The sequence below is a fragment of the Capnocytophaga cynodegmi genome, assembly GCF_002302475.1.
GTDB classification, from domain to species: Bacteria; Bacteroidota; Bacteroidia; order Flavobacteriales; family Flavobacteriaceae; genus Capnocytophaga; species Capnocytophaga cynodegmi.
Genome location: NZ_CP022378.1, coordinates 2253015 through 2310685 on the forward strand (window position 1 = coordinate 2253015; position 57671 = coordinate 2310685).

48 protein-coding genes and 2 tRNA genes (2 of these 50 cut by a window edge) are annotated in these 57671 nt (G+C 34.2%); 25 read left to right on the forward strand and 25 right to left on the reverse strand.

What is annotated here, in order from left to right; all coding sequences use genetic code 11:
* The 3 genes from CGC48_RS09975 to CGC48_RS09985 all read right to left on the reverse strand — a co-directional run.
* Positions 1-566 carry the 5' portion of a YifB family Mg chelatase-like AAA ATPase gene (locus CGC48_RS09975; RefSeq protein ID WP_098029448.1) on the reverse strand. 973 nt of this gene lie to the left of the window's left edge, so only the first 566 of its 1539 coding nucleotides appear in the window; its start codon is at positions 564-566; its stop codon lies beyond the left edge, outside the window.
* 72 nt (positions 567-638) lie between these two features.
* Complete coding sequence (locus CGC48_RS09980; protein ID WP_098029449.1) at positions 639-2042, reverse strand: TlpA family protein disulfide reductase; 1404 nt, start codon at positions 2040-2042, stop codon at positions 639-641.
* A gap of 138 nt (positions 2043-2180) precedes the next feature.
* The gene (locus CGC48_RS09985) at positions 2181-3005 is read right to left on the reverse strand and encodes a purine-nucleoside phosphorylase (RefSeq protein WP_018279048.1); all 825 of its coding nucleotides are present in this window, start codon (positions 3003-3005) and stop codon (positions 2181-2183) included.
* Between the two features lie 136 nt (positions 3006-3141).
* On the opposite strand from CGC48_RS09985, the gene fmt reads away from it, so the two are divergent.
* The 7 genes from fmt to lipA all read left to right on the forward strand — a co-directional run bounded on the left by fmt (position 3142) and on the right by lipA (position 11307).
* Positions 3142-4089, forward strand: a complete 948-nt coding sequence (fmt, locus tag CGC48_RS09990; RefSeq protein ID WP_098029450.1) for a methionyl-tRNA formyltransferase — start codon at positions 3142-3144, stop codon at positions 4087-4089.
* 35 nt (positions 4090-4124) lie between these two features.
* Positions 4125-5123 (forward strand): M28 family metallopeptidase, encoded by a 999-nt coding sequence (locus CGC48_RS09995; RefSeq protein WP_098029451.1) that lies wholly within the window; start codon positions 4125-4127, stop codon positions 5121-5123.
* 176 nt (positions 5124-5299) lie between these two features.
* Complete coding sequence (locus CGC48_RS10000) at positions 5300-6202, forward strand: tyrosine-type recombinase/integrase (RefSeq protein WP_098029452.1); 903 nt, start codon at positions 5300-5302, stop codon at positions 6200-6202.
* Between the two features lie 51 nt (positions 6203-6253).
* The gene (gene hpf, locus CGC48_RS10005) at positions 6254-6544 is read left to right on the forward strand and encodes a ribosome hibernation-promoting factor, HPF/YfiA family (RefSeq protein ID WP_098029453.1); all 291 of its coding nucleotides are present in this window, start codon (positions 6254-6256) and stop codon (positions 6542-6544) included.
* A 79-nt stretch (positions 6545-6623) separates the two neighbouring features.
* Positions 6624-7805 carry an OmpA family protein gene (locus CGC48_RS10010; protein ID WP_098029454.1) on the forward strand — a complete coding sequence of 394 codons (1182 nt, stop codon included), beginning with the start codon at positions 6624-6626 and terminating at the stop codon, positions 7803-7805.
* A 128-nt stretch (positions 7806-7933) separates the two neighbouring features.
* Positions 7934-10363 carry a glycoside hydrolase family 95 protein gene (locus CGC48_RS10015; protein WP_232780501.1) on the forward strand — a complete coding sequence of 810 codons (2430 nt, stop codon included), beginning with the start codon at positions 7934-7936 and terminating at the stop codon, positions 10361-10363.
* A 59-nt stretch (positions 10364-10422) separates the two neighbouring features.
* On the forward strand, positions 10423-11307 hold the full coding sequence (gene lipA / locus CGC48_RS10020) for a lipoyl synthase (protein ID WP_018279040.1): 885 nt from the start codon (positions 10423-10425) through the stop codon (positions 11305-11307).
* 46 nt (positions 11308-11353) lie between these two features.
* On the opposite strand, the gene CGC48_RS10025 is transcribed toward lipA, so the two are convergent.
* The 4 genes from CGC48_RS10025 to CGC48_RS10040 all read right to left on the reverse strand — a co-directional run bounded on the left by CGC48_RS10025 (position 11354) and on the right by CGC48_RS10040 (position 15386).
* Positions 11354-12178 (reverse strand): ABC transporter permease, encoded by an 825-nt coding sequence (locus tag CGC48_RS10025; protein WP_098029455.1) that lies wholly within the window; start codon positions 12176-12178, stop codon positions 11354-11356.
* 5 nt (positions 12179-12183) lie between these two features.
* A complete protein-coding gene (locus tag CGC48_RS10030; protein ID WP_098029456.1) occupies positions 12184-13083 on the reverse strand; it encodes an ABC transporter ATP-binding protein in 900 nt (299 codons plus the stop codon).
* Positions 13084-13174: 91 nt separating this feature from the next.
* The gene (gene fabD / locus CGC48_RS10035; protein ID WP_098029457.1) at positions 13175-14053 is read right to left on the reverse strand and encodes an ACP S-malonyltransferase; all 879 of its coding nucleotides are present in this window, start codon (positions 14051-14053) and stop codon (positions 13175-13177) included.
* 187 nt (positions 14054-14240) lie between these two features.
* On the reverse strand, positions 14241-15386 hold the full coding sequence (locus CGC48_RS10040; RefSeq protein ID WP_098029458.1) for an OmpA family protein: 1146 nt from the start codon (positions 15384-15386) through the stop codon (positions 14241-14243).
* A 227-nt stretch (positions 15387-15613) separates the two neighbouring features.
* Between CGC48_RS10040 and nagB the strand changes: the two genes are divergently transcribed.
* Positions 15614-17557 (forward strand): glucosamine-6-phosphate deaminase, encoded by a 1944-nt coding sequence (nagB, locus tag CGC48_RS10045; RefSeq protein WP_098029459.1) that lies wholly within the window; start codon positions 15614-15616, stop codon positions 17555-17557.
* A 62-nt stretch (positions 17558-17619) separates the two neighbouring features.
* Here the strand turns inward: nagB and CGC48_RS10050 are convergent, their stop codons facing one another.
* Complete coding sequence (locus tag CGC48_RS10050) at positions 17620-19005, reverse strand: MATE family efflux transporter (RefSeq protein ID WP_098029460.1); 1386 nt, start codon at positions 19003-19005, stop codon at positions 17620-17622.
* 104 nt (positions 19006-19109) lie between these two features.
* Positions 19110-20282 carry a MalY/PatB family protein gene (locus CGC48_RS10055; RefSeq protein ID WP_098029461.1) on the reverse strand — a complete coding sequence of 391 codons (1173 nt, stop codon included), beginning with the start codon at positions 20280-20282 and terminating at the stop codon, positions 19110-19112.
* Between the two features lie 140 nt (positions 20283-20422).
* Between CGC48_RS10055 and CGC48_RS10060 the strand changes: the two genes are divergently transcribed.
* Complete coding sequence (locus CGC48_RS10060; RefSeq protein ID WP_098029462.1) at positions 20423-21388, forward strand: Gfo/Idh/MocA family protein; 966 nt, start codon at positions 20423-20425, stop codon at positions 21386-21388.
* 49 nt (positions 21389-21437) lie between these two features.
* Here the strand turns inward: CGC48_RS10060 and CGC48_RS10065 are convergent, their stop codons facing one another.
* The 7 genes from CGC48_RS10065 to CGC48_RS10095 form a co-directional block, all read right to left on the reverse strand.
* A complete protein-coding gene (locus tag CGC48_RS10065) occupies positions 21438-22778 on the reverse strand; it encodes a TlpA family protein disulfide reductase (RefSeq protein ID WP_098029463.1) in 1341 nt (446 codons plus the stop codon).
* Positions 22779-22903: 125 nt separating this feature from the next.
* Positions 22904-24181, reverse strand: a complete 1278-nt coding sequence (locus tag CGC48_RS10070) for a DUF2851 family protein (protein ID WP_098029464.1) — start codon at positions 24179-24181, stop codon at positions 22904-22906.
* Between the two features lie 8 nt (positions 24182-24189).
* The gene (locus tag CGC48_RS10075) at positions 24190-24975 is read right to left on the reverse strand and encodes a diadenylate cyclase (protein ID WP_098029465.1); all 786 of its coding nucleotides are present in this window, start codon (positions 24973-24975) and stop codon (positions 24190-24192) included.
* Entirely contained in the window at positions 24962-25561 is a 600-nt protein-coding gene (locus CGC48_RS10080; RefSeq protein WP_098029466.1) for a hypothetical protein, read from the reverse strand. The genes CGC48_RS10075 and CGC48_RS10080 overlap by 14 nt, the downstream gene beginning before the upstream one ends.
* Entirely contained in the window at positions 25558-26382 is an 825-nt protein-coding gene (folP, locus tag CGC48_RS10085) for a dihydropteroate synthase (RefSeq protein ID WP_098029828.1), read from the reverse strand. The genes CGC48_RS10080 and folP overlap by 4 nt, the downstream gene beginning before the upstream one ends.
* A gap of 20 nt (positions 26383-26402) precedes the next feature.
* Positions 26403-27824, reverse strand: coding sequence for an L-serine ammonia-lyase (locus tag CGC48_RS10090; RefSeq protein ID WP_098029467.1), 1422 nt, complete (start codon positions 27822-27824; stop codon positions 26403-26405).
* An 87-nt stretch (positions 27825-27911) separates the two neighbouring features.
* Positions 27912-30140 (reverse strand): patatin-like phospholipase family protein, encoded by a 2229-nt coding sequence (locus tag CGC48_RS10095; protein WP_098029468.1) that lies wholly within the window; start codon positions 30138-30140, stop codon positions 27912-27914.
* A 431-nt stretch (positions 30141-30571) separates the two neighbouring features.
* On the opposite strand from CGC48_RS10095, the gene CGC48_RS10100 reads away from it, so the two are divergent.
* Positions 30572-31966, forward strand: a complete 1395-nt coding sequence (locus CGC48_RS10100) for a type III PLP-dependent enzyme domain-containing protein (RefSeq protein ID WP_018279023.1) — start codon at positions 30572-30574, stop codon at positions 31964-31966.
* A gap of 67 nt (positions 31967-32033) precedes the next feature.
* Here the strand turns inward: CGC48_RS10100 and CGC48_RS10105 are convergent, their stop codons facing one another.
* On the reverse strand, positions 32034-33725 hold the full coding sequence (locus CGC48_RS10105) for a DUF6029 family protein (protein ID WP_098029469.1): 1692 nt from the start codon (positions 33723-33725) through the stop codon (positions 32034-32036).
* A gap of 3 nt (positions 33726-33728) precedes the next feature.
* The gene (locus CGC48_RS10110; RefSeq protein WP_018279021.1) at positions 33729-34211 is read right to left on the reverse strand and encodes a TlpA family protein disulfide reductase; all 483 of its coding nucleotides are present in this window, start codon (positions 34209-34211) and stop codon (positions 33729-33731) included.
* A 131-nt stretch (positions 34212-34342) separates the two neighbouring features.
* Between CGC48_RS10110 and CGC48_RS10115 the strand changes: the two genes are divergently transcribed.
* The 8 genes from CGC48_RS10115 to der all read left to right on the forward strand — a co-directional run bounded on the left by CGC48_RS10115 (position 34343) and on the right by der (position 44123).
* Complete coding sequence (locus tag CGC48_RS10115) at positions 34343-35302, forward strand: Omp28-related outer membrane protein (protein WP_098029470.1); 960 nt, start codon at positions 34343-34345, stop codon at positions 35300-35302.
* Between the two features lie 114 nt (positions 35303-35416).
* The gene (locus CGC48_RS10120; RefSeq protein ID WP_098029471.1) at positions 35417-36367 is read left to right on the forward strand and encodes an Omp28-related outer membrane protein; all 951 of its coding nucleotides are present in this window, start codon (positions 35417-35419) and stop codon (positions 36365-36367) included.
* A 160-nt stretch (positions 36368-36527) separates the two neighbouring features.
* Positions 36528-37532 (forward strand): hypothetical protein, encoded by a 1005-nt coding sequence (locus tag CGC48_RS10125; protein WP_098029472.1) that lies wholly within the window; start codon positions 36528-36530, stop codon positions 37530-37532.
* A gap of 541 nt (positions 37533-38073) precedes the next feature.
* Positions 38074-38793 carry a DUF6261 family protein gene (locus CGC48_RS10130; protein ID WP_098029473.1) on the forward strand — a complete coding sequence of 240 codons (720 nt, stop codon included), beginning with the start codon at positions 38074-38076 and terminating at the stop codon, positions 38791-38793.
* Between the two features lie 40 nt (positions 38794-38833).
* A complete protein-coding gene (locus CGC48_RS10135) occupies positions 38834-39226 on the forward strand; it encodes a lipocalin-like domain-containing protein (protein WP_098029474.1) in 393 nt (130 codons plus the stop codon).
* 131 nt (positions 39227-39357) lie between these two features.
* Positions 39358-40332: a deoxyhypusine synthase family protein gene (locus CGC48_RS10140; protein WP_013997600.1), complete on the forward strand. Its 975-nt coding sequence runs from the start codon at positions 39358-39360 to the stop codon at positions 40330-40332.
* 167 nt (positions 40333-40499) lie between these two features.
* Complete coding sequence (locus CGC48_RS10145; protein ID WP_098029475.1) at positions 40500-42749, forward strand: GH92 family glycosyl hydrolase; 2250 nt, start codon at positions 40500-40502, stop codon at positions 42747-42749.
* A gap of 69 nt (positions 42750-42818) precedes the next feature.
* Positions 42819-44123: a ribosome biogenesis GTPase Der gene (gene der / locus CGC48_RS10150; RefSeq protein WP_098029476.1), complete on the forward strand. Its 1305-nt coding sequence runs from the start codon at positions 42819-42821 to the stop codon at positions 44121-44123.
* Between the two features lie 48 nt (positions 44124-44171).
* Here der and CGC48_RS10155 read toward each other — a convergent pair whose 3' ends face one another.
* From CGC48_RS10155 to CGC48_RS10185, 7 genes are all read right to left on the reverse strand, one after another.
* Positions 44172-45851, reverse strand: coding sequence for a ribonucleoside-diphosphate reductase subunit alpha (locus CGC48_RS10155; RefSeq protein WP_081615895.1), 1680 nt, complete (start codon positions 45849-45851; stop codon positions 44172-44174).
* 52 nt (positions 45852-45903) lie between these two features.
* Complete coding sequence (locus CGC48_RS10160) at positions 45904-46812, reverse strand: TIGR01777 family oxidoreductase (RefSeq protein ID WP_098029477.1); 909 nt, start codon at positions 46810-46812, stop codon at positions 45904-45906.
* 231 nt (positions 46813-47043) lie between these two features.
* A complete protein-coding gene (locus tag CGC48_RS10165) occupies positions 47044-49134 on the reverse strand; it encodes an alpha-L-fucosidase (protein WP_098029478.1) in 2091 nt (696 codons plus the stop codon).
* Positions 49135-49198: 64 nt separating this feature from the next.
* Complete coding sequence (locus CGC48_RS10170; RefSeq protein ID WP_098029829.1) at positions 49199-50365, reverse strand: hypothetical protein; 1167 nt, start codon at positions 50363-50365, stop codon at positions 49199-49201.
* A 142-nt stretch (positions 50366-50507) separates the two neighbouring features.
* A complete protein-coding gene (gene rpsT / locus CGC48_RS10175; protein ID WP_041990149.1) occupies positions 50508-50765 on the reverse strand; it encodes a 30S ribosomal protein S20 in 258 nt (85 codons plus the stop codon).
* 56 nt (positions 50766-50821) lie between these two features.
* Positions 50822-50893, reverse strand: a tRNA-Glu gene (locus CGC48_RS10180).
* A gap of 40 nt (positions 50894-50933) precedes the next feature.
* Positions 50934-51005, reverse strand: a tRNA-Glu gene (locus CGC48_RS10185).
* A gap of 420 nt (positions 51006-51425) precedes the next feature.
* Here CGC48_RS10185 and nhaA point away from each other — a divergent pair.
* From nhaA to CGC48_RS10220, 7 genes are all read left to right on the forward strand, one after another.
* Positions 51426-52577 carry a Na+/H+ antiporter NhaA gene (gene nhaA, locus CGC48_RS10190; protein ID WP_098029479.1) on the forward strand — a complete coding sequence of 384 codons (1152 nt, stop codon included), beginning with the start codon at positions 51426-51428 and terminating at the stop codon, positions 52575-52577.
* Between the two features lie 92 nt (positions 52578-52669).
* The gene (locus CGC48_RS10195) at positions 52670-53212 is read left to right on the forward strand and encodes a GNAT family N-acetyltransferase (protein WP_098029480.1); all 543 of its coding nucleotides are present in this window, start codon (positions 52670-52672) and stop codon (positions 53210-53212) included.
* A gap of 70 nt (positions 53213-53282) precedes the next feature.
* The gene (locus tag CGC48_RS10200; RefSeq protein WP_098029481.1) at positions 53283-53855 is read left to right on the forward strand and encodes a Crp/Fnr family transcriptional regulator; all 573 of its coding nucleotides are present in this window, start codon (positions 53283-53285) and stop codon (positions 53853-53855) included.
* A 104-nt stretch (positions 53856-53959) separates the two neighbouring features.
* Positions 53960-55351: a TolC family protein gene (locus CGC48_RS10205; RefSeq protein WP_098029482.1), complete on the forward strand. Its 1392-nt coding sequence runs from the start codon at positions 53960-53962 to the stop codon at positions 55349-55351.
* A 42-nt stretch (positions 55352-55393) separates the two neighbouring features.
* On the forward strand, positions 55394-56371 hold the full coding sequence (locus tag CGC48_RS10210) for an HlyD family secretion protein (protein WP_098029483.1): 978 nt from the start codon (positions 55394-55396) through the stop codon (positions 56369-56371).
* Between the two features lie 41 nt (positions 56372-56412).
* Entirely contained in the window at positions 56413-57576 is a 1164-nt protein-coding gene (locus tag CGC48_RS10215) for an ABC transporter permease (protein WP_098029484.1), read from the forward strand.
* Positions 57563-57671 carry the beginning of an ABC transporter permease gene (locus tag CGC48_RS10220; RefSeq protein ID WP_098029485.1) on the forward strand. It continues 1067 nt past the right edge of the window, so the window shows 109 of its 1176 coding nt (coding positions 1-109); its start codon is at positions 57563-57565; its stop codon lies beyond the right edge, outside the window. The genes CGC48_RS10215 and CGC48_RS10220 overlap by 14 nt, the downstream gene beginning before the upstream one ends.

A 57671-nucleotide genomic window follows, 5' to 3' on the forward strand; every position in this document is an offset into this window, starting at 1 on the left:
AAATCCAAGTTTTTGAAGAATTCTTTTCGTGTGTCGATTTCTGTTTTTTCGAGATTTTTTTCTCCGTTGAAGAAATCAATCACATCTTTAATGTTTTCAACGCCGTAAACTTCCAAATTATCAACTATGGCAGCTTCTTTGGCATTTTGAGCAGGTAGAATGAAGCCTTTGAACCCCTCTTTACGTGCTTGTATGGCAATAGGCAAAGCTCCTTTTATAGGCTGAAGACTTCCGTCCAAAGAAAGCTCACCCATAATGATATATCTCTCTAAATCATCAGCTTGTACTTGTCCGTTAGCGGCTAAAATCCCGATGGCAAAACTCAAATCGTACGCTGAGCCTTCTTTACGCATATCGGCAGGAGCCATATTGATAGTAATCTTTTTTCCAGGAATTTTATAGCCATTGTTTTGTAATGCCGCTCCAATACGATAGCTACTTTCTTTAATGGCACTATCAGGTAACCCCACCAAATGATATCCAACGCCTTTATCAATGTTGACTTCAATGGTGATGGTGGTGGCTTCTACCCCAAAAACAGCACTTCCGTATATCTTTACAAGCATAAACTGAAAAAAATTAAGCACAAAAGTACTCAAAAGAATACATAAAAACAAGTGCTTTTGTAGAAAGACTATTTAATTATTAAGGAGTATTTTCTCTATATTGGGGCTAAATATGCTTTCAAAAGCTGAAATAATTCGTGTGTCTTTGCCAAGTATAAAGGACTTACTAATATTATTTATAAGAAATTTACGTGATAAATCCGTAAAATCAGTAGCGTGAAATTGCTCAATACCTTGAACGGAAGGAGCTTTTTTGAGCCATTCCTCAACGTCTTGCCCTACATCAATTCCAGTAAATTGAATATCAGGAAATAATGCCCTCAATTGTAAAACTCTGTTGAATATTAGACTCGACATTTCGGGCTGATTTACAGACCAGAAATAATATACAGTGGTTTCAGGTTTTACTATTCTAGATAAATTTGTAAGATTTTTCTTGAGGTCAATAACTTCAAAATTAGGAGGCATACTTCCTGTTTGCAAAGCTATTGTACTTTTGAAGAACGATTCCAATTCTGCTTTGTGTATGTTATTCTCATTGTATTTATTGAACTCATCTACATAACATTGACATTCTCCATTGTGCTGAATATTAAATACATATGAGTAAGCGGCATTTCTGTACAAGTTATCTCTCATACTTCCAGAAGGAAAAATACTATCAATTACTTTAATTTTTTTTAGGTGGAAATCTTCCTCTCTATTAACGTCAGTACGTCCAGATTTCAGTCCTAATTTTTTTAAAGCTAAATTATTGATAAACATAACCATATATCCATAGTATGGACGATAATATTCCAAAAAATGATCATTGAAATTTATCTTCCTTCTGTAATCATAGAAATTTTTTGGTAACAGAAAGCCTGTAGCAGGATTTCGATTATCTTTCTGAAATACAAAGGCAAAAGTTTCCATTTCTTTGTATAATGGAAAAGTAGAACTAACCAAAGCAATATTTTTCGCTTTTTCGGAAAGATCTGGATTTTTTTCTATAAATGCATCATACATTCGGATTTTCGCTTTATACACAGAATCCATTTTTTTTCTGTAATCGTCGGGCAGTAATAAGTTAAACTTTTTTAGTGTTAGGTTTTCCTTATCAAAGTCGTTAGTCTGCTGTGATATAAAGCTATTAACTGCCGCACCTTTTCCAGAAAAAGATATTGTTTCGTGAAAATTTAGTGCGTTAGCAGAAATAATTAGGCTATCTTTTGGCTCCAAAAATATATATTGATAGTTGTTATCTACTTCAAAATGATACAACTCCCCCTCACTAAGACTCAAACGTAATGAAAATTTTTTATTTTCGTTGAAAGTCACTGTATCAATAGGATTGTTATTGTGATACAGGATAATTAGTGAGTCTTTTGCGTTAGGGAAAAAGCCTTTTAGGAAAGCATAATCTTGTTGTTTAGTATTCTTGCAAGAAATTAAAAAAGAGGGGAGTAGTAGTAAAAGTAGTAGCCTATTCATCATTTAATCATCTCATCAATTAAGGTGCAAAATTAGGTAAAAGGGAAATATATGGTTGTTATGGAAAAGTTAAAATTAAAACTCTGATAAAAGATTGTGAAAATTTATCTTTTATCAGAGTTTTTTAACACTTTATGTGTATTATCTGTAGTTTTTTATAAGATTCTTTACTAATAATATGATGTTAGGCATTGCTTTGTTTGCTGCATTTAGCACTTCTTCGTGAGAAACGTTTGGTGAAATTTCAGGGCCTCCTAAATCTGTGATTACAGAAATGGCACAAACGTCCATATTTTGATGTCTGGCAACAATTGTTTCAGGAACAGTACTCATTCCCACAGCATCTCCTCCTAAAATTCGAACCATTCCGTACTCAGCAGGAGTTTCAAACGAAGGTCCTTGTAAACCTACATATACACCTTTTTGAACCTTTATATTGTTGTTTTTTGCGATTTCTTCTAGTTGAGCAATCATTTCGTGATTGTAAGGTTTGCTCATATCAGGAAATCGAACTCCAAATTGATCTAAATTTTTGCCTCGTAGGGGGTGTTCTGGAAATAAATTAATGTGGTCACGAATAATCATAATATCTCCAATTGAGAAGTTTGGATTTACTCCTCCAGAAGCATTCGAAAGTATTAATCGCTTAATACCTAACTTGTGGAATACACGAATGGGGAAAGTAACTTCCTGCATAGAATATCCCTCATAATAATGTACCCGACCAGCCATCATCAAAACATAACGATTTTCTATCTTTCCATAAATTAGCTTTCCAGTGTGTCCTGAAACTGTCGATTTTGGGAAATTTGGAATGTTTGAATATTTTATTTCTGAAATAACCTCCACTTCATCTTGCAGTTTGCTAAGTCCTGAGCCTAAGATAACTGCAAACTCAGGAGTGTGTTCCGAAATGTAAGATTGTATGATACGTGCGGTTTCATTTATTTTTTCGTTGATTTCCATAATCTGTCTTTTTATATGATTCTATTCGCAAAGATAAGTAAAAATAAAGATTTATACAAATAACAAGTTCGATAAAAAATAGTATCTTTGCATATAATGTTTTTACAACTTAAAACGTCTTAAAAAGAAACATCTAATGAAAAATCTTAGAATAATTTTTATGGGAACTCCCGATTTTGCATTGGAAATCTTAAAACAATTAGTTGAAAATGAGTACAATGTTGTTGGAGTTGTTACCATACCTGATAAACTTGTCGGTAGAGGACAAAAATTACAATCTTCACCAGTTAAAATATATGCTGAAAAAAAACAACTTCCTGTATTTCAGCCAACAAACTTGAAAAATGAAGAGTTTGTTAATTCGTTGAAAGAATTAAAACCTGATTTGCAAATTGTGGTTGCTTTTCGTATGCTTCCCAAAGTGGTCTGGCAGTTACCTAAATACGGAACGTTTAACCTACACGCTTCATTATTACCTAATTATAGAGGTTCTGCTCCTATTAATTGGGCAATTATTAATGGAGAAAAAAAGACAGGGGTTACAACATTTTTTATAGATGAGAAGATAGATACAGGAGCGATTATTTTACAGTCAGAAATGGTGATTTCGGATAGAGAAACAGCAGGAACTCTGCACGATAAACTAATGGTGCAAGGAGCATCGTTGGTATTACAAACAGTTGATGAGATAGAAAAAGGAACTTACAAAGTTATGCAACAACCTATGAATGAGTTTTTTGCAGAAGCTCCAAAAATTTATAAAGAAACTTGCAGAGTGAATTGGCAAGAGGAAGGCATCAACATTGAGAGGTTAATACGAGGAATGAGTCCTTATCCAACCGCTTGGACAATTTTGCCTCACAAAGGAGAAGAAATGAATATAAAGATATATGATGCTGTTTTTCAGGAAGAAAATCATTCTTTTCCTAATGGGAAAATAAAAGTGCAAAATAAACAAATATATGTAGCGGTAAAAGATGGTTTTGTAAATTTGTTAGAATTGCAAATTCCTGGTAAAAAACGTATGAAAGCTAACGACTTATTAAATGGATTTTCGTTTGAGGAAGAAGCGAAATTCATTTGAGAATAAATTAGGTATAAATCAAAATTAGTTTTGAAATGAAATATATTCTTTTGTATTTAATGTTTTGTATTTCGGTTTGTTATGGTCAAAAATCTCTTCAAGAAGGATTAAAAAGTATTGACAGACAAACAGCAGAAGCACACATCAATTTTTTGGCAGATGATGCTTTGGAAGGGCGTGAATCAGGATTTCAGGGCGGACGTATAGCTCGAAACTATATCGTTTCGCAGTTAAGACAAATAGGGGTAGAACCATTTTTCTCTGACGGATATTTACAACATTTTTCTGCTTACAGAGCTGATAGTCAGTCAAAAGAATCGAAAAGATACACTGTGGTTGATTCTGTTATTAATCATTTGAAAAACACTACACATTATCGCTTGGAAATGGCAAATGTTTTGGGAATGATTAAAGGTAAAAAAGCAGATGAATACGTTATCGTAGGGGCTCATTATGACCATTTGGGAATGGATAAATATCTTGAAGGAGACCAAATATATAATGGTGCAGATGATAATGCTTCGGGTGTTTCAGCTGTATTACAGTTGGCAAAAGCATTTAAAAAGTCTGGAGAACAGCCTTTGCGAACAATCATATTTGCTTTTTGGGACGGAGAAGAAAGAGGATTGCTTGGTTCTAAGTATTTTACGGATAATTGTTCCTTCCGAAATCAGATTAAAGCATATTTGAACTATGATATGATAGGGAGAAATAATCGTCCAGAACAACCTAATTATTTCGTGTATTTTTACACGGCTTCTCATCCCATTTTTGGAGATTGGCTTAAATCAGACATTCAAAAGTACAAAATTGATTTACAGCCAGATTACAGAGCTTGGGATAATCCTATAGGAGGAAGTGATAATGCTTCGTTTGCAATTCACAAAATTCCAATTGTATGGTTTCATACCGATGGACATCCTGATTATCACAAACCTACAGATCATTCCGATAAACTTAATTGGGAAAAAATTGTGGAAATTACAAAAGCTTCATATTTGATTTTTTCAAGATTAGCTAACGATAAGTATTAATACATTGTGCGTATGATTAATAGTGCTAAAGCTATTATATAAAAAATTAATCATATATTTAGAAAATTAACTCTTTTTTAACGCTTATTTCTTCTTTTATTTTTTATCTTCGTAGCAGGAAAATCCAAATGTAGGGGAGTAGAAAATTTGATTGTGTAATTAAAATAATTGAAGTAATGTGTGTTGAGTTTATGGATTACCTCTCCATCGAGAAAAAATATTCAAAACATACAATAGAGGCTTATAAAAACGATCTTAGAGCTTTTGAAAAGTTTGTAAAGAATGTTTATGACGAGAGAGAAAAGGAATGTAGTTTGGGAAGTGCTTCCTATGATGATGTTAGAAGTTGGATTATTGAGCTTTCAAATCAATCAATTTCTTTTAGAAGTATCAATCGGAAGTTATCGGCTTTGAAGGCTTATTATTCATTTTTGAAAAAGACAAATCAAATTGAAGTTAGTCCGTTTGAAAAAGGGATAATGCCTTTGAAAATAGAAAAAAAAGTAAAACTTCCTTTTTCTGAAAAAGAAATAGAAAGGGCGTTGTCTTGTTTTTCTAATAAGAGTGATTTTGAGCAAGTTAGGGATAGAACCATCATAGAGGTGCTTTATGCAACAGGAATGAGACGCTCAGAGTTGATTTCACTAAAAGTTAATGATTTGGATTTCAGTCAGAAACAAATTAAAGTTCTCGGAAAACGCAACAAAGAAAGATTGATACCGATGCTTCCTCAGGTTGAAGAAATTCTAAAAATGTATCTTGAAATGAGAGAGGAAGTGGTTAATGAAAATAGCGAGGATTTTTTATTTTTAGCCAAAAATGGTAAAAAAATGTACCCAACATTTGTTTATCGGATAATTAATTCGTACTTTAGTGCGGTGACTACAAAGCAAGATGTTAGTCCACATATGTTAAGACATTCATTTGCAAGTCATTTGTTAGATAATGGGGCGGATTTGAATACAGTTAAGGAATTGTTGGGGCATTCAAGTTTGGCTGCGACTCAGGTTTATACCAACACGAGTTTAGCTGAACTTAAAAAACAATACAAAAAGGCACATCCTAGAGCAAATGACTAATAAATGTGAAAAATAAAGTAGATTGTTAAACCTTTTAAAAAAGTTTAGTTTATGAAAGTTTATGTACACCCAGTAGGTTTTACGGTAGATCAAAAATTAGTTGATTTTATTCAGAAAAAAATGGATAAATTGGATCATTTTTATGATAAAATAATAGAAGCAGATGTTCATTTAAAATTGGAAAATACAAGTTCAAAAGAAAATAAGATTGTGGAAATAAAGGTACACGTTCCAGGAGAGAGTTTGGTAGTTAAAAAGCAATTCAAAACATTTGAAGAAGGAATTGATAGCTCAATAACTCCACTGGAGAGGATGTTATTAAAGCATAAAGAAAAACGTTAAAAAATAGTTAAAGTGATTTTCTTGAGTTAAAAAAATGTATATTTGCCCCAACGAATAATTAAAGTAATTTAGAAATAGTATGAAAAAACACATTTTTGCTCTGGCTTCGCTAATTTTTGTTGGAGCTCAAGCTCAGGAAAATTACAACAAATGGTTGGTTGATTTAAACGGAGGAATAAATAAGCCAATAGCTCCTTTTTCAGCTCAGTATTCAACATCAACACCAAGTTTGTGGGGAGCAAACGCAGGAGTTCGTTATATGTTTAACAATAAATTCGGACTTCGTTTAGGAGGAGGATATGATTCTTTCGAGGAAGGTGATAAAAGTAATAAGTTTGAATCAAGTTTCTGGAATGTAAACTTGCAGGGAGTTGCTAATGTAGGTCGAGTTCTATCTTTTGAGGAGTGGACAAGTGATTTAGGTTTACTTGCTCACGCTGGGGTAGGGTACGGGCAACTTAATAGTAAGGCTCTTCCAAGTGCTGATCAGGTAGCGTTTATCGTAGCAGGTTTAACACCTCAGTTGCGAATTTCTAACAGAGTAACTTTGTTAGCGGATGCTTCAATTTTCTTTAATGCTAGACAACAGAGAACATTCGATACTTTCTCTGAATCAGACAGAAGGGGTATTCAAGGAGTTAATGTTGCGGCTACAATTGGTTTGCAAATCGCTTTAGGAAAACACGGAAAACACGCTGATTGGCATCACGAAGGAAGCAAATTTGAAAAAATTGAAGAACGTTTAGCTTCGTTGGAGGGAGATGTTTCAGGATTGCAACAAGAAGTTGCTAACAAGCAAAACAAAATGAATGATGCAAACGGAAATGGTGTTCCTGATGAAGTTGAGAGTTATGTAAACGATAATTATGCAACTAAAGAAAGCGTGAAGTCTTTGATTGAAGACGGCGGTGATATGGCGGCAGACTTAATCAGAAAAGGTTATATCAGCACATATTTTGATTTCAATTCATCAAAACCACAAATATCTTCAACTTGGGCAGTTGATTTTGTTGCTAAGTTCTTGAAATCTAATTCTGGTGCAAATATCAATATCGTAGGATTTGCAGATGAACTTGGTGGAACTAACTACAATCAATCTCTTTCTAACAAAAGAGCAGAGGCTGTTAAGAAGTTGTTGATTGATGCAGGTGTTGACGCTTCTAGAATATCTACAGAAGGAAGAGGAGAAGATACATCTGTAAATAAAACCTCTCCAAGAGCACGTCAAATCGCACGTAGAGCAACGTTTGAGTTGAAATAAATAAAAACATAGCCATATATGTTACTTTTTAAAATCCTAAGGAATAATTTTCTTAGGATTTTTGCTTCATAAATATTTGATAGTTTTATTGAAAATAGATTATAAAAAGTTTTAAAATTATTTTTTCTATGAACAAACCAACCTTACTTATTTTATTGTTACTGAGCTGTTTTACATTAGGGATAAAAGCTCAAAATCAGGACGTTTCTGTCGTATTTGATAAACCAGCAGATTATTTCACAGAGAGTCTACCTATAGGAAATGGACGGCTGGGAGCTATGATTTTTGGTAGAACTGACATTGAGAAAATTGTGTTGAATGAAATTTCACTTTGGTCAGGAGGTGCTCAAGAAGGTGATAATCCTCAGGCACATTCTTACTTGAAGGAAATTCAAGATTTACTCTTAAAAGGTAAAAATCTGGAAGCTCAACAAATATTACAAAAACATTTTGTTGCTAAAGGAAAAGGAACTTGCTTTGGCAAAGGAGCAAACTGTCACTATGGTTGTTATCAAATTTTAGGAGAGCTTAAAATTGATTGGAAATCAGAAGTTCCTACAACAAATTACAAACGTGTCCTTGATGTAGAAAAAGCAATTGCCAGAACTTCTTTTGAGCGGGAAGGCAATAAAATTCAGCAAGAGGCTTTCGCTGATTTTGTTAATGATTTAGTGTGGATTAAATTTTCAGCAACAGAGCCTTTGGATTTGGATATTTCTCTTTTTAGAAAGGAAAATGCTTCCATTTATTACAAAGATGATAAGATAGTTATGAAAGGGGTGCTTCCTAATGAGGAAGAAAAAGGAATGGAATTTGGAACCATTGTTGAGGTGTATGCTGACGGAATTTTACAGACAAAAACTTCACATATAGGAGTTGTGGCTGCTAAAGAAATTGTTTTAAGAATAAGCGCCTCAACTAATTATAATAATGAAGAAGGTAAACTCGTCAATGAAGATATTTTGGCTAAAACAAAAGGATATCTTGATAAATCAACAAGAAATTTTAATGAATCTTTGATAGAAAGCCAAAAAGAATATCAAAAAATATTCAATCGCAATCGTTGGATAATGCCTAATAATGCGAATTTAGAAGGACTGACTACTTTACAACGTTTGGAAAGATTTCATAAAGGGGAAAAAGATGCTTTACTACCTGTTTTGTATTACAATTTTGGTAGATATTTATTAATTTCTTCGTCTCGAAAAGGATTGTTACCTGCTAATCTACAAGGTTTGTGGGCAGAAGAATACCAAACTCCTTGGAATGGAGATTATCATCTGAATATCAATGTGCAAATGAATTATTGGTTAGCAGAATCCACAAATTTATCTGATTTAACTGAACCATTACATCGCTTTACAAAAAATTTGATTCCTAATGGAGAGAAGACGGCAAGGGCGTATTATAATGCTAATGGGTGGGTAGCTCACGTGGTTAGCAATCCTTGGTTTTTTACTTCTCCTGGTGAGGGAGCAAGTTGGGGATCAACTCTTACGGGAGGAGCTTGGCTTTGCGAACATATCTGGGAACATTACAAGTTTACGCAAGATATTGATTTTTTGAAAGAATATTATCCTGTTTTGAAAGGAGCAGCACAATTTTTTGAAAATATTCTAATTAAAGATACTAAAACGGGATATTGGGTGACGGCTCCCTCGAATTCTCCTGAAAATGCCTACATATTACCTGAAATGCAAGATGGTAAAAAGCAGACAGGCTTTACCTGTATGGGACCAACTATAGATATGCAAATTATTAGAGAGTTGTTTTCCAATGTGTTGAAGTCATCCAAGATATTAAATGTTGATAAAGACAAACATAAATCTTGGATTGATATTATACAAAATACAGCTCCCAATACTATTGGTAAAAATGGAGATTTGAATGAATGGCTTGATGATTGGGATGATGCAGAACCTACACATCGTCACGTTTCACATTTATACGGGTTGTATCCTTATGATGAAATTACACCTTGGGATACGCCAGAACTTGCCCAAGCAGCACAAAAAACGTTACAAATGCGAGGAGATGGGGGAACCGGTTGGTCAAGAGCTTGGAAAATCAACTTTTGGGCAAGATTGCAAGATGGTAACCACGCTCTTATGCTGATAAGACAATTACTAAAACCAGTTAGCCCTGAGGTAAATAGTGGTCAACTTGGTGGAACATATCCGAATTTATTCTGTGCACATCCGCCATTCCAAATAGATGGTAATTTTGGAGGAGTTGCTGGAATTGCCGAAATGTTATTACAAAGTCACGGAAAAAATAATACAATCCGTTTTTTACCAGCATTACCTACACATCCTGATTGGAAAGATGGAGAAATGAAAGGAATGAAAGCTCGTAATGGATTTGAAGTGAGTTTCTTATGGAAAAATCATTCTCTAACACAAGCAGAAATAATTTCCTTAAATGGACATAAGTGTAAAGTATTTCTTCCTGCAGGAAAGAGTATTTATCGTGCTGGGAAATGTGTTGTTAAAAAACAAAAGAAAGATAGAGAAGTTGAGTTTAGGACAATAAAAGGGGCTAAATACATAGTTAAATAGATATTGCTATTTCAGAAAAAAGCTGTACCTTTGGGGATCATTTACAAGCAATATAGATTATGAGTATTGAAAATGCTACAATGGAGAAAAATGTTTTTCCTCCGAAAGGCAAACCAAAATGGATTCGTGTAAAATTACCAACTGGGAAGAAATATACAGAGCTTAGAAATGTAGTTGATAAATATAATCTCCATACAATTTGTACCTCGGGAAGTTGTCCAAATATGGGCGAATGTTGGGGAGAGGGTACGGCTACGTTTATGATTTTAGGGAATATTTGTACGCGTTCCTGTGGATTTTGTGGAGTGAAAACAGGACGTCCTGAGGGTTTGGATTGGGAAGAACCTGAAAAAGTGGCTCGTTCCATCAAACTTATGAACATCAAACACGCTGTGATAACTTCGGTTGATCGTGATGATTTGAAAGATATGGGAAGCATAATATGGGCTGAAACGGTGAGTGCTATTCGCAGAATGAATCCCGAAACTACCTTAGAGACGCTTATTCCTGATTTTCAAGGGATAGAAAGGCATTTAGATCGTATCCTGAAAGTTTCTCCAGAAGTAATTTCACATAATATGGAAACTGTTCGTCGCTTGACAAGAGAAGTCCGTATTCAAGCAAAGTATGACCGAAGTTTAGGAGTTTTGAAATATTTGAAAGAAAATGGTGCAAAACGCACAAAGTCAGGGATAATGCTCGGACTTGGTGAAACGGAGGAAGAAGTTATAGAAACACTTCACGATTTGAAAGCGGTAAACTTAGATGTGCTTACTATTGGTCAGTATTTACAACCATCTAAAAGACATTTACCTGTTAAGCAGTTTGTTACGCCAGAACAATTTGCCAAATATAAAGAAATAGGGGAGTCGTTAGGTTTCCGACACGTTGAAAGTGGTGCTTTGGTTCGTTCATCTTACAGAGCTCATAAACATATTTTATAAAATAAAAAAAAGAGACGTAAAATCTACATATTTACGTCTCTTTTTCTTATAAATCTCTTCTTTTTATCAAATAATATGAAAAATAAATAAAAATAATAATCCAAACAGAAGTAATCATAATATCTGTTAAGTTGACACCATATTCTGCGTTTAACTCCACACCAACCTGATTTGCTGCTGTTCTAACTCCTGACATTCTAGTAAAAGGCTCTTTAATGAGGCTACCCATAGACTTTAACGGAAGCAAACGAACAAGAAAATTTAATTTACCATCATTATACGAAGAAATACCAGAAATGATGGTTTCTACAATACTCCAAAGCACCAAAAAACCTAAAGAAAATGCAGATTTTTTCGTTAATACTGCAAAAAATAGACAAATACTAAAGAAACCAACTAATTTCAGAAAATAAGCAGGAAGAAATTCCATTTGTGAGAAAATAATTCCCATTTCATCAAAACTTGAATATATAAGTCCTAAAATCATCGAAATAATAAAAACCATAATGGTTGAAACTAAAGCGAATAGGACTGTAGTAAGAAATTTTGAAAGAACAAATTCTTTTTTGCTTAATCCATCTATGAGGTTTTGTTTCAGTGTTTTATTGCTATATTCATTGGCAATCATCGACACGATAACAATCGCCAAAAATAATTTGAAGTAATCGGCAACATATGTGTTGAAATGCCAGATATATGGAAAGTCAAAAATTCCTTGCTTTGCCAGATGAAATTCAAAACCACCGAAATCAATTTTCACCATCGAAAACAAAAAAAGAAACATTAGTAACCCAAAATAGGAAAACATTAAAAATCGGCTACTTTTGTTATTCCAGATTTTAATAAGTTCAATTTGTAATAATCGTAACATAATGTTTAATTTAGGTTGTTGGTTAACTTTAAGAATTGATTTTCAAGGCTTTCTTTTTTTCTGACTAAATGTGAAAGTAGAAAACCTCTGTCAAAAAGTAATTTGTTTAATTCTGCAGTACTTAAATCAGTATTCGGAAAAACTTTAACAATGTCATTTTCTAAAATAACTTTACTGAAATTAGGATTATTTCTTAAAAAAAGAAGTAATTCTTCATTATTTTGAGAAGATAATTCAATAAAACCATTATTATTTATGATTTCATCAACACGTCCATTATAGAGCATTTTTCCTTGTCGCAAAACAATTACGTGAGAGCATACTTTCTCAACTTCGTCCAACAAATGTGAAGCCAGAAGTACAGTAACACCTTGTGATGCAATATATTGTATTAGCTCTCTGATTTTATGTATTCCCTGTGGGTCGAGACCATTGGTGGGTTCGTCCAGAATTAGTATTTCGGGGTCGTTAAGCAAAGCAGAAGCTATTGCCAAACGTTGTTTCATTCCTAATGAAAAAGCTCTGAATTTACGATCTTTATATTCCCATAAGCCTACAAGTTTTAATTTATTGTCAATTTTGTCAGTAGAAATTTCTTTGATTTTACAAACCAATTTCAAATTTTCGTAAGCTGACATATATGGGTAGAAATTTGGACGTTCAATAATTGCACCTATTCTTTTGAGTGCCTGTTGATTAGATACATTTCCGCTGAACCATTGGTAAGTTCCAGAAGTTACGTTCACAACATTGAGAATCATACCTAAAGTAGTTGATTTTCCGCTCCCGTTTGGTCCTAGTAGCCCATAAACATTACCTTTTTCAATTCTGAACGAAATATTATCGACCGCTCTGAATCCTCCAAAATTCTTTGATAAATTACTTACTTCTAAAATTGTTTCCATATTTATAGTTGATAAAGAAAGGATTTGAAAAATTCAAAGTTAAAGTAACTTATTTTAATTACCTTAACTTTGAATTATGTTGATAATGAATTTACTCTGCTGAACTTACAATCGCTTCTTTATTGATTTTCTTAACCAAACCTTGTAATACTTTTCCTGGACCAACTTCTATAAATTCTGAAGCTCCATCTTGAATCATTTGTTGTACACTTTGTGTCCATTTCACTGGAGCCGTAAGCTGGTTGATTAAATTTCTCTTAATTTCATCAGGATTATTAACTGCCGTTGTGGTAACATTCTGATATATAGGGCATATAGGCTTGTTGAAATATGTGTTTTCAATAGCTTTTGCCAATTCTTCTTCCGCTGGTTTCATCAAAACGGAATGAAAAGCACCGCCCACAGGTAAGATTAAGGCTCGTTTGGCTCCAGCATTTTTCATCGCTTCACAAGCTTTTTCAACAGCACTAAGTTCCCCAGAAATTACCAACTGACCTGGGCAATTGTAGTTTGCAGGAGTGACAATTCCATCAATTTTTTTGCAAATATCTTCAACAATAGTATCTTCCAAACCTAAAACTGCAGCCATTGTTCCTGGCTGTAATTCACAGGCTTTTTGCATAGCCATTGCCCTTTTGTAAACCAATTGAAGCCCGTCTTCAAAAGAAAGCGTTTGATTGGCAACTAATGCTGAAAATTCGCCTAATGAATGCCCCGCAACCATTTTTGGTTGAAAGGATTTTCCCAAAACTTTACTCAAAATCACTGAGTGAAGGAAAATAGCAGGTTGTGTAACTTTTGTTTGTTTTAAATCCTCATCAGTGCCATTGAACATAATTTCTGTGATGGAGAATCCTAAAATCTGATTTGCCTGTTCGAATAAATCTTTTGCCTTATTTGAATTTTCGAACAAATTGCGTCCCATTCCTACAAATTGTGCTCCCTGACCAGGAAAAATATATGCTTTCATAATTCAGTTAAATTTTAATTTTTACAAACCTATTTTAAAAATTTATGAAATACAAATTTTGTGTGAAATAATTTTTAAAAAATATTTTTTTGAGTTTTTTTTAGTATAAAATAATTATTAAAATAATAAAACGAAAAAAGCCATCGTATCGTATTACGATGGCTTTTTTATTTTGAATAGAAGAATGTTATTTTCCTTCTATAGTAGCGATACTTACTCTGTTCCATTCAGGTTCTGAGAACATATCGCCAATTCCGTTTCCTTGAGCTACGATGCGATTAGCATCAATTTTGTAACGAGCAATAAGAACTTTTTTAACAGATTCTGCACGAGCGTTAGCCAATGCTATGTTTTTCTCTTCATTTCCTTCTGGAGAAGCAAATCCTTTGATAACTACACGGCTATTAGGATACTTTTTAAGATAAGTTGCAATACGCTCAACATTAGGTAATTGAGAAGCGTCAACTGTTGATTTTCCTACTCCAAAAGTAACAACAGACTCCAAAGTTTGTTTTGTTTTTGTAACTGTTTGTACTTCAGGTTTTTGGTTTTTAGCCTCTTCCAATTCTCTTTCAAGTTGAGAGATACGTTGTTGAGCACTGCTTATTTCACTTTCTTTGTTACTTACTTGATTTTGCAAACTGCTGATATTGTTGTTTAATTGATCAATTTCAGCTTGGTTTCTGCCTTCAATCGTAGTCAAGTGATGAGCACCATTACTTCCTTTAAAACGATATACAATCCCTACATTAACTTGTGATAAAGAGCTATTGATATTAAGGCTATTAGCAGCATCAGAGCTTGGTGTATCTATTAAATAAAGAATAGAAGGGGTTAATTTAACAGCCCAAGCTTTGTTAGCTCCAAAATTGTACACAAAGTTAGCTCCAAATTTGGTTGTCATAGAATTGAAGTTGTTATTGTCTCCTTTAATAAAATGGTGCATCCATCCTGGTCCTGCAAAAGCTTCAATTTCAAATTTACGAGGTTCCCCTTTGTAACCAGCGAAGAGATTGTTCAAGTTAAGTGCCCCAATAACAGCTACGTTTGTGTGTTCAATAACAAGAGGGTTTCTTCCGTGCCAGTTTCCGTTTAGGTAAGCATTTGCATCAAAACCCAATCGGAATACAGGAGAGATTTGTTTGCTTAATTCAGCCCCAAAATTGAAACGTACATCTTCAATCAAATCATAACCTTTAGTAGGTAAATACCCACCTACATTTGTTCCTATTTGCCAATTGTCAAAAAATTTACTTTGGCTAAGTCCTTTTTCTTGTGCAGAAGCAATGAAAGCAACTCCGATTGCCATTGCAGATAAAATAATTTTTTTCATAAATAAATTATTACAATTAAATATTTTTGCAAATATACAAAAAAATAATTACGAAAAAAGAAAAATAAGAATAATTTATTCAAAAAGGGTTTCAGATTGAACTTTTACCTGATTTCTTACTTAATTTTTCAAAAATAAAATCTTACTTTTTTTGCTCGTATCTGTAAATAATTTCGTACCTTTGACCTCGTTTTAAGACAAGATAAATACAACCAAAAAAAATAAAGATGAGTACAACTATCCAAAAAAATGGACAATCTATTCAGCATCAACCAGCGGGATTGTTCGAAGACACACGTTTTGAAAAAATCCATAATGTTATCTTTTCTGATTCGGTGGAAGCATCTATTGCTGTTGCTCACGAAATAGCAGATTTGATTAGAAGTAAACAAGCAGAAGGAAAAACGTGCGTGTTAGGGTTGGCTACAGGGTCGTCTCCTATTAGAGTATATGATGAGTTAGTACGTTTACACAAGGAGGAAGGACTTAGCTTCAAAAATGTGATTACTTTTAACTTAGACGAATATTATCCTATGAAAAAGGATGACGTACAAAGTTATTGGTATTTTATGCACGAACATTTATTTAACCATATTGATATTCCAAAGGAAAATATTAATATTCCAGACGGAATGGTTCCGAGAGAAGAGTTGGTGGAATATTGTTTGAATTACGATAAAAAAATCAAGGAGTGTGGGGGAATAGACTTCCAACTTTTAGGAATTGGTAGAACTGGACATATAGGCTTCAATGAGCCAGGTTCACACCGAAATTCTGGAACTCGTATTATCACCTTAGATCATATCACACGAGCTGATGCCTCAGGAGCTTTCCACGGAATAGCGAACGTTCCAGAACAGGCTATTACGATGGGAGTAAGAACGGTTATGAAAGCTCGAAGAATTGTGTTACTAGCTTGGGGAAGTAATAAGGCTAGTATTGTAAAACGAGCTATTGAAGGAGAAATCTCCTCTGAAGTTCCTGCGACGTACTTGCAAGAACACGATAGTGCTACATTTGTAATGGACACAGAGGCTTCTGCACAACTTACACGTATCAAAACTCCTTGGTTAGTAACAGATTGTGAGTGGGATGAAGATTTAAAAGCCAAAGCTATTGTTTGGCTATGTGAGCATCTTGGAAAAACAATTTTGAAACTTACCGATAAGGATTATAACGAAAATGGTATGTCAAAATTGTTAGCTGAATCAGGACCTGCTTACGATTTGAACATTGCAATGTTTAACAGATTGCAGCACACAATTACAGGATGGCCAGGAGGAAAACCAAATGCAGATGATTCGCATCGTCCAGAACGTGAATATCCTCATAAAAAACGTGTTATTATTTTCAGTCCACACCCTGATGATGATGTGATTTCAATGGGAGGAACTTTTGACCGACTTGTATCACAAGGTCACGAAGTACATATTGCTTATCAAACTTCAGGAAATATTGCTGTTTCTGACCACGAAGCTCTGAAATTTGCAGAAGTATTCAAAGATGTGGTAAAAGAAAATGGAGGAGATGTGAAAGTTGTTCAAGAAATAATAGATGCACTTAATAACAAAAAATCTAACGAGACAGATACTTTGCCTGTGCGTATGTTGAAAGGAAATATTCGTCGTCACGAATCGTTGGCAGCGACACGTTACGAAGGAGTTCCTGATAATCAAGTTCACTTCCTAAATATGCCTTTCTATGAAACAGGGGCAATCAAAAAAAGTCCTTTAGGAGAAGCTGATATTCAGATTATTATGGATTTGATTGAAAAAGTGAAACCACATCAGATTTATGCAGCTGGTGATCTTGCAGACCCACACGGAACGCATAAAGTTTGTTTAGATGCTATCTTTGAAGCGTTAAAACGAATGAAATCAAAAGATTATATGAAGGATTGTTGGCTTTGGTTATATCGTGGAGCTTGGCACGAGTGGGATATTCACGAAATTGAAATGGCTGTACCTATGAGTCCTGCACAGGTATTGAAAAAACGCCAGGCTATTTTCTTCCACCAATCTCAAAAAGATGGAGTTATGTTCCAAGGAGATGATTTGCGTGAATTCTGGCAACGAGCAGAAGCACGAAACAGCGAAACAGCTAAGCGATACAGAGATTTAGGTATGGCAGATTATGCTGCAATTGAAGCTTTTAAAAGATGGATTTTCTAATCTATCGTGAATAATAAATATACAAAAAGAAAAGTTGAGAAATATTTCTCAACTTTTCTTTTTTAATTACTTTGAATAATTAATCTTTTGGAAATCACATTAAAACGCCACAAAAGCCAAACAGCAGCAACAGTAAGTCCTACAAGAAGTCCTATCCAAATTCCCATTGTTCCTAACTCAGTTTTAAGCCCTAAAAAGTAGGAAATAGGAAAACTTACAACCCAATAAGCAATGAAAGTGATGTACATTGGTGCTTTCACATCTTGAACACCTCTTAAAGCTCCCAAAGCGGTAACTTGTAGTCCGTCAGATATTTGAAAAATAGCCGCAATGAGTAATAACTGAGCAGCTTCAGCAATGACTAAAATATTACTATCTAATTTACTAAAATCATTCATATCCAAATATAAAGAAGGTAGCCAAAATCTGAAAATTGCTAACAAAATCGCAAAGAAAGATTGTGTGAAAAGTACTAATAGAAAAACAGATAGTCCAATTCGTCTTAAATTCAGATAATTTCTTGTACCTAATTGATTTCCTACCCGAATCATCGCTGTTACTCCCAGTCCGTTTGCAACCATAAATGTCATCGTAGCTAAGTTTAGAGCTATTTGATTAGCAGACAGATGATTTTCTCCTAAAATTCCACTCATCCAGATGGCAGTAGTGAAAATTCCTACTTCAAAAATCATTTGTAACCCTGATGGAATCCCCAAAGCAGTTATTTTTTTGAATTTTGACATTTCAAAAATACGCCAATTGAAATGCATAACCATATCTTGAGTCTGGCTTAAGTTTTTTAACATCCACCATAAAAGAAAGGGCATTGCAAAACGAGAAACTAAAGTGCCAACTCCTGCTCCAATAATTCCCAATTTTGGAAATCCGAAACTTCCGTATATAAATAAATAATTGAGAACCACGTTGATGACATTTCCTATTAGAGTTACATACATTGATTGTTTTGTAAGGGATAAACCATCGGCAAATTGCTTCAAAGCTACATAAAATCCCAAAGGAATTAGTGAAAAGGCAATCAAATTTGTATAAGGAATGGCGAGTTTTATCACATTTTCGGGTTGCCCTGTTAAGTACATTAGTGGTTTTGCAAATAGTAATAACAAAAAAAGAATCAGTGATAAAATAACATTTAGGACTATTCCGTGTTTTAAATAAGCTTTTGCTTCTTTGTTATTTTTTTCTCCATCGGCTTTCGCTATCAGAGGAGTAAGTGCAGTAGAAAAGCCTATTGCGAATGACATTGCTATGAAAACAGCACTATTTCCCAATGCCACAGCAGCAAGTTCTGTAACGCCTACTTTCCCTACCATAATGTTGTCAATAAATCCGACAAAGGCGTGACCTAACATTCCAAAAATGACTGGATAAGCAATTTTGAAGTTACTTTTGAATTCTGTTGTATAGTTTGAAAGTTTTTTTAAAACCACAGCTGAAATAGTTTAGGGGACAAAGATAAATTATTTTTTAAGGATTAAAAAAGCCAAAGATTTTTACGTCTTTGGCTTTCATATGTATATTGTATTTTAAAGCGTTACGCACAATCGTCAACAGCTTTTTTGAGTTGATTTAATGCCTTTTCAATTACACTTCTAGGACAAGCCAAATTAATACGCATAAAACCTTGTCCTTCTTTTCCATACATAGCACCATCATTCAGAGCGAGAAAAGCCTTTTCTGTACATAAGTTAACAATACTTTCGTGACATAAGTTCAATGCTCGGAAATCTAAAAATACCAAATAGGAAGCCTCAGGAACAATTGTTTTAATCTTAGAAATGTTTTTCTGTATATAATCTACAAGAAAGTTAATATTTCCTTGTATGTAGGCCAATAATTGCTTTAGCCATTCTTCTCCTTCAGTATATGCTGCTATAACTGTCTGAAAAGCAAATACATTTCCATCTCCAAGCATATTTCCTTCCACGTAACTTTGAAACTTTTTACGTAGTTCGGGATTTTCGATGACTGCATATGAGGTTGAAAAACCAGCTAAATTAAAGGCTTTACTTGGAGAACCAAACATAATTGTATTCATTCGTGCTTCTTCACTTACATTAGCAAAAGGAATATGCTTGTGTGGGGGAAGTGTTAGGTCGGCGTGGATTTCATCAGAAACAATTATGACATTGTTTTTATGGCAGATATGTGCTACTCTTTCAAGTTCTTCCCGTGTCCAAACACGTCCTCCAGGGTTGTGTGGGTGACAGAATAAGAATAATTTACAACCTTTGATATTCTCTTCTAATTTATCAAAATTGATTTGATATTTTTCATCAACAAGTTCAAGAGGACTATTTACTATAACTCGATCATTGTTTTCAATTACGAGAGAAAAAGGTTGATAAACAGGTTGTTGTATTAAAACCTTATCTCCTTTATTGGTAAAAGCTTGAACCGCCATAGCTAAAGCAGGAACCACCCCAGGTGAAAAGGAAATCATTTCGGGTGTAATTTCCCAATCAAAACGACGTTTTTGCCAATTTACAATGGAGTCATACCAAGCTTTTGGCTTTGCTGTGTATCCGAAGATTTCACATTCCATACGTTTTTTCAAGGCATCAATGATGAAAGGAGGCGTTTTGAAATCCATATCGGCAATCCACATAGGGAGTAAGTCGGTTCTTCCCCAACGGGATTCAAGGGCTTCTAATTTGAGAGCATCACTCTTACTACGGTCATTAATTTGATCAAAATTGTATATCATAAAATATAATAAAGCTATTGATTGTCGTAAATAATTTCCAAAGGTACAAAAATAAAGCTACGAAACAATACTTTTTTGAAAATAATTTAATTTTAAGATTTCTGTGATTTTTCGTATCTTTGTGCCTACAAAAATAGAAAATAATGAAGCTAAAAGTAGGAGTTTTAGGTGCAGGGCATTTAGGAAAAATTCATTTGCGTTTGCTAAAACAATCAGAAAAATATGAGTTAATGGGATTTTATGATTCCGATCAGGAGAATGCAAAAAAAGTAAGTCAAGAATTTGGTTATCAGAGTTTTGATTCCATAGAAGAACTCGTTTCAGTTTGTGATGTGGTTGATGTTGTTACTCCAACTTTAAATCATTTTGATTGTGCCGAAAAAATTATTTCAGAAGGAAAGCATATTTTCATAGAAAAGCCCATAGCCAATACAATTGAAGAGGCTGAGAAGATTATCACTTTGGCTAAAAAATACAATGTAAAAGGACAAGTGGGGCACGTGGAACGTTTCAATCCTGCATTTCTTGCTGTGAGAGAGACGATTACCAACCCAATGTTCATTGAGGCTCATCGACTGGCAGAATTTAATCCAAGGGGAACAGATGTTCCTGTAGTATTGGACTTAATGATTCACGATATAGACGTGATTTTGAGTGTAGTAAAATCAAAAGTGAAACATATTTCTGCAAGTGGAGCTTTGGTTATCAGTCAGTCGCCTGATATTGCCAATGCACGGATTGAATTTGAAAATGGTTGTGTGGCAAACTTAACAGCAAGTAGAATTTCGTTGAAAAATATGAGGAAATCACGATTTTTCCAAAAAGATGCTTATATTTCAGTTGATTTCTTAGATAAAAAAGTGGAAGTAGTTCGAATGAAAGATGCTCCTGAAAACCCAGGTGATTTTGATATGATTTTGCAAAATGCAGAAGGTCAAAAAAAACAAATTTACTTTGAAAATCCTGAAATAAGTGCAAATAATGCAATTTTAGACGAGTTGGAGCAGTTCGCAGATGCTATAATTAACAATACCACACCTATTGTTACACTGGAACAAGGTACAGAAGCGTTACGAATTGCTAAACAAATTACAGAAAAATTATAAGAGTACAAAAAAAATAAAAAGGCTATCTTTTTAGATAGCCTTTTTTGTTTTATAAGTTTTTGTTTATTAGTTCTTTAATTGAAGGATTAGAAGGTCTTGGAGCATCCGCGTTGATGATATTTCCATTTTTGTCAATCAAAATAAAACGTGGAATAGATTTAATTCCATACGCATCAGAAAAAGCTCTTTCTGCTTCAGATTCAGCATACAACTGAATTCCAGAAAGTTTTTGAGATGTTTGGTAATCAATCCATTTTTGTTTGTTTTGGTCGATTGAAATACTAACAAAAGCAACATCTTTACCGTGGTATTCTTTTTCAAGCTCTTGAAGAGCAGGAATTTCGTTCAAACAAGGAACACACCAAGTAGCCCAAACATCAATATAAACTACTTTTCCTTTTAGAGCTTCAAGAGAAGTTTTTCCTCCTGCAAAATTTTCAAAGCTAAAAGAAGGAGAAGGTTTTCCAGGAGCAATATTTTGGAAAAGAGAAATTCTTGCTTCAGCATCTTTTACTAAATCTTCTTTTTTTGCAAAATCTTTAATAACGTTCAAGATTTTTTCATTAAGTTCAGGAGAATTTCCTGCTGATAGTCCTTGTGATAAAAGTTCAGAAAGGTGACTTTTAATGTTTTCGGATTTCAAACCACGAACATAATCAACCATATTACTCCAATTTGGGTTTTCTAAACCAAGTTTTGAGTAGAAATTATCTGTTAACAATCTTGAATATGCAGAATAAAGTTCAAAATCTTCAGCATTGTCATAATCTACCTTTGCAACTTCTTGTTCAAATTCAGCAGGATTTGTTACTTTATTTCCTGTCAAATTTTCGTGAATTCGAGAATAAACAGATTTTAAGTGCAAATCAAAATATTCGATAGATTTTTTTTCTGTTGAAACAAAATTATTTGATAATCCTTTTTGATTATTTAATAGGTTGGAATACTTCTCTTTAACTTCAGCCAAAGAAGGCTTAAATTCTTCAGCATTTTTAGAGAACAATTTTGAAAATTCTGTCTGAATTTCCTCATCAAGTTTTGCTTTTTCCCGCAAGTAAACGCTCGCAATGGTATCCTTTCCTGAAAGTTTAACATTGGCTGGCATTTGCGAAAGGTCAACTTCGATGTTTAGTCTGTCACCTTGCTCCAGATATAAAGGAACATAAAATCCAGCATCATTGAAAATTGTGTAATAGTTTGATTTGCTGAGAGTATCAGTAAAACTGCCATCAGGATTAACTTTTAAATCCTTTTCAATACTTCCTCCCATTAAGTGAAAATTACCTCCATTATGGTTTTTGATTTTCCCAGAGATAATGATGTTACTTTCTTTTTTTTCACAGGCAACAAAACTTATTGCTGCAAGTGATAGAATAAATAATTTCTTCATAAAAACGATATATTGTATCTAAATTTCAGGCGAAGATACAACAATTTTTTGTTATAATATGGAAAGAGTTACGGATTTTATAAAAATAATTTATTAACAAATTGTTTATAAGAGATTGAAGATAATTAGGTTTTCAGTTCATTTCTTAATAAAAAGGTACCAATTGCACAATTTAAGCATTGTTTGGTTTGGCAATAATTTTTGTATTGCTGTAGTATAACTTGAGTGTCAAAAGCTGATTCTGAGATTTTTCCTAACTTTTCGAATTTCTCAATAATAACATTTTTTTCTGGAGTAATACCTTGTAAACTTTTTGCTAATATTGGAGTAATATCTTTATTTAATGATTTGTAATATAGGTACTTAATAGGAATGATTGTATTTATCCAAATTAGCTCTATTAGTGAGTTAGAAATCTTCTTCTTAGTTTTTGGAGAAGTTTTGCCAAAAGTGTAATGATTTTCCCAAAACTCGGAAGTGGTAATCGAGAAAATCTCTCGTAAATCTTTTATTTCTTGAATTTCAATGATTTTTGAGAATAAATTTTCTGTTTTTTCGTATAATTGTGCTAGTTGTGAAAGTCTGATGGTAGGAAATCCTTGAGGTCTTAATCTTGAGAAATGTACGTTTGTTACTAAAGAATTTAAGTTGTATTTATTTTTTAGATATTGATATTCTTTGTGTAAACTTTTGTAATAAAAATCTTCATAATTTTCTGATAATAAGTTAGCTTGACCAAAAAATAATGCTTCCAAATGTAGAGAAATATTTCTTTCCTTTCGAATGATTGAAAAATCAATTGTTTTTCCCATTTCAAGAAAAATTTCTCCATTTACAGTTCCTCCAAAATTTTTCAGAAGCATCAAAAAAAGTACTTTTTCCCAATCCGATTTGGTTTGTTTAAGGAGACTTTCAACATAATCCGATTTTTGCTTTAGACGTTCTTTAAACAGAAAATTGTTCCAAGAGGAAGAAACCATATTTTCCGCCTTTGAATAATATTTTTCACAACTAATGAAGTTATGTTTCGAAAGTAGAAGTTTTTTATAAGAATTCAGAATTTTTGTATCAACTTGATTTTTAAGTTCTAAAGTTGGAATGATCTGTTGATTGTTGTTAAAGACTTCCACATCGTGTTCCCAAACCACGTGTAAAATTACATTGTTGTAGGCTTTATTTTGTTCGTGACGATGAGCATACCAATGTGATGATTTTAAGTGTATTTCTACATTTCCAGCCCATAATTGTTCTCCAATTTTTAGCTGTGCATTGAAAAAATCAGGACCCGAAAGAAGATTATGTTCACCAATTGATTGAATAAATAGGGTTTCTCCTGAGGTAAGAATAGAATTTTGCTGGATTTTTCTGTATTTCCAAAGATATTGCAAGAAATCTTCTTTCATAAAAAACGCTAATTCAGGTCTTTTTCGATTATACTGATGAGTTCTTCATCAGTTTTAAAACTAACAAAATTACCATTTTTGATATATGAGATTTTTCCAGTTTCTTCCGAAACCACGATAGCACTTGCGTCCGTTTTTTCCGAAATTGAAGTTGCTGCCCGATGTCGTAATCCATAATGTTTGGGAAGCCTGTTTTCTCCAGCAACGGGCAAAATTACACGTGTTGCCACGATGTAATTGCCACTAATTACAATTGCACCATCGTGTAAAGGGCTGTTTTTGAAGAAAATACTCTCAATGATAGGTTCTGAAACTTGTATGTTAACATCATCACCAGTTTCCTTTACAAAATTTAGTGGAACGTTTCTTTCCAGTACAATTAACGCTCCTGTGTTTGTGGAACCCAATTTTTTACAAACGGAAATTAGTTTCCTTACATCTAAATTTGATTTATTCTTAGCGGCTTTTAAGGATTGGAAAACTTTAAAGAATTTATTTCGGGCTGCGATGTTTGTAGAACCAATAGTAAGTAAAAATTTTCGTATTTCTTCTTGAAAAACAACAATCAGAGCAAAGACTCCCACGCCAATAAACTGTCCTAAAATACTACTAAGTAGCTGCATTTGTAAGGCTTCGGTAATCTTCCAAATGAGATAAATAATTACAATTCCCATAAAAATATTAACAGCAACCGTACCACGAGCCAATTTGTAAACGTAGTAAAGCAACAATGCAACCAGAAGAATATCAATTACATCTACTATAGTAAAATTTAGGATATCAAATATTTTCAAAGGATTTATTTTTAATGATGATTATATTTTTGAAAAAGATGCCCTCATCTTGAATTTTCTGTAAAAATACAATAAAATTTTGAAAAGAAATATCTCCGCTCAACGAAATGGTATCAGGGAAATTCATTTTTTTATTTTTGATATTTTCCGAAAAATCTTTTAAATCTTTTTCTTTCAGTATGTTATTTGTGTTTTGTTTTTCTTCTGATAATGAAAAATTTGTTTTGGTGAATTCAAGAAATTTCAGTTTTTTATCTCCCATATCAGCCACTGAGAAAAAATTTCGGGAATTAGGATTTTTATGAATGTTAGGAGCATCTTTTTTTTCTTGTAACTCAACGATGTTTTTTCCTGCTTCAATAAGAGATAAACGCCTGTCAATATTGAAAACCCAATGCGTTGAGGTGATTAAATTATTTTTGTTCAAATCCGCTTTTTGTGTGGCTTCATCAAAAAAGATGTAAATTACAGAATAATCGTTGATTTCTGTCATAAGATTGCATTGATTAACTTGTGGTAGCCAAACATCTCGTTTGTTGCAAGAAATCAGTAGCAATACAAATATGGTAAGAGCAATTTTTTTCATTTGTTAAAGGTTTTGTTAAAAATCTTGATGCATTCTTTGGCTTCCGTTACATCGTGTACTCGCAAAATGTTAGCTCCTTTCATTAAGGAAATTGTATTTACGATTGAAGTTGCGTTGAGTGCTTTATCTTGATTAATTTCCAGAAGGTTATATAACATTGATTTACGAGAAATCCCAACTAAAATAGGAAGTTCCAAAGCATTAAATAAATTTAATTTCTGGAGTATCTCATAATTTTGGTCTAAAGTCTTTGAAAAACCAAATCCTGGGTCAATAATGATGTCATTAATTCCAAAACCTTGAGTTTTAGCTTTGATTTTAGAAAAATAATAAATCATTTCAGTAATGATATTTGTGTAGTTCGTATGATTTTGCATCGTTTGAGGCGTTCCAATCATATGCATCGCTATGTAAGGCACTTGGAATTCTGCTATAATTTCAAACATTTGATTATCAAGATTTCCTCCGGAAATATCATTTATAATACAAGCTCCCTCAAGTAAAGATTGCCGAGCTACTTCACTACGAAACGTATCGACAGAAAGCCTGATTTTCGGAAAAGTTTTAGTAATTGATTTCACAATGGGAATTACCCGTGTTAGTTCCTCTTCAACTGATACTTCCTTTGCATTGGGACGTGAGCTATATCCCCCAATATCAATAAAATCAGCTCCTTGTGATAGCATTTCTTCCACCCGATTTAATACATCGGTTTGAGTAACCCGACTGTTTTGAAAAAAAGAATCAGGAGTTATGTTAAGAATTCCCATCACTTTGGGAGTTTTTAGTGAAACTAATTCTCCATTACAATTAATGTACATTTCTGTAAAAATCAAAAAAATTAACAATCTGCAATATTCACAGCTACAGCCAAGCCTCCTTCTGAGGTTTCTTTGTATTTGGAATTCATATCTTTAGCTGTTTCCCACATAGTGTTTATTACTTTATCAAGAGGCACTTTTGCATTTTTTGGGTCGGTTTCAATTGCCAATTCAGCGGCATTGATGGCTTTGATGGCTCCCATTGCATTTCGCTCAATACAAGGAACTTGCACCAATCCGCCAATAGGGTCGCAGGTAAGTCCTAAATGATGTTCCATAGCGATTTCGGCAGCGATAAGAACTTGCTCGGGCGAACCTCCCATAAGCTCACATAGCCCTGCTGCAGCCATTGCTGAAGACACACCAATTTCAGCTTGACATCCTCCCATTGCAGCAGAAATTGTAGCCCCTTTTTTGAACAAGCTTCCAATTTCACCAGCAACCAGTAAAAATCGTTTTATATCTTCCTGTGTAGCATTATGGTTTTCAATAACTAAATAATACAAAAGCACAGCAGGAATTACACCTGCACTTCCGTTAGTTGGTGCTGTAACTACACGTCCTAATGAAGCATTTACTTCATTGACAGCCAGCGAAAAGCAGTTTACCCATTTTAGAATCTCACGGAATTTGATTTCTGTTTTTTTGATGGAAATTAGCCAACTTTCGGGATTGTTATACGTAACTACACCGATTAAGTTTTTGTGAATATCGTAAGCTCGTCGTCGAACGTTTAGCCCTCCTGGAAGCACCCCTTCGGTATGGCAACCAATATATGTGCATTCGAGCATTGTATGCCAAATACGGAGCAATTCACTATCAATTTCTTCCTCTGAACGTAATGATTTTTCGTTCTCATAGACGATTTCGGATATTTTTTTACCTTCTTTATGGCAATAATTCAGTAATTCTGTTGCTTTCTCGATTGGAAAAGGGAATTTTTTTGTTTGTGGAGATGTTTTTGGAAGTGTTTTTTCATCTTCTTTGACAATAAATCCTCCTCCAATAGAATAAAAAGTAGAATTATATTCAAAATTATCTCCCCAAGCTGTAAAAGTAATGCCATTGGCGTGGAAGGATAAGAAATTTCGATTAAAAACAATATCTTCTGTTGGGTTGAATTTTATAATAAACTCGTTGCCTAAACAAATTTCTTGATTTTTGTTTATAGCCGTTATAATTACGTCCAAGCTTTCAATAGGAACGTACTCAGGGTCAGCACCACTAAGCCCAAACATTACTGCTAAATCCGTTGCGTGTCCTTTTCCTGTTAGGGAAAGGGAACCATACAAATCGACACGTACTTTTTGGGTTTTAGCAAGTAATCCCTCAGATTTTAGCTCTTTAAGAAAGGCTTCAGCAGCTCTCCAAGGACCTAATGTATGTGAACTTGAAGGGCCTACACCTATTTTTAACATATCAAAAACGCTGATACATTCCATACAAATTAAAGTTTATTACGAAGAGGCAAATATAACGCTAAAATTGAAAAATGAAAAGCAAAAGAACATCAAATATTTTTATCTATTTTAAAACCAATAACCTACGTTGAAGAACCAAATGGCTTTATTAATTTCAGGAGAATAGGTACATTTTAACTCAATAGGTCCCAAAATGCTATCAACACTATAACCAATTCCGTAGCCAGAAAAATCAGGGTAGGATTTCCAGTTTAAACTATCGAAAAGATTATTGTCAACCTTGGCAAAATTTGCGTGAAGTAGTATGTGATGTTGTTTGAAGTGATTGATGTCGAGTGTAATATCAGCTTTTAAGTAATTTTTTTCACCGAAACTTAAAAAATCATATCCGTAAAAAGGAATGTAATTACTGAAAGCATTTTTGTTATATCCTCCAAAAAAGAAATCTAAAGAATAAACATTCGTTCCTCCAAGAGTGAAGCCCCCTCCAAAATCCAAACGTGTTGATATCTTTGGAAATAGAGGAATTGCAAAACCTAATTCTGCCTTTCCCATAGAAAATTGATTGAAATTCTTATAGGCAGTTCCTAAAAGATAAAGATTGAAAACAGAATTAAAATAAACACCTTTTGTGGGGAAAAAAGCATTGTTATATGAATCATATTTCAGATAAGCATACGTACTTCCAAAGTGTGAATTTTCACGATAAGAAGGGTTATTTTTTGCCTCCGAATGAAATATATTTTCAGTATCAATTTTGACTTTTCGGTGTTCTAATCCTAGTCCAAAAACAAATCCGTTGCCTAAAAGCGTCTGAAAATAAAGCTGATTAATCCAATCAATTGCATCAACATTTAGCTTATTAATGTTTGAAACTTCAATATCATAATTAGCTATTAATCTGGGATTTATTTTTCTATTGAATTGACTAAGCCTTGACCGAATTCCATAACTGATGTAAAAACCTTTATCTACAAAATAATCAAATTGATAGCGGAAATTGTCTCCTAAAACTACATCTAACGACAGAAAATCATCGGTTTGCAGAGCGTAATGCTTTGTGTAGTTGAACAAAAAGCCCGTTTTGAATAAATTGTCGTAATGCAATCCAAATTTCAAAAAGGTTCGTTCGGGATTTTCTTTTATAACAAAATCAATATGTTCGCCTTCGTATGTATGTCGAATTTGGTGACTGATAGAATGAAAATTTCGAGTTGCCATTAAGTTGGATATTCCATCTTCAAGTTCTTTGAAAGATATTTTCCTGTCAAGTTCCTTAAGGTGTAATTTTCCTCTCAAATAACTTCGTGAATAATGTTTATTTCCGTGAAAATGAATATCTTTTAAGTAAAAAGAATCTATTTTTTCAACTTTTTCTCTTGTGTAGTTTTCTTTTTTCTGAAGTGAAGCTATTTTTTTTAGTCTTTCCAGAAATTGTCTTCCAGCAACTTCTCCATTTTTGATGATTGTATTTCCTTTATCAAAAGAAACAACATTGAATCCCAGTATGTTCGGTTTTATGTAGATGTCCGTTTTTTGTGATTTTTCGGTCATATCATTTACCATTGGGAAAGAACTAATTTGTGATAATATTCCAAAGACAGAAGCCAATTCTTCTTTCGTATAAAGAGGACTTTGTACATCAACTCCTATGATTATGTCCATTCCTTTTGCTTTAACTTCTTCAATGGGATAATTGTTTACAATACCGCCATCTGTTAGGAAGTTTCCATCAATTTCTACCAAGTCAAATAACGAAGGAAAGGCACCACTTGCCATAATGGCTTTGGGTAGAAAACCGCCTTCCAATTGCATTGCTTTTCCCGTTTCTATGTTTGTAGCCACACACAGAAAGGGAATAGGTAGCTTTGAAAAATCGTGAATATCGCTCACTGGATACAATAGTTTAACGAATTCATTGTATAAATTTTGCCCTTTTGAAACAGAACGAGGAAATCCTAATTTGAAATTATTGAAAGGAAGAGCAACAGCGTATCTGTCGTGTAAGTATCTCTCGTGTAAGGATTTTGCTCGGCGAGAAGTTTGGTCTTGTAGTAGTTTTTTGAAATCCAACTGCTGAAATATGGAATCTAATTCTTGTGCTGAATATCCAGCAGAGTACATTGCTCCAACAATAGCTCCCATACTCGTCCCTCCAATGTAATCGATACGCACACCCGCTTCTTCCAAAACTTTCAGAACACCAATGTGAGCCAAACCTTTAGCACCACCACCACTTAGAACAAGCCCAACTTTTAAGTCCTTTTCGGGTTTAACATCTTGTGATAAAGCAAAATTCCAAATGAAAAAAAGTAATATAAACAGAAGCTTTCTCATTTTTTAAAGATTTGTGCGAATGTACAAAAAAATAGATGCAAAAACAAAATTTTTCAATTTGTATTTTCTCTTCTTAATCCGAAAAAATTTAACTTTTTTTTTTGAAGAAAATAGTTAACTTTGCCTCGTGTGTGTCGTGATACCACTATTTTTATGTATGAAATTGACAATCAATAGAATAATAGCTTAAAATGAACGTTGTATTTATTGAAAAGATAAGCATATCTGACACTGTGTTTAAGGTAGATTACTCATTTAATTATTTTCATTCAGATTTGGTTGAAAAAGAGCGAAGTCGAATCCAAATTAAGGGTTTGTCTCCTTTGCGTATTTAATGTTTTTTCAAGGTTTGCTTCAAGGAATAAATTTCCTTAACAAAAGTTATTGAAAAACAATTATTTATTTTATTCTTCAAATTACATACTAAACTAATGAAAAACAAATACATAGACTTAATTGACCAAACTTATTATTTTCCACAAGAAGAATTCAGATTAGAAGGAGATGAGCTTCGCTTTCACGATATTGATTTGATGGAACTTGTTCGCCAGTATGGTGCACCACTCAAATTTATGTATCTTCCCAGAATTTCTGAAAATATCCAACGAGCAAAACGCTGGTTTGAAAAAGCTATCAAAAAACACAGATACAAAGGGAATTACAATTATTGTTATTGTACTAAAAGCTCTCATTTCAAGCACGTTATGGTTGAAGCGTTGAAAAATGATATTCATTTGGAAACTTCATCGGCTTTTGATATAGATATTATCAATAATTTGATAAAAGAAGGACGAATTACAAAAGATAATTATATCATTTGCAATGGTTTCAAACGTAATGGTTATATTGATGGCATTGCAGATTTGGTAAATCGTGGGTTTGATAAGTGTATGCCAATTATTGATAACTACGAGGAAATCAATCTTTTTGATAAGAAAATTGAAGGACAATATAACATAGGTATTCGTATTGCATCGGAAGAAGACCCGCGTTCGGAGTTTTACACCAGCCGATTGGGAATTGGTTATAAAAACATCGTTCCTTTCTATAATAGAGAAATTAAAGATAATAAAAAGGTAACTCTCAAAATGTTACACTTTTTTATCAATACAGGAATAAAAGATAATGCCTACTATTGGAACGAACTTTTGAAGTGTTTGAAAGTGTATATTCAGCTTAAAAAAGTTGCACCTGAATTAGATAGCCTTAACATAGGAGGAGGTTTTCCGATAAAGAGTTCATTGGCGTTTGAATACGATTATGCCTATATGGTTGATGAAATTATCCGCCAAATAAAAATTGCTTGTGAGCAAGAAAAAGTGCCTGTACCTAACATTTTTACAGAATTTGGAAGTTTTACAGTAGGAGAAGCAGGTGGTGCTATTTATGAAATTATGTACCAAAAGCAACAAAACGACCGAGAAAAATGGAATATGATCAACTCATCTTTCATTACTACTTTACCTGATTCTTGGGCTATTAACAAGAGATTTGTTTTACTTCCTATAAATCGCTGGTATGATGAGTATGAGCGAGTATTGCTTGGTGGACTGACCTGTGATGGCGATGATTATTATAATAGTGAGCAGAATATGAACGCTATTTACTTGCCTAAATATAATAAGAACAAGCCTTTGTATATTGGTTTCTTCAATACAGGAGCTTATCAGGATACTATTGGAGGCGTGGGAGGATTGCAACACTGCCTAATTCCGCAACCAAAAATTATTTTGATTGATAAAGATGAAGAAGGAAAAATAAATACGCATCTGTTTATGGAACAGCAAAAAGTAGAAGAAATGCTGAAAATATTAGGATACCAATAAAAGTACATAAAATAAAAAAGTGGAAGATTATTCTTCCACTTTTTTATTTTTAAATGTATTTTAGCCACTAAAAATTTGTAGTAATATTAAGTGTCAGCCCAGCTGCTTCTGGTACGATACGACAGATTCCACCCACGCACAAAATGCCACCGCGTTGTCTTCCGTAGCTTAAAGCTACACGAGTGGTTTTGTAAGAGAACGAAGTACCAACATTGTAATAATGGATTCTCTTGTCCTTTTCGTCGTTGCCATAATTGTACAAATCACTTACGAAAAACGACCATCGTGCATTAGGAATATATTCTAATGTGTTGCCTATCCAATTTTTCAAATCTTCATTAGCCCATTGATGTTGCATTTCTAACCGAACGGATTGTGTGTCAGATAAAAAATACATTCCTTCCGCAGAAATCGTATGTGCTTTTACAATGTATGGCTTTTGAATAATAGGTAAACTATTATAATATTGATTCAAATACGAAAAAACAGTCGTAAAGTTATCTGTAAATGATTTTCGATATTCTACGGCAATGTCGTGATAGTATTTCTCTCCCATACCAATAAGCGGAGTATTCAGTTCTATTTCTTCTATTTCGACACCATATTTGTCCTTACGAGTAGTTGTTTTTATATCGTTTTTAAGTCCCGCCCAATACGAACCATTTATAGCAAAACTTGCTCCTGTTGCTCCACCCAAGAAAGACCCTGCTTCGGCTTCATAAAATAGGTCGAATTGTCCTCCAATTTCTCCTTGTTTTTTGGGAAAACCATCATAAACAATCTGTGGTTGAGCCTGATACACATATATGTTTTGTAAACTATGTTCGTACTGCTTAGTCAGGGCTGGTATGTAGTTGATTACACCATAATTGTAGATGTTATCAGCGATATTTCGTTGTGAGAAAAATCTGAAATTCTCCAAACGACGAAGGTTTATATTAAAAGCTATGTTATCATTATTGTTATATCCCATATTGATTAACAAGGCATTACCTGGTCGATTGACTTTAGGAAAAAATTGATCCTGCTCAAAATGGATATCTTTGGTTTTGTACAAGTATTCTCCACTGAAATTGAATTTTTCTCCGCTGTAATCGGTTCGAAAACCAAAAACAGAAGTGTTTTTTTTGGATTGAGGCTGTTCTTTAGTAATATCCTCATTTCGCATCGTCAATGAACCTCCAATTTTGAGCGTATAATCTTCTTTTTTAAGTAGTTGACTAATATCTAATTCGGCATCGCTTCCTAAAACAAATCCTTTGGAAAAGTCAAATCCCATACCGATACGCTGTCTTCCCCCGAGAACTTTCAACTGAAAAATGTCTTGTAAGTTCCATTTGATTCGTCCGCCAAAAAGAGCGTTATTGATTCCCAAAGCACGGTCTTCCCACAAACGAAGAGCCAAACCACTGCCAAATTGCTCATAAAAATGCCCAGCTGTAATGTCGATACCTTTTTGCGTATTGTTATAACGGGCGAAAGCTGTACCGATATGATAATCTTTCAGTTGCGGATTGTATTGCAATAATGCTTTTGGTGCGTATGACTCGCCCTGTATCCCAAATTCAAAATTTTTGACACGATAGTCAATTTTCAGATAATTATTAGAACGGAATCGATGTTTGGCTTCCTCAGTATCTAATTTTATTTTGTTGTCATCAATGTAATATTGTGAGTTCGATTCAAAACCGACACGAAGTTGCGAAAAACCTACTACCGAAATCAAACAAACTCCTGAAGTTAGTAAAAATTTACGCATAGTTTATTTGGATAAAGATTGTAGTTTCTTGTAGATTTCAGTCTCAATACCAGGGGTATAGCCCGAGTGTACATACACTACTTTGCCTTTGTGCAAGATAAGTGTGTAAGGAATGTTGGCAACGTTTAAGGCTCTTTTCAGTTCGTGGTTATCGTCCATAAGAATGGTGTATTGCCAACCTGCTCCTTTTACTTGCGATTTTACTCGGTTTTTGGTTTTTGCATCGTCTGTGGAAACGGCGATTAGTTCCGTACCGAACTCATCTTGCCATTGTTTGTAGTGTTTACTAAATGTTTTTAGTTCTTTGATACACGGAGCACACCACGTAGCCCAAAAACTAACAATGATAGGATTTTCTTTAGAGTTGTAATCAGAAAGGTTTACTGCTTTGCCTTGTAAATCTTTCAGTTGTACGTTGGGCAGTGACGCCTGTGCGAAACAAAAAGTGCTAAAAAGCACGACTGTGAGTGTAGTTAAAAATTTCATTATTTATAATTATTGTAAAAAAGGTTTGTTATTTTGAAAAAGTTGTGCAAAGATAAAAGTAAAAATTGAAAAAGGTTACATTTTTTATATTTTTTTAACTACCTTTGCCCCGCATTTAAATATTATATACGATGAAGAAAATTTTTACATTTAGCTTGATTGCCATTTTGGCATCTTTTTTTGTGATTTCTTGTAGTAAATCTGATGATTCTTTGGGTAAGACAGAAAGAAAAGGAGAATCTACTGAGCAAACTCGTGAAACAGGAGGGGGGAATCAAGGAGATAATAGCTCAGATTCAAACCCAAATAATCCTCCTACTGATAATGATAATTCTCAGTCTAACCAAAGTGATAAGCCCTTTGTTTATAAAGTGTTAGTAGAAGATCTCACAGGAACGTGGTGTGGATATTGTCCCGCTGTAACACGAGCCCTTCAAAAAGCTAAAGATGCAGATACACCACTTAAAGAAAAATTTGTTGTAGTTGCCATTCATAATGGAAACGGACGGTATGAACCTATGGCAATTACTGAAAGTAGAGCTTTGATGAGTCTTTTTGGGACTTTACCTAAAAATATTAGATTTGAGGGAGGATTTCCTTGGTTTAGAATGAATCGTGACCAACAACTTTACAGAAGTAATGCTTCAACACATATTTTTGAACGTTTGGAAAAGACGCCAACATCTTCCATTGGGATAAAAATCTCTTCTCAGTTAGGTGATGATGGTGGAAACATATCTGTAAGTTTTAAGACTACAGAAAAACTTGAAGGACTAAAGTATCATATTTTTGTTACTCAGGATAATCTTATTTATGGACAATCTGATTACGACAAAGGGTATGACCGAAGTTTTAAACACGATGAAGTATTGAGAGCCGTATACGGAGAAGTGGCAGGAAATGAGTTAGGTACGTTAACGAAAGCTCAAGAAGTAACTAAAGAAAATCAGCAAGTTAACTATACACTACTTCAAAATGGTACAATAGATAAGGTAAAAGTAGTCGTTTTTGTTACTAATGAGGAGGGAGCAGTGCTAAACGTTCAAGAAGCTAAGGCAAACCAAACGAAAGATTACGAATATGTAAAGTAATAAGTTACTTGAACTGATATGTAAGCACAATTTAAAATAAGTTTTGGTATTATATCTTTAATGTTGAAACTTATTTTTCAACTATCTTTGCACCGCGTTTAAATATTATATACAATGAAGAAAATTTTTACATTTAGCTTGATTGCCGTTTTGGCGTCTTTTTTTGTGATTTCTTGTAGTAAATCCGATGATTCTTTAGGTGATACAGAAAGAAGAGGAGAATCTACTGAGCAAACTCCTGAAACAGGAGGTAATCAAGATGATAATGACTCGGGTTCAAACCCCAATAACCCTCCTACTGACAATGATAATTCCCAGTCTAACCAAAGTGATAAGTCCTTTGTTTATAAAGTGTTAGTAGAAGATTTCACAGGAACGTGGTGTGGATACTGCCCAACTGTAACACGAGCACTTCAAAGAGCCAAGAATGCAGATACACCTCTCAAAGAAAGATTTGTTGTAGTTGCTATTCACAATGGAAACAGAAAAGAACCTATGGAGATTATCGAAAGTTATAGATTGATAAATCACTTTAAAAGATTGCCTAATCTTAGCTTTACAGGATTTCCGTGGCTCATATTCAACCGAAACCAAGAAATCCGTGCATTCAACGCACCAACACGTATTTTTGAGCGTTTGGAAAAAACACCAATGTCTCCTATTGGGATAAAAATTTCTTCTCAGTTAAATACTACTGGTGGAAATGTATCAGTAAGTTTCAAAACTACGGAAAACCTTGAGGGACTAAAATATCATATTTTTGTTACACAAGATGATCTCATATATAGTCAATCAGATTATGAACAGGGAGGGTACAATCATAATTTTAAACACGATGAAGTATTGAGAGCTGTGTATGGAAAAACAGCAGGAAATGAGTTAGGTACGTTAACGAAAGGTCAAGAAGTAACTAAGGAAAATCAGCAGGTTAGCTATAAATTGCTTCAACATACTGATTTAGATAAGGTAAAAGTAGTCGTTTTTGTTACCAATGCGGCAGGAGCGGTGGTAAACGTTCAAGAAGCTAAGGCAAACCAAACAAAAGATTACGAATATGTAAAGTAATAAGTTACTTAAACTAACATATAAGCAAAATTCAAAATAAGTTTCAGTATTAAAAAGATAATACTGAAACTTATTTTTTTATTTCTAAAATAAAACCCAAAAGAATAGTTTTTTTGCTTCTAAAGTTGTACATTTGCCTGAACGTAAAATAATTGAAGATATGAAAAAATCACATTACTTTAAGCTATTTACTGTGTTGACAGTAATTATTACGATGTTCGCTTGTACCAAAGAGGGTAATAATTCGGAAGGAACCTATTATTTCAGAGCGAAAATAAACGGAAACAAAACAGAAGCAATCTTGCATCACGCAGCCATTGGTGAAGTGAACGGAAAAGCAGTTTTGTTTTTGTATGGCAGATGGGGAGAAAAACTCGTTCAAGGAATAGACATCAAGCATTTTGATTTTCCGAAAGCCTTAGGAGATTATACCATTGATAATGAAGCTAAAACGATAACAGCGACATATCAAACTAAGGAGGAATTATTCAATGCTTCAAAAGGGAAATTCTCTATTGAAAGTGTTACAGACAAAACCATCAAAGGAACGTTTGAATTTACCTCAGATGGGACAACTATCACAGAAGGAACGTTTTATCTGCCTTTACTTAATGTGGGTTCGGTGAATACACCAGATGTAGATGTTGAGGTGCAAAGAATTCTTTCTGAAATAAAATCTGAAACAATCCAGCGACTTAAAGAAGGAGGAATGGCTATTCACGAAGGAAATAATCCGCCAAATATTGAGGGAATCTATTTGTCTTCACCTCATATTTTGATGCAACCTTACCCTGGGGATAGCCACCCGAAAGGGCATATCTGGCCTGACTATCGTTACCGAATTTCAATCCAGAAAAACGGACACGCTATTTTGGATTACAAAGCATCTGATGCTAATGGTAGCGGTATAGGCGTTTACATTACCGGAAATGGTAATAAGTTCACGCTTTATGCTCGTGTTTTTGGTCAAGAAAAAGGAGTTAGAAAGTCTGATATTACCGTAATTTCGGGTGAAGTTACTCCTGAGGGGATTAAAAACTTCACTTCTTCCTATGTACTTACGTGGAAGCAGGGCGATACTTCCAACACCATATTAATGCCTGTGGGAGCTCATCGAGTAAGTGGTGATAAAGACGGATTGGCTCAGAAAGTAGATACATATTAAAGAAATTAAGCATCTTTATTCCTAATTTCTATATTCTTGAAATAACATAGATGAAGGAAAAGCATAAAACCGACTATTTTTAAGTCGGTTTTTTTCGTTATTGGTGTCACTCTAGTAGAATTATTCCCCCTTTTAAGGGGGTGGGGGATATTATATGCGAGATTACCTAAATTCTGAAACGTTTTATTGCCACTCCGAGCGGAGTCGAGGAGAAATTATAAAGAATTCTATTTCACTCAGCCTGACAAATGGTTTTCTGCTTTGGTTTTACATTGTACCTTTTGGGAATACTAAAATTCTGTAACAGAAGAATGTCACTCCGAGTGGAGTTGAGGAGTAGGGAATAAAGTCTTCGACTTTGCTTAGCCTGACAGATGCTTTTCTATTTCGGTTTTGTATTGTACCTTCTGGGAGTAATAAAAGTAATTATAAGGAAATAATTTCTACGGATGTTAAATAAAATAAAAATAACTTCTTTTCTTTTGAAAATCAGAAAATAATAACTACCTTGCCCTACGTAACAATCCTAAAAATAATGAGTATGATAAAGGCAACTTACCTTAAAGAATTACGGCAAAAGGAGTATACACAAGTATTGCTTAATATCTGCACTTTTGCCAAGCAAGAAGATTTAGAAGCATTGGAGCTAAAAGCTATTTTTGAAGCGTTTGAACAAAAAGTGAAAGCACTTGATAGTTCTTCCAGTAAGGAAACTACAAAAGAGCAAACCAAAACGGTAGAAGAAGCTGATTTTGTAAGAGATAAGACTTTTACAGCATTAACTGCCGTGATACGTGCCTATCTTCTTTCTCCCGATGAGGCTCAGGCAGGGAGAGCCAGAAAACTTATTGATGAGATTGAAAAATATGGCAAAAAGATTACCAGACAATCGCATAAGGCTGAGACTACTTCCATTCGGAATATTATTAATGACATCAATCAGTCTGAAAATCTGAAGGCAACCATTGCTGAATTGCACTTAGATACTTGGCTTACACTTTTGGGCAAACAAAATGAGGAGTTCGAGAAAATTTATAACGCTCGTACCAAGCAAAAATCGGAAGAGGAAACAGGTAAATCCAAAGTAGCCAGAATCGAAGCACAAGAAAGTTTTGAGTATTTTGCTAAAGCGATTAACTCCTATGCTTTCGTTCGTGGTGAGGCTCTTTATAAAAATCTTGCTGATAAAATCAATACCGAAATAGCACAGGCTTTGAGTAACATTCGCAAAAGAAGAAAAAAAGATTCTAAGGAAGAATAATAGTTTTGGTGTTCAATAACTTATTAAATCCGTATTGTTTATGAAGAAATGGAGTATAGTACTAAGTATGATAACATTGCTTATAGGTTGTTCTGCTAAGGACAATAGTACTAAAAGTATGATGCAAGGCGTTTGGGTGTTGGAAAGCTGTTCTGATGCGCAGGAACCTAACATAATTTTATCAGATTGTCAACGAAAAACATTTTATCAGTTTGGTGATGATTTTGTTTTTCATTCACTTTCCTTTGAAGAAGAAGGAAAGTGTCAAACGATTGTAAGTAAAAACAGCTCGTACAGGGTGGATGGTAATCAGGTTTATATTAATGATGATGAGAATTTATCAATTTTGGTAGAAGGAGATAAACTTACAACTCATACAACAACCAAAAGAAGCTTTGACCCCGTAGTAACCGTGTACAGAAAAATGAAATAAGATACAAGTAACTTACAAAGGTGAGCAAAAAGTAAATAGTTTTTGGTATCTTTTTGTATGAAACAAATGTAGTGTTATATATAAAAAAGTGTATCTTTGTCCCAATATTTAATAGTAAAAATAGAAAAGAAATGAGTAAAGGACCTATTTCACAATTTATAGAAAAGAATTTCTTGCATTTCAACGCTGCAGCATTGGTAGATGCGGCAAAGGGCTATGAAACGCATCTTTTGGAAGGCGGAAAAATGTTGGTTTCTCTTGCCGGAGCGATGAGTACTGCCGAGCTGGGGATTTCACTGGCAGAGATGATTCGTCAGGGGAAAGTGGATATTATTTCTTGTACAGGGGCAAACCTTGAGGAAGATGTGATGAACCTTGTGGCACATTCGCATTACAAACGTGTACCAAATTACCGTGACCTTACGCCTCAGGACGAGTGGGAACTTCTTGAAAATCATTACAATCGAGTAACGGACACCTGTATTCCTGAAGAGGAGGCTTTCCGCCGTTTGCAAAAGCATTTGGAAGAGGTTTGGCATAAAGCAGAAAAGAATGGAGAACGTTATTTTCCACACGAGTTTTTATACCAAGTGGTAAACTCAGGCGTATTGGAACAATATTACGAAATTGACCCGAAAAACTCTTGGATTGTAGCTGCTGCTGAACGTAACTTACCTATTGTTTGCCCAGGTTGGGAAGATTCGACTACAGGAAATATTTTTGCGTCGAATGTTATTAAAGGCAACTTGAAGGCTTCGACAGTGAAATCAGGTATTGAGTATATGGTGTACTTAACAGAGTGGTACAGAGCTAACTCTGGAGGAAAAGGTGTAGGCTTCTTCCAAATTGGTGGAGGTATTGCAGGAGATTTCCCTATCTGCGTCGTGCCGATGATGTACCAAGATTTGGAATGGACTGATGTACCTTTCTGGGCGTATTTCTGTCAAATCTCTGATTCAACAACCAGTTATGGTTCCTATTCAGGTGCCGTTCCGAATGAAAAAATCACGTGGGGAAAATTAGATATTGACACTCCTAAGTTCATCGTTGAATCCGATGCAACAATTGTTGCTCCACTAATTTTTGCATATATTTTAGGGCAGTAAGTTATTATTCTTTCATAATAAATTCAATTTTCGAGAAAAAGGTTTTCCTTCAAAAAAGGAGAGCCTTTTCTTGTTATGGGGAAGGGATAAAAGTAGGAACTTTTGTTCGGAAGATGTTTTGAAATCTTAAATATTTTTATTTTATTTGTTGTTCAAAAGATGATGTAATGAGAACTATTTTCTTGCTTTTTGTAATTCTATTTATTTCTTGTCAACGAACAGAAAACCAATCTTCTGAAATCATTCCTGACGAAAAATTAACTGATTTTGTTAATCCGTTTATCGGAACAGATGGTCCAGGCAATACTTACCCTGGTGCTACACTTCCTTTCGGAATGGTACAGCTTAGCCCCGATATTGGTATACCTGGTTGGGATAGGATTGCGGGTTATTTCTATCAAGATAACATTATTACGGGATTTTCACACACACACCTTTCAGGGACTGGTGCTGGTGATTTGTACGATATTTTAGTGATGCCGACTAATAGCCGTTTTAGTGAACGTATTGAGGAAAATTCACGTAAGCCTTTTTCAAAGTTCAGTCACGATAAGGAAGCCGCCACAGCAGGATATTACACAGTGGATTTACTCAGTTATGGGATTAAGGCGGAACTTACAAGTACGGAACGCGTTGGTATTCATCGTTACACGTTTCCGAAAGATGAGCAAACGAAAATTAATGTTGATTTGGGGTTTGCAATGAATTGGGACGCTACTACAGATACGCATATCAACATAGTGAATAATACAACCATCGAAGGGTATCGCAAATCCACTGGTTGGGCAAAAGACCAACGGATTTATTTTGTGATGCAGTTTTCTAAGCCTTTTTCGGGTTATTTTCTTTTTAATGATGAGAAGGAAACAACCAATCCTACAACAGGAAAGAATACGCGAGTAGAGCTTTTATACAATACGCAGCAGAATGAGCAAATAATCGTGAAAACAGCTCTTTCCACCGCCAATATAGAAGGAGCTTATGCTTCAATGAAAGCAGAGACAAGTGATTTTGATTTTGACAAATACCGCAAACAAGCCAATGATGCTTGGGAAAAAGAGTTGCAAAAGGTGCGAATCGTGTCCGATGACCGAAATAAAAAAACAATCTTCTACACGATGCTGTATCAGTCAATGTTATGTCCAACCCTTTTGAGTGACCCTAATGGGAATTACAAAGGAGCAGATAATCAGGTAGGAAAAGCAGAAGGTTTTAAACGTTACGATACTTTTTCATTGTGGGATACATTTCGTGCTACACATCCACTTTTTACTATTACCCAGCCTGAACGCACTAACGATTTCATTCAGTCGCTTTTAGCTCATTACAAAGAAACGGGGAGGCTTCCTGTGTGGTCTATGCAAGGTAACGAAACGAATATGATGATAGGGTATCACGCTGTTCCTGTGGTGGTTGATGCGTATTTTAAAGGCTTCCCGATGGATTCAGAATTGGCATACAAGGCTTGTAAGGAGAGTGCAATGGTAGATGAGCGTCAGATAGATTTATATAAGAAATTAGGCTATGTTCCCACCGATGGGCATCACGAAAACTGGTCGGTGTCCAAAACAGTGGAGTATGCCTATGGGGATTGGTGCATTGCGATGTTTGCTAAGGCTTTGGGGAAAACTTCTGATTATGAGTATTTTTTGCAACGTTCTAAAAATTGGGAAAATCATTACGATAAAAAATCAACTTTTCTTCGTCCGAAAGATAGTAATGGAGAGTTCGTAAGTCCTTTTATTCCAAAGGAATATACACCTTATTTTTGCGAGAGTAATGCGTGGCACTATTTCTGGTTTGTTCCGCAAAATATTCCTCAGTTGGTTAGCGTAGTAGGAGGGGAGGAGCGTTTTGAACAGAAATTAGACTCAATGTTCAGTTATTATCCTCTTCCTGAGGACAAACTTCCCATTTTCAGCACAGGAATGATAGGGCAGTACGCACACGGAAATGAGCCAAGTCATCACGTTGGATTTTTGTATAATTATGTGTCGAAACCCTCAAAAACTCAAGAGATTGTACAGCAAATTCTGAAAACTCAATACCAAAACCAACCTGATGGACATTGCGGGAATGAGGACTGCGGACAGATGTCGGCTTGGTTTGTGTTTTCTTCCTTAGGATTTTATCCTGTGAACCCTGCACAAGGCGTATATATGTTTGGAAATCCGTATTTTAAACAGGTTCAAATTCAATTAGCAGAAGGCAAGAAGTTTGAAATTAAAACCGAAAATTTTTCTGATAAAAACAAGTACATAAAGGCAATATACCTCAACGGGAAACCTTATAAAAAACTCTATATCAGTCATAAAGATATTATCAAAGGCGGTACACTAACGTTTGAAATGAGTGATGTGCCTAATGATGAGGTTTTAGGAGGATATGAACTGCCTGAGGTTGATAAGGTTTATTGATGTGTATTTGAGAAAACGTTTCTGTATTCATTTAAAAATGATTATCTTTGCCCACAAAATTAAGAATTTATGAGTGCTATTGTAGCTATTGTAGGACGTCCTAACGTTGGAAAATCAACTTTTTTTAATCGACTTATTAAACGCCGTGAGGCGATTGTTGATGCTGTTAGTGGAGTAACTCGCGATCGTCATTATGGAAAAACGGATTGGAACGGAGTTGAATTTTCGGTTATTGATACGGGAGGATATGTGGTAGGAAGTGATGATATTTTTGAAAAGGAGATAGATAATCAGGTTAATTTGGCTATTGAAGAAGCAGATGCCATAATTTTTATGGTAAATGTGGAAGATGGAGTAACGGGTATGGACCAAACTGTAGCTGATTTGCTCCGACGTTCTAAAAAACCAATATTTCTTGCTGTAAATAAGGTAGATAGCAACAATCGTATTGCTGACGCACAGGAGTTTTACGCTTTTGGATTCGATAATCTTTACACACTTTCAAGCATTAATGGAAGCGGAAGTGGTGAACTTTTAGATGATTTGGTAAAAGTATTGCCGGAACGTGAAAGTAAGCAAGAGGAAGAGCTTCCTCGTTTTGCGGTGGTGGGGCGTCCTAATGCAGGAAAGTCTTCGTTCATAAATGCGTTGATAGGAGAAGACCGATATATCGTGACCGACATTGCGGGGACAACCCGTGATGCGATTGATACCAAGTACAATCGTTTTGGGTTTGAATTCAACTTGGTTGATACAGCTGGAATTCGCAGAAAATCAAAGGTTAAGGAAGATTTAGAATTTTATTCCGTGATGCGTTCTATCAGAGCTATTGAAAATTCAGACGTTTGTATTTTAATGATTGACGCAACTCGTGGCTTTGAAGGACAAGATAGCAACATATTTTGGCTTGCTGAAAGAAACAGAAAAGGAATTATAATTTTAGTAAATAAATGGGACTTGGTAGAAAAGGGGAATAACACTACTAAAGAATATGAAGCTTTGATTCGCAAGGAAATAGCTCCGTTTACTGATGTTCCGATTATATTCGTATCAGCACTTAATAAACAACGTATTTACAAGGCGATAGAGACGGCTGTTGAGGTTTACAAAAATCGCTCAAAACGTGTTCCAACACATAAACTTAATGAAGTGATGTTGCCTATTATAGAGAACTATCCGCCACCTGCCATTAAAGGTAAATATATTAAAATCAAGTATTGTATGCAATTACCTACACTGATGCCTCAGTTTGTATTTTTTGCAAATCTGCCTCAATACGTTAAAGATCCGTATAAACGATTTATAGAGAATAAATTACGAGAACATTTTGATTTTACTGGGGTTCCAATAGATGTGTATTTCAGGCAAAAATAGATAATAAAAAAACAGGGAATTGATTTTCAATTCCCTGTTTTTTTGTTTTTAGGCTTCACAACTGCTACAATTTACAAAATTCATTATCATTTCTTTTGCAACAGATTGACTACGTTGATAGTATAGCGTTTTTACTCCCAATTTCCAAGCTTCAATCATCACTTTATTGACGTCTTTGATAGGCATTATTGACGGAATGTTTAGGTTTAAACTTTGTGTTTGGTCGATATAGGCTTGACGTTGTGCAGCTTGTGTTACAATTTCCATTGGTGAAATTTCTTTGAATGTTTTGAATACATTTTTTTCTTCCTGTGTAAGTTCTGTTAGGTGCTGTACTGAGCCGTCATTTAGTCGTATGCTTCGCCAGGTATCCTCGTTATTTATGCCTTTTTCTTCTAATAATTGTGTTAGATATTTATTCTTACGCATAAAGTTTCCTTTAGCCAAACCAACTTTGTAATAGTTACTTGAATAAGGCTCAATTCCTGGTGAAACTTGCCCTAAAATAGCTGAGCTTGAGGTGGTTGGTGCGATAGCCATTGTGGTTGTATTTCGGCGTCCGTATCCTTTTAAAAGCTCAGGTTCACCATAAATGTGTGCCAGTTCTTGAGTGGCTTTGTCGGCTTCTTCACGAATATGTTTAAAGGCTCTTGCGTTGAATTGTGTAGCTTCGAAACTTTCAAACGGAATCATATTCTTCTGTAAATAAGAATGATATCCCAAAACTCCTAAGCCCAAAGCTCTGTGACGAATAGCAAAATTACGAGCCGATTGCAAATAGTAATTATCTTTAGTTTTTTCAATGAATTCGGAAAGCACAGCATCTAAGAAGAAAATAGCTAGTTTTACAGCTTTTGTATCTTTCCATTCGTCAAATAATTCCAAATTCATTGATGACAAACAACAAATAAATGATTCATCAGCTCCTGATGGAAGCATAATTTCACTACACAAGTTACTTGAACGAATCAACATATTTTTGTCTTTATAAACTTTAGGACGATTGCGATTTACGTTATCTGTAAAGAAAATATAAGGTAATCCTTTTTGTTGGCGACTTTCAAGAACTCTCGCCCAAAGTTTGCGTTTTTCAAGGTCACCATCAATCATTTCTTGCATCCAATAGTCAGGAACGCATAAGCCAAAGAAAAGGTTTTGTATGGGGAATCCTACATCTTTTATTTGAAGAAATTCCTCAGCATCAGGGTGGTCGATATCCAAATAGGCTGCAAATGCACCACGACGCACACCTCCTTGCGAAACCACGTCCATAGCCGAATCAAACAATTTCATAAAACTTACAGCTCCACTTGATTTTCCGTTGTCAGTAACCGCCGAGCCACGACTGCGAAGTTCTCCAAAATATCCTGAAGTTCCTCCACCAATTTTTGTTTGCATAATGACCTCGCCGAGTTTGTGAGTAATCCCCTCGATGCTATCTGGTACGTGGACATTAAAACAAGATATGGGTAAGCCACGCTCAGTTCCCATATTCGCCCAAATAGGTGATGAAAAGCTAATCCAACCTTTAGTAATCATTTCCTTGAAAGCGGGTTGTAGCTCTGGTTTGTAAAGTCTACGAGCGGCTGCACAAGTAATGCGGTCAATTGCACCTTCCACAGTTTCTCCCTTTAATAAATAACCACGATTGAGGATTTGTTCCGATTCATCGTTGAGCCACCATATATTCGTTTCTTCATTCATATTGATTTGTTCTTTAGTGTTAATTGATTTTTTATATTTTTTCTTGTTTTCTATTTTTATTAGTTATCTAAAGATATTATTTTTCTATTGCGTCTAATTCTTTTTTTAAGAAAGGTTTAAGTGATTCAAATTCAAAAATGAATCCTGTTTGTTTTGCTTTTTCATTAGAAACTCGACTTCCCTCAAGTAAAAGGACCGAAGCATCTCCAAAAAACCACTTTATTAAAAAAGCGGGTATATTGGGTAAATATATTTTCTTGTTGATGCATTCTGCCAAAAGATATGTCATTTCTCGGTTTGTAACACTTTCTGATGCAACAACATTGTACGTTCCTCCGAGTGAATTTTCGATGGAGTGTTTTATAAATCGGCAAACATCATTTATAGCTACCCAAGGAATATATTGTTTGCCACTTCCCAGAACTGCCCCAAAACCTAAAGATATCGGCTTTAACATTTTAGGTAAAGCTCCTTCTTTTGCGCTAAGGATTACTCCAAAGCGTAACTTGGTTACTTGTGTTGCTACATCATAGAATGCATCTGCCGCCTGTTCCCATTGCAGACAAACATTGCTTAAAAAATCATTTCCGTAAGAGGCTTCTTCTGTGTAGATATTACTTGTGGTTTTTGTTCCGTAGTATCCTACTGCCGAAGCACTTATGAAAGACTTTAGTTTGATGTTCTCCGCTTTTAACTTCTTTAAAAGAAATTCAGCTGATTGAATTCTACTATCTACTATTTTTTGGCGTTGCGTCGCCGTCCACCGCCCCTCAGCGATAGAAACTCCTGCCAAATGTACTATATGTTTCACTCCAACCAAACTCTTCACATCTAAGTATTGTTTGTCAATATCCCATTGGTAATCATTTGGTTTTTGCACTTTTCGTGTTAGGAAACGTATTTCATATTCTGATTTTAACAGAGTTGCTAATTGTTTGGAAAGCATTCCGTTAGCTCCTGTAATAAGGACAATATCTTTTTCCAAATTATCTTACAATTTATTGTTTGTGAAAAATGAAAATCAATACAAACTCCGACAAAGATAAAACCATACAAGTTAATTTTGGTACTATGAGTGAATAACTTTTCAACAAGGTTTTAACAATTTTCGAAAGCATTCGTAGAATCAATCTTTTACAAAAAAATAAAGTGAGTGATTTTTTGTCACTCACTTTTTATTACTAAAATGATATTAAATTTGTCTATGAAATTACACCTATTTGGTAATGATTCCTATTTCTGCAAAAGAAGCTCTGTTTGAATTATCAGTAACGGCAGTTGAACTTAGTCTGATAAATTTCGCTTTTTTAGTATCAAAATGAATTCTTTGCTCAATAGGATTATTTTTTATATTTCCAAATTCACCCTCAGAGGCTTTTATCCATTTTTTTCCATCAAGGCTAACCTCAAATACATAATGGCTAATGGTTCCTGAAGCCCATCTGTCTTGTGCTGGTAAGTAGGTAAATCCTTTGAGGTCAAGTGTTTCTCCTAAGTCAATTGTCACAGACTGATTTACGCCCTCTTGAGGAGTTGAAAAAGAAGTTTTTGGGTCTTCATCGATGATACTTGTTGTTTTTGATAAATCTCCTGAACTTATAGCTGTTACATTCCATAGTTTCTTTGAAACATCCACTTGATGTGTTGAAATATCACTAAATTTATTTCTTATTCTATCAAAAGCAATGGTTTTCAGTGTTGTAGGCTCATCCAAAAAGAATGGTTTTTCATATTTTAAAGAGTTTTCCGTAGGATTTGTTCCATCCAAAGTATAGAAAATTTCTGTATTTTTTTCTGGTGCAGATAATGAAATGTCACCGTCTTTAGAGCGTTTGAATTTAGGTGCAACCAATAGGTTAGGAGCATTGTAAATTCCAATATTTGAAATGATAGGAATATCTTTTGAATCGATGATCGTAAAACGAATCTTGGAGGTGGTAACAGGCTCAAAACGTAGAATGCGTTTATAACCAATAGTAGTTTGTTTGTCAATTGTATTCCATTGTCCGTCAGCTTGATATTCAAGTTTAAACTCTTTAACTCTTTGTCCTAAAGGGATATACTCTTGAACTAAAAATCGGTTGAATGTTATTGGCTCATCGAAAGAGAATTCTAACATAGCAGTTTTGATGCCCTCATCGGTTGTCCAATATGTACTATTATTATCATCAGCCACATTTTCTACTTCAAAAAGGGATTGTTTTTCTCGTACGTTTGATGCTTTAATATTTGCTTTAGATATCAGATTGTTGCTGAAATCGGCATCAATTACATATTTCAATTCCATTAGGCGTTTTATATCATTTTCGTGAACTAATCCTCTGGTATCAACTGGTAAATTTAGCAATAAAGATGCATTTCTACCCACAGAATTATAGTAGATAGCCACAACTTCTTCTAACGACCTTACTTGATGGTCTTCGCGTTTGTGGTAATACCATCCTGGACGAATTGAAACATCAGCTTCTGCAGGAATCCATTTATCTCCATCTTCGTCTCCTTTTTGTAAATGTTCACGTTTGGAGTGTCCAGCCCAAGTGTTGTTATTATTAAAAGAAGCCCAGTTGGTTTCTGTTCCGTAGCCATATTCGTTTCCAATCCATCGAACATCAGGCCCTCCATCTCCAAAAATAACAGCATTCGGTTGTAACTCTCTGACAATTTGATTTACTTTATCCCATTGATAATACGTTTTAGAGTCAATCTTACGTTCTTCATTTGCTCCGCCATAATAGCCTGTACCTCCGTTAGCTCCATCAAACCAAACTTCAAAGATTTCTCCGTAGTTGGTAAGTAATTCACGAAGTTGGTTGTGGAAATAAGTAACGTATTCTTCTTTCCCGTATTCTGCGTGATGTCTGTCCCAAGGCGATAAATATACACCAAATTTCAATCCAGCTTTTTTACAAGCTTCAGAAAGTTCTTTTAGTAAATCTCCTTTTCCATTTTTCCAAGGAGAATTTTTTACAGAATGTTCTGTGTAGGCAGAAGGCCATAAACAGAATCCGTCGTGGTGTTTCGCTGTGATGATAATTCCTTTCATTCCAGCACTTTTAGCAACTCTAACCCATTGATTTACATCTAAATTTGTTGGGTTAAATTTTTCAGGTTTTTCATCTCCCAAGCCCCATTCCATATCAGTGAAAGTATTCATATTGAAATGAATAAAAGCATAATATTCCAATTGATGCCAATCTAACTGACGCTGTGAAGGAATTGCTCCAACCGCTTTGGGTTCCTTAATGGTTTTACAGGAAAACAATAAACCTGTAATTGCTAAAAAGATTAATGTTCGTGTAGTTTTCATTGTATTTAAAAAATTAATTGCACACTATTTTTCTTATAAATATTTGATTATGTTTCCAATTTTGTTAGATTATACTTTCTGAGTTTTGTAGGTCTTTAGCCGAATTTGTATTTTCAGAGTTATTTTTTTGAATTGTATCAGATTGTAAATTAATTTTTTGCATTTGATTTTCTAAATCACTATCATAAAAATTATTAATTCTTAAAATAATCTCATTGAAGGTATTTTGTATATTTCTGATACTTTTTTGAACATCTTGTTTTTGAAAATTAGGATTATTTTTTACGTTGTCAGCAAGTTCTTTTACTTGAGTTTCAAATAATCTGAAACGAGCTTTTACCGCAGGAACGTTAATTTTTTCAGGAAAGGCATCTTCCGCAAGAAGCTGTTTTAATTCTTCTTCGATTTGCATAAGCCAGAAAAATACAGTGTAGTATGAACTTTCCACAGACGATTGCTCTTTGATAATTTTGTCGGAGTATTCTCCAATTTTTGAGAAATATTTTGTTGGAATTTGAAGTGTTGGTCGATAGAATAAAATATTATCACCATTTTTTGAATCTTCTTCAAAGGATAGCTTGATGCTGTGTGTACCTTCATTTTTTGGTGTAAAAGTAAGTTGAAGTTCTTTCCAATCATCATCAAGTTGCTTGATTTTCTTTTCGTTATATTTTTCAGAGTAAAAAGAGTCCAACACAAAAATTTCCTTAATTAGAGTTTCCTCTTTTTCAGAAAAGCTTAAGGTTAGTGTATTGTAATTAAAATTTTTTGCAAAAACAGAAAATGTATATGGAATGTTTTTAACCAGAAATTTGTTCCATTGTATGAAAGAAAGTTCTTTATCCTTTTTCTTTTCAAAACGAAAAATAGTGTCTTTCAGGTTGTTATGAGTACGCCAATCTCTTTCAACTGTGGCATTTTCGTGAATGGTTTTTACGTTAACAGGGAATAAACGATTGTAAACTAATAAAGAATCTGGATTTGAATTGATAAGGTTTTCTGTGTTTTTGATTTTTGAAGGAGCCATACTAACAATCACTTGCATCAATGACTGGAAAGCTTTCCAACTTCTAATTTCAGTTTGAGCGTTTACTGAGATATTTGATACATCAAATTCTTCAAAATCAATGGATTTTGTTTTATATTCTTTCTGAAGTTCGTTTGTGTTTTTGTTATTTTTACAGGAAAATAAGGTGGTTAGCAGTAGTATTATTAATAGTTGATATGCCATATCTACATTTTTAAAGCCCAAAGATAAGATTTTAAAAAGAGAAAACAAAATAGATTTGTATAGTTATGAATATGAGATACAAAAAATATAGCCAAGTTATTCAATAACTTGGCTACAATAATAAATCTAAAAACCTAAATGACTATTTAGCTAACTTGTTCAAATGTTTTGCTAAACTACTTTTTAAATTTGATGCTTTATTGCTATGAATGATATTTTTCTTAGCTAACTTGTCTATCATTGAAACAACTTTAGGGAATAGCTCTTTTGCTTCATCTAAATTCTCTAAAGCACGTAATTTTCTAACAGCGTTACGAGCTGTTTTGTGTTGATAACGATTGCGTAGACGAGCAGCTTCGTTTCTTCTAATTCTCTTTAATGCTGATTTATGGTTTGCCATTGTTTGATACTTTCTTTATTTTAGTTGAGATATATGAATTTATATCTAAAAATTTGTAGTCCGTAGGGGAATCGAACCCCTGTTACCAGGATGAAAACCTGGCGTCCTAACCCCTAGACGAACGGACCTTAAAAAAACAAAACTATTATTCTATGTTACGAAAATTTGTAGTCCGTAGGGGAATCGAACCCCTGTTACCAGGATGAAAACCTGGCGTCCTAACCCCTAGACGAACGGACCATTTTTCTCAGAACTTACAATGTGACCCTTGCCTCATTGCGGTTGCAAATGTACAACAATTTTTTATTCCTGCAATAGTTGAAGTGAAAAAAAATATTTTTTTTAAAATTTTGGTTTTTAATTTTCTGATAATTAATGTTTTAATTTTCTTCTCAGAATGAATTATTTTTTTTAAAATATCACTAAAGTAAAAAAAAATCTTTAAGAAACAGTTTTACGAGAAACAATTGTAAGATTATTCTTTTGATTTTTTCTTCATTATGTGTTATAAAATACTTTTAAGAAATGGAAAGTGATATTGATAAATTTAAATCTATTTGCTTTATAATGTTAAATTTTTTCTTAAAATATTGCTTATTAATGTGTTTTTTCTTATGTTTGTCCCTGAATTTTTAATTTTTGATTAATATATAGATTTAGATGAAGCAAACAAAATTATTTAAGGATTTTTTTAATAGTGAAAAAGCAGGTGGAGTAGTACTTATTATTTGTACAATAGTTTCCTTACTTGTTGCAAATAGTTCTTTTGGGGATGAATATCTTGGGTTTTGGCATACTTCTTTTCAAGGACACAGCATAGCTCATTGGGTAAATGATGGATTGATGGCGATTTTCTTTTTACTTATTGGTTTGGAATTAGAAAGAGAAGTATATAAAGGTGAATTATCGAATATTAAAGATGCTCTGTTGCCTATTTTTGGAGCATTGGGAGGAATTTTGTTACCTGCAGGGATTTATCTTTTGTTCAATTTTGGTACGGAAACACAATCAGGAGCAGGAATTCCTATGGCAACGGACATTGCATTTGCACTGGGAATTTTAGCTTTACTTGGTAGTAGAGTCCCAGTTTCATTGAAGGTCTTTTTAACTGCATTAGCTGTAATTGATGATTTGGGTGCGATTATCATCATCGCTATATTTTATACTAAGGAATTGTTCTTGTCAAACCTTTTTATAGCATTGGGTATTTTTGCTTTTTTGTTGGTTTTGAATAGATTAAAAGTTAGAAATTTGATTCCATATATTATAGGTGGCGTTGTTATGTGGTATTTTATGTTACATTCGGGGGTTCACGCTACTATAACGGGTGTGTTACTTGCTTTTGCAATTCCTTTTGGAGATGGAGATGAAAAATCGACGTCGTATTTGTTACAACACTTTTTGCATAAGCCTGTTGCGTTTGTTATTCTACCAATTTTTGCTTTGGCTAACACAGCAATTTTATTCAATGGAAATATTTCAGAGACTTTAACAGAGAATTATAGTTTAGGAATATTACTCGGTTTGGTGTTGGGGAAACCTTTAGGGATATTTCTGTTAACCTATTTGGCTGTAACTTTCGGATTTTGTAAATTGCCTTCCGAATTAAATTGGAAATCTATATTTGGTGTGGGACTTTTGGGAGGAATTGGTTTTACAATGTCTATTTTTATAACGTTGTTGGCTTTTGATAATGAGTTGATTATAAATAATGCAAAACTAATCATCTTAATATCTTCATTATTGGCCGGTACTCTTGGTTTTGTTACTTTAAAATTTTCATTGAAGGCAAAAAACACCATAGAAGAATAGAGTTTTTATTGCGAACAAATTAAACACAATGATATATAAATTCACCAAGGAGATTTCATACTTAATTTCTTTGGTGAATTTTTTATTAGAATATGGAAGAAAACAAATATCAAATTCGTAAGGCTACATTCGCTGATTTTCAGGAAATCTGGAAAATTATTTTGTATGCTAAAGAAGTTCGTAAGCAAGAAGGAAGTCGGCAATGGCAAGACGGTTACCCAAATGAAAACACAATACAAAATGATATTGAAAAAGGGTACGGAAACGTGATTGTATCTGAAGGAAAATTGTTGGGATATTTTGCTTTAATTTTTGATAAAGAACCTGCTTATGAGTCAATTGAAGGAAAATGGAAAACACAAGGAGATTACGTTGTTGTCCACAGAATGGCTGTAGCTAAAGATATTAAAGGCAAAGGTATGGGGAAAAAAATCCTTCAGAAAGTAGAAGAAATGAGCATTGAAAACAATGTGTTTAGTGTGCGTATTGACACCAATTTTGATAATATTCCTATGCTTAAGATAATCGAAAAATTAGGTTATGAATATTGCGGTGAGGTCTATTTTAGAGGTGCTGCTCGTAAGGCTTTTGAAAAGAGATTAACACCTAATAAAAATTGTTACTTTACTGAATAATCAATTTATATTAATGTTTGATAAACAAAAAATCCTCATTATATTTGCGGATATAATTAACCTTTTTTAGATGAAATTAATTAACTATTTGCATCAGGAAATAAAATTGGCAAAACCTCTTTTGGAGAATGTTGATAAAATATTTGATTATCAAGAAGTTAAAAAAGGAACAGTTCTTTTTAAGGAAGGAAGTAAGTCACAACAAGTTTTCTTTTTTGAGAAGGGACTTGCACGAATGTTTTATCAGAAAGATGGCAAGGATATCACACATTTCTTTTTTTCGGAAGATATGTTTTGCCTTTCAACACAAAATATTTTTCTGCAAGAAAGACATTTTCAAAATATAGAAATACTGGAAGATAGTATTCTTAGAGTGGCTAACTTTGAAGTTATAGAGAATTACTTAGAAATAATTCCTCAGATTAATAGATTGATTTTCAAAGAATTTAGTAATTATATACAAATGTTGAATCATAAAATCTATGGTTTGCAATTTCAAACGGCAGAAGAGCGTTATTTGCACTTACTCACTCAGCACCCCAAAATTTTACAACGAGTTTCACTCGGGCATATTGCCTCTTATTTGGGAATTACACAGCAAACATTGAGTGTAATCCGTAGAGAAACAGCTAAAAATAAGTAATTTACAGAGATGTTGTTATAGTTTTATAATGTTTTTTAATAAATATTAAAAGTTTTAAACTGAACTCAAATTATTTTTGCCTCCGAATTTTCAAAAACATTTTTATGAAATATTCTTTCACAATTATTATTGGTCTATTGGCGTTTAATGTTTCTGCTCAAAGTCTCTCTTTTTCAGAGGCTTTGGATAAAATGTATGGCGGAAATCAAAAGTTAAAAGGTATTGAAAAGCAACAAGAAGCGTCGGTTTTTGAGCAAAAATCGTACAGAGGCTTATATTTCCCTCAAGTGGGGCTTACTGCCAGTTATTTACATATGAGTGACGCTTTGTATTTGGATATGAACGGAACTCGTGATAAGATAGTACAAAGCATTTCTAGTTTACCCCCATCACCGATTTTAGGGCAATTATTGGCTCCTATAATGCCTCATTTTCAGAAAGATTGGAATTATAAATTCCAAGAACCTGATATTTTCAAATTTACGGCTGACCTTAAATGGGTGTTATACGCAGGGGGAAAGATTCGTGCTGCAAACAAAGTAGGTTTTTTCAAGGCTGAAATTGCTAATGAGGAATTAGAAAAAACAGAAAACGCTCTCATTTCAGAATTGGCTGAACGCTATTTTCAAACCCAATTAGCACAATCTGCAATTGAGGTGCGTCAGAAAGCTTTAGAATCTGCTAAATCTCATTATGCTAATGCTCAGAAACTTGAAGCAAACGGAATGATTGCTCCAATCGAAACAATGCAAGCAGAAAGAGCAGTTACTGATGCTGAGAGAGAACTTCTGGCATCACAGAAAGATTTTGAACTTGCCCAAACAGCTCTTTGGGGAGTGATAGGAGGAGAGCAAGGAGCAGTTTTTACAAAACTTTCAACTGAGTTGTTCGAGGTAGGTGTACTTAAACCATTGGAGTTTTACCAACAACAAGCAAAGGAAAATTATCCAGCTATAGTTCAAGCTCGATTGAAAAAGCAAATGGCCGAGCAAAATACTAAGGTACAACAATCAGCATTTTTGCCAGATGTAGCTGTGGTGGGAAAAAAATATATTTGGGAAAAGAATTTACCTATTACTGAGCCTAATAATTGGTATGTAGGAGTTGGACTTCAATGGAATTTGTTTAATGGTTTTCAAGATAAAAATCGCATATCTCAAGCAAAATCTATTCAAGAAAGTGCTGAACTTCTAACGGCTCAAGCAGAAAAAGATATTCAAACTTTGGTTAAAAAATATTATACCGAAATACAAAAACAACAAGAACAATTACAAAGTTTAGAAAAAAGTATACGTTTTGCCGAAGAATTGGTTCGTGTACGTCAGAAATCTTTTACAGAAGGATTTAGTAATTCTACCGATGTAGCAGACGCAAATCTTTACTTAGCAGCAATCAAAATAAAACGCTATCAAGCGATGTTCGAAATGGATAAGACACTCGCACAATTGCTGGAAACTTGTGGTTTGAGTAAGGAATTCGTAAATTATGTAAAGTAATAAAAAATATTTAATATTGTTTCTATACAAAAAATTAAGATAATGAAAAGAGGAAATATAACAGGAATTATCAGTACAATAATCATTTTTCTACTTGTTATTGGAGTTTCTATTTGGATTTTTAGTAGTTCTGAACCAGTTTATTTACAGGGACAAGTAGAAGCTAAACAGATAAACGTAGCTCCTAAAGTACCAGGACGAGTGAAGACAATTTACAAGAAAGAAGGTGATTTGGTAGAAGCTGGCGATTTACTTTTGGAACTTGAAAGTACAGAACTTGATGCTAAACTTTCACAGGCTCAAGCTGCTCGATTAGCCGCTCAGGCTCAGTCTAATAAGGCACAGAAAGGAGCAAGAGCAGAACAGATACAAGGTGCTTATAACGTTTGGCAACAAGCTCAGGCAGCGGCTGATTTGGCTGAAAAAACATACCAAAGAGTAAGCAATCTTTATGAAGATAAGGTACTTCCTGCACAAAAAAAGGACGAGGCTTATACACAAATGATTGCTTTGCAAAAACAAGCACAAGCAGCTCAATCTCAGTATGAAATGGCAAAAAATGGAACTCGTTCTGAGGATAAAGAAGCCGCTCAGGCTTTGGTAGCTCAGGCTCAGGGTGTAATTACTGAGGTAGAAGCTTATAAAGAAGGTGCAAAAGTATTCGCTCCATCACGTGCTGAAATCCAAACAATTATACCTAATGAAGGTGAAATAGTAAATGCAGGTTATCCTGTTATGAATCTCATCGACCCTACAGATAAATGGGTGGTTTTCAATATTCGAGAGGATAAAATGAATCAATTTAAAATGGGAGCAAAGTTTAAAGCAATTGTTCCAGCACTAAATAATGAAACTATTGAATTGGAAGTGAAACACATAGCTCTACAAGCTGATTTTGCTACTTGGACGGCAACAAAAAGTAAAGGCGATTTCGACCGAAAAACATTTGCTATCAAGGCCTATCCAATTCGTGATGTGAAGGATTTACGTGCAGGGATGTCGGTTTTGGTTGCTGAGTAATTTGTGAGGAAAGAATTCCTTACTTCAATGATTTTCCAGTTATGAAGCATTTTTTATTTATTTTCTACAGCGAGTGGAAGAATCTTCTTTTTGCACCCAAACGGCTATTTTATGTATTAGTTTTGCCTTTGTTGCTTTTTACTCTTCTTAGTTTACTTTTCAAAAGTGAGGTACCGAGAGATTTGCCAATGGCTTACATAGATAGAGACCAAACTCAGCTTTCTTCAAAGTTAGTGGCTATGCTTGATGCCACTCCTTCTATTGAGATGGCGGTTCCTGTAACAGATGAATCGGAAGCAAAAAAACTTATCCAACAACAGAAAGTTTTTGGTTTTATAGAAATGCCTTCAGATTTTCATAAGAAAATTTTACAAGGGAATTTTCAAGAAGTCGTTTGTTATACCAATGGACAGTTTATAATGGCTTCAGGACTGATATCCAGAGATTTTCAGACAACTCTTGGTACTTTTTCGGCGGGTGTTACTATGCAAAAGAAAACTCAAAAAGGAATGCAAACTCAAAAGGCTCTCGCAGAAGCCCAGCCTATATTGATAGATGAACATGTGTTGTACAATCCTTTTACGAATAATGCTTTTTATTTGCTTACAGCCCTCCTTCCGATGATGTTACAAATGGTTGTGATGATGGTAACTGTGTATGTTCTCGGTATAGAATTTCGATATCAACAAGGAAAATATTGGCTTGAACAAAGTGGAGGAAATCCTGCTATAGCATTGATAGGTAAATTATTACCCTACACAATTACTCTGTTTTTTGTAGCTTGTTGGATGAATTTTCTGTTGTTCAAACTTGTGGGAGCTCCTTTGCAAACAAGTATGTTTTCGGTAACTTTGATGACTTGTCTTTTGGTAATAGTTTATCAAATAATCGGAATTACGATTGCTTCTGTTATCCCAGATTTTCGTACAGCACTTACCATTGGAAGCGGATTTACAGCTATTGCCTTTTCTTTTTCAGTTTATACATTTCCTGTGGAAGGATTACCCGCTTCAATGCAGTATTTAGCCAACGTGTTTCCGTTTACGCACTTTTTGGAATATTATGTAAACAGAGCAGTTAAGGGAACACCTTTCTTATTTACTTGGAAACCAATAGTATCGTTGAGTCTTTTTGTGTTGTTATTTGTGTGGGGATACGGAAAATTTGTAAAAATGATTAAAAAAGGAGGATATGAAAAAGCTTAATGACTATTCACAGGCATTTATGAAAACGTTTTTCTGGGAATGGAAATACATTTTCAGAGACAAAGCGGTGTTCTCATCTTTCATTTTAGTCGCTG

Bases quoted from the DNA above. Each gene is read 5' to 3' on its own strand.
- CGC48_RS09980 (WP_098029449.1), bottom strand. From the start codon at position 2,042: ATGATGAATAGGCTACTACTTTTACTACTACTCCCCTCTTTTTTAATT.
- CGC48_RS09985 (WP_018279048.1), bottom strand. From the start codon at position 3,005: ATGGAAATCAACGAAAAAATAAATGAAACCGCACGTATCATACAATCT.
- fmt (WP_098029450.1), top strand. From the start codon at position 3,142: ATGAAAAATCTTAGAATAATTTTTATGGGAACTCCCGATTTTGCATTG.
- CGC48_RS09995 (WP_098029451.1), top strand. From the start codon at position 4,125: ATGAAATATATTCTTTTGTATTTAATGTTTTGTATTTCGGTTTGTTAT.
- CGC48_RS10000 (WP_098029452.1), top strand. From the start codon at position 5,300: ATGTGTGTTGAGTTTATGGATTACCTCTCCATCGAGAAAAAATATTCA.
- hpf (WP_098029453.1), top strand. From the start codon at position 6,254: ATGAAAGTTTATGTACACCCAGTAGGTTTTACGGTAGATCAAAAATTA.
- CGC48_RS10010 (WP_098029454.1), top strand. From the start codon at position 6,624: ATGAAAAAACACATTTTTGCTCTGGCTTCGCTAATTTTTGTTGGAGCT.
- CGC48_RS10015 (WP_232780501.1), top strand. From the start codon at position 7,934: ATGAACAAACCAACCTTACTTATTTTATTGTTACTGAGCTGTTTTACA.
- lipA (WP_018279040.1), top strand. From the start codon at position 10,423: ATGAGTATTGAAAATGCTACAATGGAGAAAAATGTTTTTCCTCCGAAA.
- CGC48_RS10025 (WP_098029455.1), bottom strand. From the start codon at position 12,178: ATGTTACGATTATTACAAATTGAACTTATTAAAATCTGGAATAACAAA.
- CGC48_RS10030 (WP_098029456.1), bottom strand. From the start codon at position 13,083: ATGGAAACAATTTTAGAAGTAAGTAATTTATCAAAGAATTTTGGAGGA.
- fabD (WP_098029457.1), bottom strand. From the start codon at position 14,053: ATGAAAGCATATATTTTTCCTGGTCAGGGAGCACAATTTGTAGGAATG.
- CGC48_RS10040 (WP_098029458.1), bottom strand. From the start codon at position 15,386: ATGAAAAAAATTATTTTATCTGCAATGGCAATCGGAGTTGCTTTCATT.
- nagB (WP_098029459.1), top strand. From the start codon at position 15,614: ATGAGTACAACTATCCAAAAAAATGGACAATCTATTCAGCATCAACCA.
- CGC48_RS10055 (WP_098029461.1), bottom strand. From the start codon at position 20,282: ATGATATACAATTTTGATCAAATTAATGACCGTAGTAAGAGTGATGCT.
- CGC48_RS10065 (WP_098029463.1), bottom strand. From the start codon at position 22,778: ATGAAGAAATTATTTATTCTATCACTTGCAGCAATAAGTTTTGTTGCC.
- CGC48_RS10070 (WP_098029464.1), bottom strand. From the start codon at position 24,181: ATGAAAGAAGATTTCTTGCAATATCTTTGGAAATACAGAAAAATCCAG.
- CGC48_RS10080 (WP_098029466.1), bottom strand. From the start codon at position 25,561: ATGAAAAAAATTGCTCTTACCATATTTGTATTGCTACTGATTTCTTGC.
- folP (WP_098029828.1), bottom strand. From the start codon at position 26,382: ATGTACATTAATTGTAATGGAGAATTAGTTTCACTAAAAACTCCCAAA.
- CGC48_RS10090 (WP_098029467.1), bottom strand. From the start codon at position 27,824: ATGGAATGTATCAGCGTTTTTGATATGTTAAAAATAGGTGTAGGCCCT.
- CGC48_RS10095 (WP_098029468.1), bottom strand. From the start codon at position 30,140: ATGAGAAAGCTTCTGTTTATATTACTTTTTTTCATTTGGAATTTTGCT.
- CGC48_RS10100 (WP_018279023.1), top strand. From the start codon at position 30,572: ATGAAAAACAAATACATAGACTTAATTGACCAAACTTATTATTTTCCA.
- CGC48_RS10105 (WP_098029469.1), bottom strand. From the start codon at position 33,725: ATGCGTAAATTTTTACTAACTTCAGGAGTTTGTTTGATTTCGGTAGTA.
- CGC48_RS10110 (WP_018279021.1), bottom strand. From the start codon at position 34,211: ATGAAATTTTTAACTACACTCACAGTCGTGCTTTTTAGCACTTTTTGT.
- CGC48_RS10115 (WP_098029470.1), top strand. From the start codon at position 34,343: ATGAAGAAAATTTTTACATTTAGCTTGATTGCCATTTTGGCATCTTTT.
- CGC48_RS10120 (WP_098029471.1), top strand. From the start codon at position 35,417: ATGAAGAAAATTTTTACATTTAGCTTGATTGCCGTTTTGGCGTCTTTT.
- CGC48_RS10125 (WP_098029472.1), top strand. From the start codon at position 36,528: ATGAAAAAATCACATTACTTTAAGCTATTTACTGTGTTGACAGTAATT.
- CGC48_RS10130 (WP_098029473.1), top strand. From the start codon at position 38,074: ATGATAAAGGCAACTTACCTTAAAGAATTACGGCAAAAGGAGTATACA.
- CGC48_RS10135 (WP_098029474.1), top strand. From the start codon at position 38,834: ATGAAGAAATGGAGTATAGTACTAAGTATGATAACATTGCTTATAGGT.
- CGC48_RS10140 (WP_013997600.1), top strand. From the start codon at position 39,358: ATGAGTAAAGGACCTATTTCACAATTTATAGAAAAGAATTTCTTGCAT.
- CGC48_RS10145 (WP_098029475.1), top strand. From the start codon at position 40,500: ATGAGAACTATTTTCTTGCTTTTTGTAATTCTATTTATTTCTTGTCAA.
- der (WP_098029476.1), top strand. From the start codon at position 42,819: ATGAGTGCTATTGTAGCTATTGTAGGACGTCCTAACGTTGGAAAATCA.
- CGC48_RS10165 (WP_098029478.1), bottom strand. From the start codon at position 49,134: ATGAAAACTACACGAACATTAATCTTTTTAGCAATTACAGGTTTATTG.
- CGC48_RS10170 (WP_098029829.1), bottom strand. From the start codon at position 50,365: ATGGCATATCAACTATTAATAATACTACTGCTAACCACCTTATTTTCC.
- rpsT (WP_041990149.1), bottom strand. From the start codon at position 50,765: ATGGCAAACCATAAATCAGCATTAAAGAGAATTAGAAGAAACGAAGCT.
- nhaA (WP_098029479.1), top strand. From the start codon at position 51,426: ATGAAGCAAACAAAATTATTTAAGGATTTTTTTAATAGTGAAAAAGCA.
- CGC48_RS10195 (WP_098029480.1), top strand. From the start codon at position 52,670: ATGGAAGAAAACAAATATCAAATTCGTAAGGCTACATTCGCTGATTTT.
- CGC48_RS10200 (WP_098029481.1), top strand. From the start codon at position 53,283: ATGAAATTAATTAACTATTTGCATCAGGAAATAAAATTGGCAAAACCT.
- CGC48_RS10205 (WP_098029482.1), top strand. From the start codon at position 53,960: ATGAAATATTCTTTCACAATTATTATTGGTCTATTGGCGTTTAATGTT.
- CGC48_RS10210 (WP_098029483.1), top strand. From the start codon at position 55,394: ATGAAAAGAGGAAATATAACAGGAATTATCAGTACAATAATCATTTTT.
- CGC48_RS10215 (WP_098029484.1), top strand. From the start codon at position 56,413: ATGAAGCATTTTTTATTTATTTTCTACAGCGAGTGGAAGAATCTTCTT.